Raw genomic sequence first — 57,671 nt, forward strand, 5'->3', positions numbered from 1 at the left:
TTTGGGGCCGCTTCGCGCCCCAGCGGGAGCAAGCTCCCTCGCCACAGTTACCGATGCTGTCTTAACTGACTGGCATTAGGGCTTGCCCGCGATGGCGGTGTGTCAGTCGACGAAGATATCGACTGGCAGTCCGTCATCGCGGGCAAGCCCGGCCCCCACATTGTTGCGCGGTGCACTACCACCGTCTCCCGTCAGTTAAGCGCCGCAGCCCCCACTCTTTGGGCCTTGCGACGGCTCGCCACCACCAACCCCGCCAATACCACCAGCAAGCTCAGAACCCCGGTGGCGATGATCTCGACCCGGTGTGCTTCCTGGAACAACATGATGGTCAACGTACCGACGATGAACACCATCACCGCGTACGTCAGGCCTGGGAACAGCCACATCTTGAAGACGATCTTCTCGCCCGCTGCCGCACGCTTCTGGCGCATGCGCAGTTGCGACACCGCAATCACCAGGTACACCAGCAACGCAATGGCGCCGGAGCTGGCCAGCAGGAATTCGAACACCGCCGCCGGAGCGACGTAGTTGGCGAATACCGCCAGGAACGCGGCGCCGGTAGACAGCAACACCGCCCAGTAAGGCGTGCCGCTCTTGTTGGTGCGCTTGGCCACGGCCGGTGCGTCACCGCGACGGCCCAGGGAGAACAGCATGCGCGACGCGGTGTACAGCGCCGAGTTGAGGCAACTGGTCACGGCAACCAGCACCACCAGGTCGACAATCAGCTTGGCGTTCGGGATACCCATGCGCTCCAGCACGGTCTGGTAGGAACCTACGGCAGCCAGGGTCGGATCGTTCCAAGGCACCAGGGACACCACGATGAAGATCGACAACAGGTAGAACAAACCAATCCGCCAGATCACCGAGTTGGTGGCCTTGGTGATTTGCTGGCCCGGGTTCTTCGATTCGGCTGCGGCGATGGTGACAATCTCGGTGCCCATGAACGAGAACATGGTGGTCAGGATCGCCGCCAATACGGCACCCATGCCGTTGGGCATGAACCCTTGGGTATCGAACAGGTGCGAAACACCGCTGACCTGGCTGGTGGGCAAGAAGCCGAAGATCGCGGCCAGGCCGAGGATCACAAAGCCCACGATCGCCACGACCTTGATCAGCGCAAACCAGAACTCAAACTCGCCGTAGTTCTTCACGCTGAACAAGTTGGTTGCGGTGAGCAGCAAGGTAATGACCAGGGTGAACACCCAGATCGCCACGTCGGGGAACCAGGCGTGCAGGATGGTCGCCGCCGCGTTGGCTTCCAGTGGAATCACCAGCACCCAGAACCACCAGTAGAGCCAGCCAATGGTGAAACCGGCCCAGTGGCCGATTGCCCGGTCGGCATAGGTAGAGAACGAACCGGTATCCGGTGACGCAACGGCCATCTCGGCCAGCATGCGCATCACCAGGACTACCAGCGTACCGGCGGCTGCATAGGCCAACAGCACAGCCGGGCCGGCAGCAGCGATCGCATGGCCGGAGCCGACAAACAAACCGGCGCCGATGACACCGGCAATCGACAGCATGGTGACGTGACGCGGTTTGAGCCCCTGTTCGAGGTCATTGGAGCTTTGCGTACTACTCATTGACACACCTTTGCGAGGAATTGCGAAAACGGTTCGCCCGGCTTGCAGCCTTTCTCGTGAAAAGAATCCAACAGGGCGTTCTTTATTTTTTACGCAAGATTTGCGCCAAAATATTTCAGAACCACAGTTGGCGGGGGCTGTAGGACAATTCACCACTCATCGCAAGTCATTGAGAACAATGGCATTCCGCTATAGCGTTACCGTGCGACTCACATTCATGGCATTGCGACGCACCAAAAACACACACAAAAAGTACGTGACGCCCCATAACCGGGCTGATATGGACCGTTTGCCCGGTTAACCCTTCCAACACCCGGCCAAAGCTGGCACCATCGCGCCCTTTTTTACGCGAAGCCTGTGGATCTTTCCGGCTCAAACGTCTGTAGGTTGTTGATGGCGCGACACACTGCTGCGCCGATGCGACACCCTGCCGCAGACCACCGATTAACCGTCCGCAGCGCTGTTGGCTGTCATCCAAACGCTATGCTAGCTTGGCGCCTCGCCAGGAAGGCGGCCCAACAGCGAAGATCGCAACGAACACAATGAGGACCGCACATGGCCGAGGCCACGCCCGCGCTTGAAATCCGCAACTTGCATAAACGCTATGGTGAGCTTGAGGTACTCAAAGGTATCTCGCTGACCGCTCGCGACGGCGATGTGATCTCGATCCTGGGTTCCTCCGGTTCCGGCAAGTCCACCTTCCTGCGCTGCATCAACCTGCTGGAAAACCCGCACCAGGGCCAGATCCTGGTGGCCGGCGAAGAACTCAAGCTAAAGGCCGCGAAAAACGGCGAACTGATGGCCGCCGACGGCAAGCAGATCAACCGCTTGCGCAGCGAAATCGGGTTTGTGTTTCAAAACTTTAACCTGTGGCCGCACATGAGCATCCTCGACAACATCATCGAGGCTCCTCGGCGCGTGCTCGGCCAGAGCAAGGCCGAAGCGATAGAAGTGGCCGAGGCCCTGCTGGCCAAGGTTGGTATCGCCGACAAGCGCCACGCCTACCCTGCGCAACTCTCTGGTGGCCAACAACAACGCGCGGCGATTGCGCGTACCCTGGCGATGCAGCCTAAAGTCATCCTGTTCGACGAACCGACGTCGGCGCTTGACCCGGAAATGGTCCAGGAAGTACTTAATGTGATCCGCGCGCTGGCCGAAGAAGGCCGCACCATGCTGCTGGTCACCCACGAAATGGGCTTCGCCCGCCAGGTATCCAGCGAAGTGGTGTTTTTGCACCAGGGCCTGGTCGAAGAGCAAGGATCGCCACAGCAGGTATTTGAAAACCCGCTTTCGGCGCGCTGCAAACAATTCATGTCCAGCAACCGCTAACGGAGCAACATGCATGCAGACCTATAAGAAATTCCTTCTGGCCGCGGCCGTCTCGATGGCATTCAGCGCCACGGCCATGGCAGAAACCTTGAAGATGGGGATCGAAGCGGCCTACCCGCCGTTCAACAATAAAGACGCCAGCGGTAACGTTGTCGGCTTCGACAAGGACATCGGCGACGCCCTGTGCGCCAAGATGAAAGTCGAGAAGTGCGAAGTGTATGTGTCCGACTGGGACGGCATCATCCCTGCCCTGAACGCCAAGAAGTTCGACTTCCTGGTGTCTTCGCTGTCGATCACCGACGAGCGCAAGCAGGCGGTGGACTTCACCGACCCGTACTATTCCAACAAGCTGCAGTTCATTGCGCCCAAAGCCACTGCGGATTTCAAGACCGACGCCACTTACCTCAAAGGCAAGGTGATCGGTGCACAGCGCGCAACGCTGGCCGGTACCTACCTGGAAGACAAGCTGCCGGACACCGAAGCCAAGCTCTACGACACGCAGGAAAACGCCTACCTCGACCTGACCTCCGGTCGCCTCGACGGCATCCTGGCTGACAAGTACGTGCAGTACGAATGGCTCAAGAGCAAAGACGGTTCGGCCTATGAATTCAAAGGCGACCCGGTGGTAGAAAGCGACAAGATCGGTATCGCCGTACGCAAAGGCGACCCGCTGCGCGAGCGCCTGAACAAAGCCCTGGCAGAGATCAAGGCAGACGGCACCTACAAGAAGATCAACGACAAGTACTTCCCGTTCAGCATCGAATGATCTGAACGGCCTGCCCGACGCGCTCCTGCGAGCGCGCTGGCTTTTAGCAATGCCTGCCGCGATATGAAAACACCATGAATTTCGATCTCTACGGATTCGGCCCGGCCCTTGCCGCCGGCGCGCTGATGACCGTCAAACTGGCGCTCACGGCCCTGTGCCTGGGGCTGGTGCTCGGCCTTGCCGGCGCCTTGGCCAAGACCTCCCCGTACAAGCCACTGCAATGGCTGGGCGGTGCGTATTCGACCATCGTTCGCGGTATTCCCGAATTACTGTGGGTGCTGCTGATTTACTTTGGCACCGTCAACCTGATGCGTGCGCTCGGTGAGTTCTTCGGCAACCCCGACCTGTCGCTGAGTGCCTTCGCCGCCGGCGTCATCGCCCTGGGCCTGTGCTTCGGCGCCTACGCAACGGAAGTGTTCCGCGGCGCGATCCTCGCCATTCCCAAGGGCCACCGCGAAGCCGGTGTGGCGTTGGGGCTGTCGAAGTTTCGGATTTTCACCCGGCTGATCATGCCGCAGATGTGGCGCATCGCCCTGCCGGGCCTGGGTAACCTGTTCATGATCCTGATGAAAGACACCGCGCTGGTGTCGGTGATCGGCCTGGAAGAAATCATGCGCCACGCGCAGATCGGCGTGACCGTGACCAAGCAACCCTTCACCTTCTTCATGGTCGCCGCCTTCATGTACCTGGGCCTGACCGTACTGGCGATGACCAGCATGCACTTCCTGGAAAAACGCGCCGCCCGCGGCTTTGCAAGGAGCACCCAATGAGCGGCGACTACAGCTGGCTATCGCACTTTGACCTGGGCCTGAACTGGGCCGTGATCATCAAGTGGCTGCCGAAGTTGGCCCAGGGCGCAACCCTGACCCTGGAGCTGGTGGCAATCGCCGTGATCGCCGGCCTGCTGCTGGCGATCCCTCTGGGCATCGCCCGCTCTTCGCGCCGCTGGTACGTGAGCGCCCTGCCCTACGGCTATATTTTCTTCTTCCGTGGCACGCCGCTGCTGGTGCAGTTGTTCCTGGTGTATTACGGCCTGGCGCAGTTCGACGCCGTGCGCAACAGCTTCATGTGGCCGTACCTGCGCGACCCGTTCTGGTGCGCCACCGCCACCATGACCCTGCACACCGCCGCCTACATTGCCGAGATCCTGCGCGGTGCGATCCAGGCCATTCCGCCGGGCGAAATCGAAGCAGCGCGGGCCCTGGGCATGTCCAAGCCCAAGACGCTGTTCTACATTATCCTGCCACGCGCCTCGCGCATCGGCCTGCCGGCCTACAGCAACGAAGTGATCCTGATGCTCAAGGCCAGCGCCCTGGCCAGTACCGTGACCCTGCTGGAACTGACCGGCATGGCGCGCACCATCATTGCTCGCACTTACCTGCCGGTGGAGATTTTCTTCGCTGCAGGGTTGTTCTACCTGCTGATGGCCTACGTGCTGGTGCGCGGCTTCAAACTGCTGGAAAAATGGCTGCGCGTCGATGCATGCCAAGGACGTTGAGGCACGCTTCCAGGCACTGGATGCGTTCCTGACCGAACACCAAGGGCTGTGGCGACCACGGCCCTTTACTCAGTTGCAGTTGCCCTGGGAAACCGAGCATCCCGAGTTATCCCAGTGGCTGCGCAAGCGTTCGCTGGCCGAAGCTGAAGCCAGTCACAACCAACCCCACGACCTGCCCGCGCCCACACCTTTTCCACAGCTGGCCGCTCACGCGCTGCGCCTCGCTACTGTGGATAAGTTCCCCACGCACACCCTTGAGCCCGCTCGCCATCGTTTGAATGTCGACGTGCCAGGGCGCAAATGGCAACAGATCGAAGCCTTCGGCGCCGCACTGACTTTTACCCAAACGCCTGCCCACTGGCTGGACTGGTGCGCCGGCAAAGGCCACCTAGGCCGCCGCCTGCTGCAACCCGGCCAACGGTTGACTTGCCTGGAATATGACCCCGCCCTGATCGCCTCCGGCCAAGCCTTGAGTGATCGCCACGACCTGCCCGCAACCCATCATCTGCAAGACGTGATGGCGGATGTCGCGATCCAGCCCGAACACACGCCGGTCGCCCTGCATGCCTGCGGCGACCTGCATGTGCGCCTGCTACAACTGGCCAGCGCCGCCGGCTGCAAACAACTGGCCCTGGCGCCCTGCTGCTACAACCGCATCACCGCCGACCGTTATCAACCCCTCTCCGCCGCCGGGCGTGCCTCCTTGCTGCAACTGTCGATTGAGGACCTGGGCCTGCCCCTGAGCGAAACCGTCACCGCCGGCAACCGTGTACGCCAACAACGGGACACATCCATGGCCCGCCGCCTGGGCTTTGACCAACTGCAACGGCAACTGCGTGACTGCGACGACTACCTGCCAACACCTTCCCTGCCCGCCAGTTGGCTGGATAAACCCTTTGCCGACTATTGCCAGGAACTGGCAAGCCTCAAGGGCTTATCCACAGGCGAGCAGAACTGGCCGGCCCTGGAAGCCCACGGCTGGCAACGCCTGGCCGAGGTGCGCAACCTTGAGTTAGTGAGAGGCTTGTTTCGACGCCCATTGGAACTGTGGTTGGTATTGGACCGGGCACTGTTCATGGTGGAACAGGGCTACAACGTCGAGGTCGGCAGCTTCTGCGAACCATCGTTGACCCCTCGCAACCTGATGGTGCTGGCCGAGCGCTAATAAAGGGCAAAAAATCCTACAAGTGCCCTGTGGATAACTCTGTTGATGAATACTTTGCAAAGGCAGTAGATATCGGCACTTCACACCCAAAGCCGGCCTGGTCATTTTTTGTTCACAAAATAAAGTGCACACAAAACAGGCAGTTGCAGCGTGCTGAGAACTGCTGCACAAAATGGCTGTTTCGTGACAACCGTTACCAACCGATTGTGCATAAGCATCTGGCGCCACGCGCATAACGGGCGCTTTATGCGGTCTGTTTTGGCGCCTTCAGCCACAGGCAAACCTCGTTGATATCATCACTGGCCAGCCGTTTCGCCACGTTATCCAGTGGGTCGGATGAGTAGGCCAACGCCTCATTGATGGCCATATCGCGATGAACTTCCAACGGCTCTTTGCCCAAGCGATGCTTGAACGCCTCGACCATGTCCAGGCTGAAGGGGTTGCTCTCATCCACCTGGTTAATCACCACCTGCACAACCGGCGGGCGCTCGCCCTCAAGGTGCGGAGCGAGCAGCAGGTCCAGATGATCCAGGGTCCCAAGGCAAGCAGCGTCCGCCTGCACGATGACCAGCACCACATCGGCAACGCTCAACGCTTGATGGAAATAGACGTTATTACCCGCGGGCGTATCGATGATCACCGTGTGCCGCTCGCTGAGCCCCAGGCACCCAAGACGCTGCGCCAGCCAACCGGGCTCCTGCTTGAGCCAGCGCTCGAGGCTTTCCTGCTGCTGGATATCGATATCGCCGAACGTCATCACCTGGCAACCGGCAAAGCCCAACTGCTGCAAGGGCGCCCATTGCCCATGCTCCAGACTGGTGCGGCCGATTCCGGGCAAGGTGGAACTGACCCCAAAGTGATGATGCAAGGCATTCTGCGGGTCCAGGTCCAGCGCCACCACCGACTCGCCCAGGCGCTGCAACCCACTGCTCAAGGCCGTGACCAGCGTGCTGCGGCCCACACCGCCATTGATAGACACCAACGCCACTATTTTAGGGCGCAGCTCCGGGGCATTGAGGGGCTGTTGGTAAATACTTTCGTCAGGAACACTGCCGAAAAAGTGCATTCTTGCATTGATGCCGTCGGCATCATGGGTAACGTCTTTGCCAAACAACGCCAGAATTTCTTTGCTTAGGCTCATAGCCTGCTCCTCACGACGCAGCTTAAAGACGTGAAGGTCAGCAAGTGCGGGCACTTGCCGCAGGTCTTTTTATAGGCGCCCTTGTTGGGGGCATTCTGTGACAAAGGGTTTGAAGTGTCATTATTTTGCTGTTTTTATGCTCGGGTTTTTAGATGGACGGTAGATAGTCAATTTAATGGCTTTTTCAGCGTGTGTTTTCCACAGGCTTGCAACCTGTGAAAACGTGCCCAAGACAGCCTAATCGCAAGAAACCTCAGACTTTGCAAAAATAGTCAGAATTCAGGGGTTTACAGAACCTTTCCAATCGCTATAATCGTCGCCCTAACACGCCGGTATAGCTCAGTTGGTAGAGCAACTGACTTGTAATCAGTAGGTCCCGGGTTCGACTCCTGGTGCCGGCACCATACAAGGTTCCAAAGAAAGCTTTCAAAATCTCTGGAACCCCCGAAAAACCCGCCTTCTGGCGGGTTTTTTCGTTTTGACATTCCGTCGGATTCCGCCAAAATCTTATGGATACCAGCCGAAAACCACCTCGATTTTCACGGGCAATCGTCCGCCCTGCCCGCCCATCCTTCATCAGCAGGCCTGCACACAAATCAGCGACGAACTGGGGCATGGTCGTCTCGACGTGGTATCGGCTTATAACGATGATCGAGCACGAGCAAAACATTCGACATGGCGCTGTTCCTGGCGGATCTTCTCACCGGGTCGCATGCCATTCGCGAACGTCACCTACGCCAAGCAAAGACCATTCAAGCGGAGATCTCTAATCGCTTGCACGAAGATAATCCATGGACCTGGCAGCGAAAGCATCTCGCATGGTTTCTAAACCGTCACGTGAACCAGCATGCTGAATCGACGCGCTATTACTGGCTACTGACCGCGCATTTGCTCACTCTTCGCTTAGGAAAATTCAACCTATAGATGAAGGTCAAAAACCGGTCAGAAGCAGGCTGATGGTGTAAGTGGCTCAATTGACGTGTGAGGTTGTTTGGCTACTCGCTCGAAGTCATTGAACGAGTAGGGCTGCGTAAAAAATCAGACATCCACTGGCCACGTTCCGCGCCGCACCATTTCCCGCACCCGATCAGCACCATTAGCGCGTACCAGCAATTCCATACGGGCTTTTTCGATGTCCTCGGCACTCCATTGCTCGGTGGCCATGGTGGCTTTTTCGTGAGACCAGCCATTGTCGTAGTGACGGACCACATACTGCTGTTGGTATGCCCACATCTCGGTGCCCGGAATCGGGGTCACGATAAACGGGTTGGCGTAGGCCATGCCTGCGCCCATAAGGCTGACGGCATAATCAATGGTATTACCGATTTGCCCCAGGCTTTCGATGAACGGCTGTTCGGCAGCCGAGGCCGGCGGGTTGACGAAGCCGAGCATGAAGCCGCCCGTCACCTGAATTCCGCACTCGGTAAACATCTGGATGATCTCAAAGGTTGCCTGCTGAATCGCGTTGAAACGCGACTTGTTGGAGTTCACCAGGCTCTCTTCGTTGGCGCTCTCCACCGCAAGGTAAATGTTGTAGCAACCGTTGTCGGCGATTGAACGGATAAACGTCTTCGCCGTGAGACCGCCGCGAATGGCAGCGATGACGTTGCGGTAGTGCGGGCTTTTGAGTTCCTGCTCATCAAGTTCCGCCAGAAATCGCTCGCCCTTGTGCAGCAGCACCAGATTGAACAGGCTCAGCCCACCTTCCTCGACCCACGGCAAATGGTGTTTCTTCAACAGCTTGCCGACCTCCATAGCGTACAGCGGGTCATGCATCAAGTGATCGTCTTCGATCAACACTTCGGTCACGCCTTGTTTGACCAAATCCGCCAGATGCAGGTCGAACCAGTCCAGCCCCAATGCCCGCCAGGGGCCGTTGATTTTGGGGATATAGCAGAAGTTGCAATTGACGTTGCAGCCTATGGTGGAAAAGATCTGCGCCCAGGCGCCGGTCTTGCGCACCCGCGCACCGGAGGAATGATAGGGCTGCAAGTAGTTGTTCATGTTCAGGAAACTGAAATCCGGCAACGGCATGACGCCCAGCCGCTCATCCAGATCCTGCCGGGCCGGGACAATGCTCAAGTAGCTGGATTTGCGCGTCGGTCGAACTAGTTGGCCACTGTAGCTGCGATAGGCAATGCCCGGCACCGCGTCGACATTGCCGCCTTCATGGGTGACCGCGTCGAGCAGCAGCGTGAAGGCGCGATCCGCTTCGTTGATCAGGGTGAAATCGAAAGGCGAGTCCAGCAAGGCATTCTGCCAGTCACCGCTGGAATGGGCACCGCCCGTCACCAGCAGCAAATTTGGATCGATGGATTTCACCAGGTCGGCCAGCGCCCGGGCGTTGCCCCATTGCACGGTGTAGTTGCACTGGATGCCGACGATGTCCGGTTGTGCATCTTCGATGATCTTGCGCATTTGCACATCGGTGAGGCCATAGCGGACCAAATGGCCCTGATCGACGTTCACCAGAGTGTTTTCCTGGGACCAGCCGGCGAATGGCGCGTCGACGATCTGCACCTCGTAGCCGGCGCGCTTGGCCACCGTGGCGATGCGCAACAGGCCAATGGGCGTGCCGGCGCGTTTCATTACTTCGAACGTGTCGATGCCGATGTCGGCAAATGCGCTGCCCAGCGGTACCGGCTCAATCAGCCGCGTGTAAGGCGGCACGAACAGCAACACACGTGGCGCTTCGCCATTTGCGCGGCGGCGAATGCCGCTGCGGCTGGACTTCAATGACGGTAGTCCCAGATGCTGGAGCGCAGGACGAGTGGGCGCCACGCTGAATCGTGGCAGGTCGCGTTCAATTCTTGTGGCGCCTTCAGAGGCAATCAGGTCCATCTCAAAGCTCCTTTACAACAGTGATGTCGGCGTTGGGCTGGCCTGTTTTCGAGGTGGCGATAACAGCGCCAACGATAATCAGCAGTGTGGGAATAATCAGGATCGGGCTGGCATGGCTTTGCCCTATGGCCACCAGCAGCAGGGTCGAGATCAGGGGGGCCAGATAGGAGAGAGCGCCGAGCATCGCCAGGCTGCCGTGCTTGGTGGCGTGGTCCCAGGCGAAAAACGCCAGGCCCACCGGCCCCAGGCCAAGGCCGACGATGGCCGCCCATTGCCCGGCGCTTGGAATGACCGCGGTTTCAAACGCCAGATGGCAGACCAGGCCGGCCACTGCGACGAGGCCACAGATGCCACCAATGATGCTGCTTGGCACGTCACTGAAACGGCGGTTGATCACCGAATAGGACGACCAGACCAGCGCGCAGGCGAAGGCGGCCAGGTAGCCGGCTACCGGCATGGCGGCGGCTTCATCCGAGGCGCGCTGTTGCATGATGAACGCCGTACCGGCCAACCCCAGCAGCGCGCCGAGTAACTGGCGTTTGCGCAGCCGTTCCCCCGCGCTGAAGGCCGAGAGCAGCACAATCAACAGTGGCCACAGGTAGGCAATCAGGCTCGCCTCGGCAACCGGGGCAGCCTTGAGGGCGAAAAAATACAGCGCGTGGTAGGCGAATATCCCTAGAAAACCGACCGCCCATACCGACCAGGGCTGACGCCAGCTGCGAAACCCCGCCATGCCGTTGCGGCCAAGGATGCACAGGCTCGCTACAAACGCGACGGCAAAACTCAGGGTCAGCAGTTGGAAGGGTGGAATGCCTTCGGTGAGGCTGGTCAGCAACGCCAGGCATGACCACAGGAACACCGCGATCACGCCGATGGCGGTGGCCGAGGCTGCGGCTCTGACAGACACCTGTGTTTTGGCAATGCGCGTCACTTCGGTCATCTACGCCCCGTCTGATTTATCCTTGTCGGTGGGGCAATCATAGAAAGGTCCGGCCGGGCGGGTATTGATGAGCACTGCTGAAGATTTGTTCAGGCCTGCCGGATTCACCTTACCCGCGAACTTCGTCGCACCGTGGCCGGCGTCAGGTCGCGGTTCTTTTTCAGGGCGTGGGTGAGTGCACTTTGATCGGCATAACCGACGCGGTGGGCGATCTCGGTGATCGACAGCGCGGTTTCGCACAGCAAGTCGATGGCACGGTTGAGACGCAAGGTGGCGATATGCGCAAAAGGCGTGCTATTCAAATGGCGAGCGAACAGCACGTAGAGTTGCCGCTCGCTGGTGCCTGCCACCCGTGCAATCTCGGTGGCGCTAAGCCGGCTGTCCAGATGGCTTTCGATGTAAGCGAGTGCCCGTGCCAGGGTGAACTGACCATGCTCAGGGATGATTCCGGGCGGCAGCGTCAGCGAAGACAGCAGCAAAGTACTCCAGGACTCCGCCACCTGAGGTGAACTGGTCAGCAAGGGCGCGCTGCGGCTGGCGTATTCGAGTAAATGGCGGATTTCCGGGCCTACTGGGAAAAAGCGTTTGTCGGCCTGGAGTCTGGTCGACAGGTCGAGATTCTTGGGCCCGCCGAACGTCGTGGCCGGCACGTCGAGTACCAGAAAGATATTGGCCTTTTGCGCCAGAAACGCATGGCGAGCACCGGCAGGAATTACCACGCCCTGACTCCAGTCGACCTTGCCGGCCCGACCGTCGACTTCGATGTCCATGGAGCCGGACTGCGGCAGCACGAGCTGATGAAAGTCGTGATCGTGCAATTCGACTTGGCCCGAATACGAACGAAGGGCCAGTGAAACCGCTGGGTTATCGTGACTGCCCATAGCGCCTCTCCGTTGGCTCAGGTTCACATCATGCCTGAGTCAGAGAACCCGGTGCCACTCCCGCGAGCGCTCAGGGGAGATGCGACGAGTCATCGGCAAGAACTCCTGCGGGACGCGGGCTGATTTCATCGCGGGCAAGCCCGGCGCCCACAGCGCAAAGCCCTGGCCAGGATAGGCCAGGGCTTTTTACGAATGACGACCCATGCGCCCATAGCGATATGGCACATAGCCACTTTTCCAATTGACACCCCCTCCCCACTCCGTTAAAAACCCCGCCTTGCTTGCGTTTTTATCGAGACATGGATGTTGTCCAAACCCCCGCTGTTCAAATACCGCCGCTATTGGCTGGCGGTCATCATCGTGTTGCTGGCGATTCTTGATCCTTTCGGCCTGGCCAGTTCCAGCGACAAGGCGTCGGCGCAGTGGCTCAATCGTATGTTCGCCAGTCACTACCCGAGCCTTGGGCAGCAGCGGGTGGCGGTGGTGTTGATCGATGATGCCTACCTGATGCGCAATAACAGTTCGTGGCCCATGCCCTATGGCGAGCAGAGCAAGTTGTTCAAGCGCTTGCTGGCGTACAAGCCCCAGGCGGTGTTTGTGGATTTGCTTTATAGCCACGACCACTCGTTTGGCGACCCGACGCGGGGCAGCCAGTTGCTGGCGAATGTGTTTGAGCGTTATCAACGCCAACGCATCCCGTTGTGGCTGGCCAATACTGGGTTGACTCGGGCAGAGGCGGGCCAGGCGAATACGCTGGCGCCGTTCATGCAGGTGAGCCAGCCGGCGCTGGTTGTATGGGAAGGGGTGGATGACAAGTATCCACTGGCGATGCGCACACATGCAGGGCTGATGGAAACTCCCGCCCTGTCGCTGTATCGAGTGTTCTGTGCCACGCAGCACTGCAAGCAGCCGCCGGTGGATGTGCAAGCCGCTGCGCAGCGCCAGCCCATCGCGGTGCAGTGGGGGCTGAAGCTGGCGCCCGAACAGGCACGTATTGCCGATATCCGCCACTGCGCGCCGGCACGGCATTTTTTGCTGGACGGGGTGGCGCAGTTATTTCAGGCGGTGTTCTGGAAGCTCGACGACTCGGCCCAGGCGCGCTGCCCTTATACGCTGACGTTGTCGGCCAGTGACCTGGAGGTCAGCGACCCCGATGACCAGGCACTGGTCGCCGACTTACTGCGCGACCGCCTGGTGTTGGTGGGCGCCAATATCGCGTCTACAGGGGACCTGGTGGAGTCGCCGGTACACGGCCAACTCCCTGGCGTTTACCTGCACGCCATGGCGCTGGACAACCTGATCAATGCGGGCATGGACTACGACCATGAACCGGCCAATTTCCCCCACCTGCCGTTCAATTGGCTGGACCTGCTGGAGCTCGGGCTGCTGGCGTTGATCGCCGTGCTCAAGGCGCTGCACGCACGTCGCCTGGCGGGCCATCGCCCCTGGAGCCGGTGGCGGCGCCAGGAAATCTGGTTTTTTACCTCGCCGTGCCCGTCGTGGCTGTTGGTGATGTCGATGTTGGCGGGGGTCAGTGTGTTGCTGAGCCTCAATGACATCACCCCGGTCAACGTGCTGGGCATTGTGTTGCTGTCGTTGGTGCTGTTCAGCGAGCGGATCGAAGCCTTCTTCGACCGCGATCGCTGAGTGCACCGCTCTGCTATCTGACTCAAGGAAACCAAGGATGAACAGAAGCCTCATCGTCTTGCTCGCCGCCCTCTTCACCCAGGGCGCCTGGGCAGAAACCCACAGTATCAAGGCGTTCCTCGCCGACCCGGTGACAGTGCTGGACGAGCAGGGCAAGCAACAACGTGAGCTGGCGAAAAAGGACGCGCCCACCCAGCCCCTGCCGGTATTGCAGTACAACCAGGCGCTGGACCTGGTGCAGGTAGAACTGGCAGGCCAGAAGGTGTGGCTGGACACCATGGATTTGCGCATCGAGCCCCCGCTGAACGTCGTCGACCTGCCCTGCCAGGGCCTGACCAAAAGCCAGGCCAAGGACAGCCGCAACAACTCCACCATCGGTTTTGGTGCCGGCTGCAATCAATAAAAGGAGCGTTGCGGTGAAGGGATATCTAGTAGCAGCCAGCCTGTTGGCCAGTTCGGTGCTCAGTGGTTGCGCCACCTTGAAAGGCGCAGACCAGGCGTTTATGAACCTGGTGGGGCCCTCGACCCAGTCCCGGGTTCAGGGCCATTACGTGGATAACAGCGACGTACGCCAGTATTACAAGCTCGACCCACAGCGCCAGAGCCAGCAGCGTTTGAGCTACGACGGGCGTGCGGTACCGGCCGCTGAAGCGCGCCAGCAGAACCTGGTGGATATCCCGATGCTGCAAGGCTACTTGCAGGGCATCGTCACGCGCTTGTCCAAGGGCTGGCCGGGGGAGTTGCCGCCGCTGCAGGTGAAGATCACCGACAGCTATGGCTTCGGGCCGTCGGCAGACCCCTACGGCAACCTGTTCGTGCCGCTGGGCATGCTGGACAACGTCGCCAGTGAAGATGAAATCGCCGCGATGCTGGGCCATGAAATGAGCCACGTATTGCTGCATCACCATGACCGCATGGCCGCTTTCCAGCAGCAGAAAGACATGTTCACCACCGTGGCCTCCACGGTCGCCTTGGCCACCATGGCTGCCGATACGGGCGTGGACCGCAGCTCCGGTACGATGAAACTGTTCAGTAAAGACCCAGCCGGCACCCAGAAGACCATCGGCAACACCGTGCTGTATACCGCCCTGGCCAATACCTTTTCCGATCAGGTATGGAGCACCGCCTGGGGCCGCAGCCAGGAAGACCAGGCCGACTTGCTGGGCACCGACTTGATGATCCGTGCCGGTTACGCGCCGCGAGCCGCCACCCATAGTCTGGAGCGCCTCAACGACTTCCAGGGCAAGCAGAAGCCCTTGCTCACGGGGTTCCTCACGGCGCGCAAGAATGCCATGCAGGATTCGCTGCAGCAGTTCAATCTCGACCAGTTCACCAAAGAGCTGGACGTGCTGGTCAAGGATGGCTTGACCACCGGCATCACCGCGACCAGCCAATACTTCAACCGCTCACATATGTCGGCCATGGACCGCGACACCGAGCTGCGCCAGTACTTGCAACGCGAGTATCGCCAGGAACGCCGCGCCCGGGTCAACCCGCAAAGCTGGTCGAAAATGAAGAATACGCCCCAGGTGGCGAAGGCTTTGCAGGGCTATAAAGACGCGTACTTCGCGATTGATGCCCTGGAGAAAAACAAGGTGCCAGACGCTGACGCTTTCATCCGCAAGGCCCTGGCTTCGCCGGTAAAAGACCAGCCGAGCATTCGGCGCGCTGCCTATACCGTGCGCCTGGCCCAAGGCAAAAACAGCGAAGCGGTGAAAGAGTTGCAGGCGATCAAGGACTGGTCCCTGGCAGGGCCTTCCACCTATGACTTGATGATCAGCTACCACCTCAAACGCGGTGACGGGCAATCGGCACTGGCGATGATCGACAAGGCAGAACGCAACCTGGGCTCGGAAGAACTGTTTATTACCGAGAAGCTGTTGGCCAACCAGCAACTGCAGAATGCGCAGCAGGTGCAAAGCGTGCTGCGCAAATGCGAGCAGTACCCGACGCGCAAAGAGAACTGCAAAAAGCTCGCACCGGTCAAAGCCTGACGCCCCCGCGAGCGGACAATAAAAAACCCCGAACCAGTCGGGGTTTTTTATCGCCTGGCATCAGGCACGACATTTGATCAATTAGAAAACGTTGATCGGGTAGTCGGCGAACAGACGGATTTCGTTACCGCCTACGTTGTAGTTGCTGGCGTTGTTGGAAACGCGCAACCACGAGGCACGGGCACGCAGGCTCAGGTCTTTGGCTGGGCCGCTCTGTACCACGTACTTGAACTGGTTCCAGATTTCACGCTCGGTGCCATCGCCACGGCCAGTGCCGTCGTCGATGTTGGTGCCGCGCACGTAGGCAATGTTGTAGGTCAGGCCCGGTACGCCGAAGGTGGCGAAGTCGATGCCATAACCTGCTTGCCAGGAGCGCTCGTCCTTGCCGTTGAAGTCGGACCAGTAGGAGTTGGCCAGCAGGATGGTATTGCCGCCGTCGCCAATGCCGCCAGCGTTGCGGTAGCCACCGTACAGGTAGCCGGTGTCACCGGTGCTGCGCTGGTGAGCGAGGGTGAAGCTGTGCGCGCCAACGGCCCAGGTAGCGCCCAGGCTCCAGATCTTGTTGTCGCGAGCGTCCGCATCACCTTGGTTTTCCAGGGCGAAGCTGCGGTCCAGCTTGGTTTTGTAGCCGTTGAAGTCAAATGTCAGCGACTGTTGTTCTGGCAGGGCCAGCACGTAGTTGACGTTGACGTATTGCTTCTTCAGCACGTCCTGCATGTCGGAGGCGTACAAAGCAGCCGACAGGCTTTCGGTGAATTTGTAGCTACCACCGATGTAGTTGATGCTCTTCAAGCGGCCGCTGTCGCTGCCCTCGGCGCTCTTGCGAGCTTCCTTGGTGAAGTGACCAGCATCCAGTTGCAGGCCGGCGATCTCTTTGGAAACGATCGAGGTGCCCTCGTAGGTTTCCGACAGCAGACGCGAGTTGTCGTATTGCAGGACCGGCACGGCTGGCATCTGCTGACCGTATTTGATCACGGTGTTGGAGATACGCGCCTTGACGGCTGCGCCGCCTTTGGCCAGGTCGTTGGCGGCTTCTCCGCTGTCACCTTGCTTGAAGAAGTCGATACCGCCAGCGCCACTGCGACCTTTACCACCATCCAGGCGGATAGCGTATTGGCCAATCACATCCACACCCACACCGACGGTGCCTTGGGTGAAGCCGGACTCGAACTTGCCGATGAAGCCTTGGCCCCATTCAGCTTTGTCCTGCTTGCCGTTTTTGTAGTCACGGCTGATGTAGGCGTTACGTGCTGCGATGTTCAGGTGGCTGTCTTCAACGAAACCCTTGGATTGCTCCTGGTCGTTTGCCATTGCTGTCGATGCGCTCAAAATCCCCAGAGCGATCAGACTCATCCGTTGCTTCAACATTTTCTTATATTCCTTATTACGGGTTGAGTACGCGCTGTGACACCAGGCTCCTGTTGCTTTTCTGGTGTCGACCTTGCCAGCAAAAAGAAGGCCCGCGGACGACTGAACTGCCGCGGGCCTTTTTTTATTGGATTTAGTCATGGTGGTTAGCCACAGGCGTTGGGCGCAATCCTATGCGGGCGTTGAACTATGTGTCAATTTCGTGAATCGTCTGTATTTAGGCGATATTCGTCTAAGCAGCGGGCTAAAGCGGCGGGATGAAAGCCTTGAAAACACCTTGATCAGCCCTTGTAAACACATTAAGTAACAAATCCGCATGCAATGCGTTAGGGAATAGATAACGCGCGCAAATGCAAAGCATTACCATTCGCGCACAATTTTCCTGCCACATCATTTGGATACACTCCCATGCCTGCCCCTCGCCTGACGCCCCTCTCCCTTGGGCTCTCTGTCCTGCTGTCTGCTGGTTTTGCCGGTGCGGCCACGGTCCTGCCCGAAACCTCGATCAGCGTGGAAGCAGACGAAGACGACCCACGGGTCAAAGAGACCAGCACCGCCACACGCACCGCGACGGCTGTTCGCTACGTGCCCCAGGCGATCGACTCAGTCAAAACCGAGAGCCTGCGCTCCTATGGCACCAACGATCTGGGCCAGGCATTGAGCGGTATCCCCAACGTCAGCAGCGGCGCCGATACACGCTTCGACAGCCTGCGCATACGCGGTTTCGACGCCAGCAATGACTTCTATCTGGATGGCATTCGCGACGACAGCCAGTACGTACGTGACCTGCATAACATCGAGCGTATCGAAGTGCTCAAGGGACCGGCCGCCGTGCTTTACGGGCGAGGCGGCCAGGGCGGGATCGTCAACCGGGTGAGCAAACTGCCAAGCCCAGGGCAAAAGTCCAGCATCGAAGCCCAAGGCGGCAGCAACGATTTGCGCAGCCTGTATGCCGACCTGAGTACCGACCCCACCGATAACATCAGCCTGCGCCTGAACATGGGCAACCAGGACAACAACAGCTTTCGCGATGGCGTCAGCGGCAACCGCCAGTTGTTCGCGCCGTCGATGAGCTGGCAGCTCACTCCAGAGCTGAACTGGCTGGTGCAATACGAATACAGCCGCTACAACCGCACCCCAGACCGTGGCATTCCTGGTGTCAACGGGCGCCCGGCGGATGTCAGCCGCAGCACCACTTACTTTGATCACGGCGATTACATAGACGATAAGTCCCAGTCGCTGCGTTCCAGACTTGCCTACGAGCTCAACGCCGACTGGCAGCTGCGCCACACCCTCGGCGTGTTCAAGCTCGACAGCGATTTCGACAATACTTACCAGACCGGCTATGACCCGAAAACCAACACCGTCAGCCGCCAACACTGGCAGCAGGACCTGACCACCCGCAACGTGTTCAACAACCTGGAGCTGGAAGGCGGTTTCGACACCTTTGGCCTGGAGCACCGCCTGCTCACCGGTATTGAGCTGGGCAGCCAGCGCCGTGATCCGAAGCTGTACTCCGCTCGCGATGGCAAGACAGTGCCGAGCCTGGACCTCAACCAACCCAATCGCCGCCTGAGCCACACCGGGAGCATGCGACTGTCGAGTAACAACCACACCGAAGTCGAAAGCCGCGCCCTCTACATACAGGACCAACTGCGCCTGAATGACCAGTGGCAACTGCTGGGCGGGCTGCGTTACGACCGCTTCGAAGTGGACACCACCAACAAGCTGCTCGACATCCAACAGAACGTGAAAAGCCACAGCACCAGCCCGCGCGTCGGCCTGGTGTGGACGCCCCTGGAGCACCACTCGTTCTACGCCTCGTGGAGCAAGACTTTCACCCCAGCAGGCGGCGGCCTGATCGGCATCACGCCGAACGCCACCGGCAACGTCAACGACCTGAGCCCGGAGTTGACCAAGCAAAAAGAAATCGGCGTGAAGAGCGACTGGTTCGATGAGCGCCTGAGCACCACCCTGGCTGTGTACGAGCTGGAACTCTACAACCGCCGCACCAGCGACCCGCTGGACCGTACCATTACCCTGCTCACCGGCGAACAACGCTCACGCGGCGTGGAGCTGACCGCCACCGGCAAGATCGTCGACAACTGGTATGTGCGCGGCGGCGTAGGCCTGCAGGATGCCAAGGTGGAGAAGGACAACAACGGGTTTGAGGGCAAACGGATCAGCGACGTGGCCAAGCGCAACGCCAGCCTGTTCATCACCTAGAAGCCGGAGATGGGCTGGTACGCGGAAACCGGTTTGACCCTGGTGGGCGATCGTTACGCCGACAACCTCAACACCGTGGTGTTGCCGGGTTATGGCCGCTGGGACGCGCTGGCCGGGTTCCGTCAGAAAGAATGGGACGTGCGGGCAGCACTGAACAATATCGCTGATAAAAACTACTACGCCTCGGCGACCAGTGCGGCGCAGATTCAACCGGGTGAGCCACGAAGTCTGGTGGTCACCGGTACCTACAGCTTCTGACACGCCTCATGTGAAACAAAGCCAGCCCCCACACTGGTGAGGCATTGCCCACAACATCAGCGCCTGGCGCAGATACCTGTGGGAGCGGGCTTGCCCGCGAAAGCGGTGTGCCAGTCACTGAATGTTTAACTGAACCACCGCCATCGCAGGCAAGCCAGCTCCCACAGTTGGTTTCAGGTGTTCTTTAGTTGCTCATTACCTCGCACAACGCCTGCACTTCATCCTCCGTGAACAACCCCAACGGGTAGCGCTCACTCATCACACTGCGCAAGTCAGACGCTTGTCTGGCCTGTCGCGAGCCGTTCGCCTTCAACCAAAGGGCCAACGCATGGATGGCGTCTGCGTCGACCCGCAAAGGGTGGAACGTACGCGTGTTCATCAGGTGGACATCGGCATTCATTTCAGCGCTCTCTCCTGCTGCGTGAGCGGCTAACTTACTCAAGGTTTGTGACAGAACTGCACGGTCATCCCCCTTGGGCCACTGTAACCACAGCGATACAAGAGCTATGCCAATGTGCCCTGTTCACCAGCATGCAGGCATGAAAAAGCCCGCGACCGGGCTGGGTCGCGGGCTTGCGGGGAACACTGCAAACGCGCGTGCTCGTGCGCCATCAAGGCGCTGTTACAACTGCACTCACTTTCGCTGCGGAGCTGGCTGCTGTTGGGTCAGGCAATGGATATTGCCCCCACCCAGTAACAATTCGCGGCCCGGCACCATCACCACTTCATGTTGTGGGAACAGGTTCTGCAGGATTTGCTTGGCCTGATCGTCCAACGGGTCATCGAAACTCGGCGCGATGATGCCGCCATTGACGATCAGGAAGTTGACGTAGGAACCGGCCAACCGCACGGTCGGATTACGCTCCTGGCTACCGTCAACCAGGTCTACCCCGGCGCATTCCTCCTCAGTGGCATACAGCGGACCCGGAATCGGCATTTTATGCACGATGAACGAGCGGCCCTGGGCATCGGTGCTGCTTTGCAGCACGTCCATGGCTGCGTGGCAGCGTGGGTAGTTCGGGTCTTGCGGGTCATCGGTCCAGGCCAACAGCACTTCGCCCGGGCGCACGTAGCAGCAAAAGTTATCCACATGGCCGTCGGTTTCGTCGTTGAACAGGCCATCCGGCAACCAGATGATCTTGTCTACCGCCAGGTTATCGCTGAGCACCGCCTCAATGGCCGCACGATCAAGGTGCGGGTTGCGGTTGCGGTTCAACAGACATTCTTCGGTAGTGATCAGGGTGCCTTCGCCGTCGACATGAATCGAACCGCCTTCAAGCACAAAGCCTTCAGTGCGGTAACGCGGTGCGCGCTCCATCTCGAGGATCTTGCCTCCCACCTGGGAATCGCGATTCCACGGTGCATACAGACCGCCGTCAAAACCACCCCAGGCGTTGAAGTCCCAGTTCACACCCCGTACTTCTCCACTGCCGTTGATCACGAAAGTGGGGCCGGTGTCGCGAACCCAGGCGTCGTCATTGGACATTTCCACCAGGCGGATATTGGGTACGTCCAGGCGGGCACGGGCGTTTTCGTACTGGCCGGCGGAGACCGCGACGGTCACCGGCTCAAAACGTGCGATAGCCTTGGCCACCGCCACATGGGCCGCCTGAGCAGGCTTACCGCCCAGGCGCCAGTTGTCTGGGCGCTCGGGCCAGATCATCCAGGTCTGGGTCTGGGGCGCCCATTCGGCAGGCATGTGAAAGCCATCGGCGCGAGGTGTGCTGTGCAAGGTGGTCATGGCGATCAGGGCTCCGAATGGGGTCAAGGGCAACTTTATAATGGATAAAAATCGGCTTTAACAGACTAAAAACATGATAGGTGCTCGCGCCTGCAAAAAATAGCCGATAACAATCGATAAATCACAGTTGCTCATCCAGCACTTTCGACAGCATGTCCACAAAGAAGTCCACACTGCGTCTGGACGTCACCATCGGCGGCTTGATTTTGAGGATATTCAGATAATCACCGGTAGGCTGCATGAAAATCCCCAGCTCCCGCAGCCGGTCACACAACAAGGCGGTTTCTGCAGTCGCAGGTTCGAGGGTCTGGCGATCGCGCACCAGTTCAAGGCCCAGATAGAAGCCCGAACCGTGCACGGCACCGACGAGCGGATGGCGATCGATCAATTCCTCCAACCGTGCCTTGAAATGCCCACCTACCAGTTGGGCGTTTTCCCACAGCTTTTCCTCTTCCATCACATCCAGCACCGCCATGCCGATCCGGCAACTGACCGGACTGCCTCCTGATGAGGAGAAGAAGTAACCCTCGGCTTCCAGCGCCTCGGCAATTTCTCGGCGGGTGATCACTGCACCCAACGGCTGGCCGTTGCCCATGCCTTTGGCCATGGTGATGATGTCAGGCACCACACCTTGCTGTTCAAACCCCCAGAAGAAATGCCCCATGCGGCCGTAACCCACCTGCACTTCATCGGCGATGCACACGCCCCCCTCGGCACGGACCAGGCCATACACCTGTTGCAGGTAACCCGGTGGCAGGGAGATGCCGCCGGCATTGCCGTACACCGGCTCACAGATGAACCCGGCTAATTGACGCTGGCTCGCGGCGATTTTCGCTAGGTTATGCTCCACGCTTCGTACATAGTCCGGCGCGCTGTCCGGCCCGCGGAATTCACCGCGGTAGGTATTGGGCGCGGTCACCGGGTGTACCCAATCCGGGCGGCTGCTCAAGGCCTGGGGGTTATCGGCAATCGACGTGGACACGGCATCCGCCGCCACCGACCAGCCGTGATAGGCCTCCAGCACACTGAGCATGTCGCGCCCGCCGCTGTAGGCCCAGGCCAAACGAATCGCCAGGTCATTGGCCTCGGTGCCGCTGTTGACCAGGAACACCCGGTCCATGCCCTCCGGTGCCAACGCCAGCAGGCGCTCGGAGAACTCGGCAACCGCCGCGTAGTGAAACCGCGAGTTGGTGTTGAGCAACGACCACTGCCGAGCCGCCACTTCAGCCATGCGCGGGTGGCCATGGCCCAGCACGGCCACGTTGTTGAGCATGTCGAGGTACGATCGGCCCTGCATATCGATCAGGTGGTTACGCCAGCCGCGCTCGATACGCGGTGGGTCGGCGTAGTAGTGCTTCTGGGAGCGGGCAAAGCTGGCATCACGCCGGGCCAGCAGGGCTTCTGGGTCCAGTTCCGGCTCCGCATCACAGGCCAGGCCCAATAGAGCTGCGGGTGACGGGCACAACGCCTGCCACGCCAACGCCCGGGAAGGTGTGCAGAACAGCGGTGGCTCAAGGTCGGCGCGGCATAACTGCACAGTCAACGGCGCATGAACCTCGCCCAGCACCTGCCCTTTGACCAAGGTTGCGCCCGGCTTGCGTGATGTGCGCACGCCCCACAGGCGCAGGCTCAGGCCGCTGTCGTGCAAACACAGCAAGCCGTCGGTACCTTCGCGCAGCATTCCCGCAAAGGGTGCTTCCAGCACCGTGCCGTGGGGCAGATGCAGTTCGACATGCAGGGGGAAGGTCTCGGGCTCTAGCGCACTGTCGGGGCGGGTGCGCGACAAGCGGTATTGCCCATAACGACTGGCCGCCAGCCCATGCACCGTCGCCGCTTGATCCAGCAAGCGCCGATCGATGCCGGGAGTCTCCCAATTGCCAGCCTCGAAATGCGGGCTGAGTACGCCCAGGTCGATCAGCGCAAACTCGCGGCCCACCAAGCCTGGCAATAAAGGCGCGAAGTCTTGGTTGGCGACGGGCGGTAATGTTTTGCCGACGCTGCGCAGAATAGCCGCTTGCATGAGTTCGAAGGGCACCGACGTGGCGATATGGAAGATTTCCCACTCGTGTTCGGCGTTTTTCTTTAGATAAACGTTGTCCGGGTCCAGGCGTTGCTGCTGCTCACTGCTGAGCACCAACACCGCCGCGCGAGCGACGATCAACGGCCACAACACCTCCAGCTCTTCGCGCTGCAACGGCGTGACCGCGTGGCAGGCCTGGATCGCCGGCAAGAGAGCAAATGGATCACCGTCGGCATGGTGCAACAGCGCCGCGCAGGTCACCGACAGATCGGCAATTCGCCAGGTGTGCACCAGATCGCCGAAATCGATCACGCCTTGTATACGCCAGTGCCGCTGGGCATCACGCTGCCACATCACGTTGTCGTCGGTGATGTCCATGTGCACCGCTTGCCAAGGCAGGTGTGCCGCCAACGGCTGGACATGCGCCTCGACCTGCCTGGCTGCCTGCTCCAAAGCAGCACGCTGCGGCAGGTCGGGCAAGGTTGCCAGCAGGTGGGTGATCAATGCTTGCGCGTGGCGCGGGTCCCATTGCAGGGTGCGCGCAAGGCCAGGGTGCTCGAAACCTGCCAGCGCGAGGCTCATCTGCCCGCACAGCTCACCAAAGCCTTCGATCACGGTGCGGCTCAGGTGGGGTAAATGCGTCAGGGGCTGGCCGTCGATGTAGTCCAGTAGCCGCAGGTGCAGGGTTTGGTCATCGACGTTGACCGTCAGCAACTCCTCACCCGCCAAGGTCTGGATGACCTTGGGAACACGCAGGCCGGCATGCGCGCCCAGGCTGTTGAGCGCTGCGTGTTGGGCTTGAAGTTCAACCGCGGCGTAGTCACCCCGGCAGATTTTCAAAACGAAGCGGCCCCGTGTGCTGTCAATTCGATAGTTGAGGTCTTGCTGACTGCCCAACGAGTGTAATTTGCCCGCCATACCATAGTGCCGCTCGAGCAGGCATGCTGCTTGCTCGGGGGTTACTTGTGGGCAAGGCAAGCTGGCACGGTGGGTCAACGTGGCTAACGACATTGTGACGACCTTTGTTTTTTCAGGCGTCTATATCGCCATTGTTCAGGGGCACAAGGCAACCCCCCAGTAATACAGCGCTTGCACCACCCGGCTCGCACCACTCAAGCTATGCTTCATCCGCATAATGTCTATCAAAGGAAAGGGCCCTCCGATATGCGCATTCTCGTTACTGGCGGCGCTGGCTTTATCGGCTCAGCCCTGATCCGCCACCTGATCCAGCACACCGAGCACGAGGTGCTCAACCTGGACAAGCTGACTTACGCCGGCAACCTCGAGTCGCTGACCAGCATCGCGTCCAACAGCCGCTATGAGTTTGTCCAGGCCGATATCATCGACCAGGTCACCGTCAGCGCCTTGCTCGCACGCTTCGAACCCGATGCGATCATGCACTTGGCGGCCGAGTCCCATGTCGACCGCTCCATTGACGGCCCGTCGGATTTTATCCAGACCAACATCGTTGGCACCTACAGCCTGCTGGAAGCCACGCGAGCCTATTGGCAGAAGCTGGCAGAGCCGGCAAAAAGCGCATTCCGTTTCCACCACATCTCCACTGATGAGGTGTATGGCGACCTGCACGGCGTGGACGACCTCTTCACCGAGACCACGCCTTACGCACCGAGCTCGCCGTATTCCGCGAGCAAGGCAGCGTCCGACCACCTGGTACGCGCCTGGCAGCGCACCTATGGCCTGCCGGTGCTGTTGACCAACTGCTCGAACAATTACGGGCCGTTCCATTTCCCCGAAAAATTGATCCCGCTGGTGATTCTCAACGCCCTGGCGGGCAAGCCACTGCCGGTGTATGGCGATGGTCTGCAGGTGCGTGACTGGCTGTTCGTCGAGGATCATGCCCGTGCGCTGCTCACAGTGGTCACCACTGGGGTTGTGGGCGAAACCTACAATATCGGCGGCCACAACGAACAGAAGAACATCGACGTGGTACGTGGCATCTGCGCCCTGCTGGAAGAACTGGCGCCGCAACGCCCAGCCGGTGTGGAGAAATTCACTGACCTGATCACCTTCGTCAAGGATCGCCCAGGCCACGACCAACGCTACGCCATCGACGCCAGCAAGATCGAACGCGAACTGGGCTGGGTCCCGGAAGAAACCTTCGAGACCGGCCTGCGCAAAACCGTACAGTGGTACCTCGATAATCTGGAATGGTGCAGCAGGGTCCAGGACGGCAGTTATCAGGGAGAACGATTGGGCAACACCGACTTGAAGGATCTAATCGCATGATGAAGGGAATTGTATTGGCTGGCGGCTCCGGCACTCGCCTACACCCCATTACGTTGGGAGTGTCCAAACAGCTGTTGCCGGTGTATGACAAGCCGATGATCTACTACCCGATATCCGTGCTGATGCTCGCAGGCATCAAGGACATTCTGGTGATTTCCACTCCGGTAGACCTACCACAGTACCGAAACCTGCTGGGAGACGGCAGCCAGTTTGGCGTGCGTTTCACGTATGCCGAACAGCCTTCCCCGGACGGGCTGGCTCAAGCATTTATCATTGGCGAAGAGTTCATCGGTGATGACGCGGTGTGCCTGATTCTGGGGGACAACATCTTCCACGGCCAGCATTTTGGCGATCAGTTACGCACCGCAGCCGAGCGCTCCTCGGGCGCTACTGTTTTCGGCTATTGGGTGAAAGACCCGGAGCGCTTCGGTGTGATTGATTTCGATAAAGAGGGCCGCGCCCTTTCCATCGAAGAAAAACCGGCAAAGCCCAAGTCACCGTATGCCGTGACCGGCCTGTACTTTTACGACAACGACGTGATCAAGATCGCCAAGGCGGTCAAGCCTTCGCCACGCGGCGAGCTGGAGATCACCGACGTCAACAATGCCTACCTTCAGCGTGGCGATCTTCACGTTGAACGCTTCGGCCGTGGGTTCGCCTGGCTCGACACCGGCACCCATGACAGCCTGCTGGAAGCCTCGACCTACGTTCAGACCATCGAGCACCGCCAGGGCTTGAAAGTGGCCTGCCTGGAAGAGATCGCCTATGAAAATGGCTGGATCGATCGTGATTATCTGCTGGAGCGCGCCAAGTACTTTGGCAAGACCGGCTACGGCCAATACCTCTACTCGCTTGCCGGAGAGACCCAGTGAATGTAGTTGAAACCACACTACCCGGCGTACTGATCCTCGAGCCAAAGGTATTCGGCGACGAACGCGGTTTCTTCTACGAAAGCTTCAATGCGCGCGCCTTTGAAGCAGCCACCGGGCTCAAGCGTAATTTCGTGCAGGACAATCACTCACGCTCGCAAAAAGGCGTGCTGCGAGGTTTGCACTATCAGCTTGAACACACTCAGGGCAAGCTGGTACGTGTTACCTACGGTGAAGTGTTGGACGTAGCGGTCGACATCCGTCGCAGCTCACCCAACTTTGGCCAGTGGGTGGGTGTCCGCCTGTCGGCACAGAACCATCGCCAACTCTGGGTGCCGGAAGGCTTCGCCCATGGTTTCGTGGTGTTGAGTGAGTACGCAGAGTTCCTGTACAAAACCACCGACTACTACCAGCCAAGCGCCGAGCGCAGCATTCTCTGGAATGATCCGACGCTGGCCATCGACTGGGAGCTGGCCGAACCGCCGCAACTCTCCGCCAAGGATCAGGTCGGCAAACTGCTGATGGAAGCTGACTTGTTCCCATGAAAATCCTCATCACCGGCCAACACGGCCAAGTCTCCCAGGAGCTGCAACAGCGGCTCAAGGGCCTGGGCGAACTCCTCGTCCTGGGCCGCGACCAGCTTGACCTGACAGACGCAGACCTTATCCGCCGGCAAGTGCGCGCCCATCGCCCTGGACTGATCATCAACGCTGCGGCCCACACCGCCGTCGATCTGGCCGAGAGCGAGCCGGACGCTGCGTTCGCCATCAATGCCATCGCCCCCGGCATCCTCGCCGAAGAGGCCAAGGCGTTGGGTATCCCGCTGATTCACTACTCGACCGACTACGTGTTCGACGGCACCAAACCTGCCCCGTACACCGAAAGCGACACGCCGAACCCATTGGGTGTGTACGGCCAGAGCAAGCTGGCGGGCGAGCAGGCGATTGCGGCTGCAGGCGGCGAGTACCTGATCTTGCGCACCAGTTGGGTCTATTCGAGCCACGGCAAGAACTTCCTGCTGACCATGCAGCGCCTCCTGCAGGAAAAACCGCAGATGCGCATCGTGGCCGACCAGATCGGTGCGCCGACCTGGGCCGGGACTATCGCCAACAGCACCCGCGTGCTGATCGAGCAGTGGCAGGCCGGTAAGGCAGGGGATTGGGGTGTTTACCACCTCACTGCCCAGGGTGAGACTTCATGGTTCGGCTTTGCCCAAGCCATTGGCGAGCAACTGCGCGCCGAGGGCAAGGCCTGCGCCGAGCTGGAGCCGATCCCTTCCAGCGCCTACCCGACCCCCGCCAAGCGCCCGCTGAACTCGCGCCTGGACTGCACCCGCCTGCAACAGCAATGGCACGTCAGCCAGCCCCAGTGGCAAGACGCATTGCACGAGTGTCTTGCACAGCAGCACTAGGCATAATGCGCCTGTACCCACAGGCGCGACTTCCATGACCCCACCCCTTCCGCGAAGACCCCGCTGGCGCAGCCTCGCCCTGCTGGCTCTGTGCCTGGCACCGCTGTTGTGGCCGCTGGAGCATTTGGCCGAGCGCTATTACCGCAGCGAGCTGGCCGGGCAAAACCGCCAGACCCTCGACCTCTACGTCGCCAACTTGCTGGGCACCCTGCATCGCTACGAAATACTGCCGCAGATCCTCGGGGACTTACCGGCCCTGCGCACTGCATTGGGCGCGCCCCACGTCAGCACCCACCTGGTCAATGCCAACCAGTTGCTCAAGGACGTCGCCGCCCAGGCCGGGGTAGAGGTGATGTATCTGATGGACACCACCGGCAAGACCCTCGCCGCGTCCAACTGGGACAAACAAGACAGCTTTGTGGGGCGCAACTTTTCCTTCCGTCCGTATTTCAGCGAAGCCATGGCCGGGCGCCTCGGCCGGTTCTTCGGCCTGGGCACTACCTCGGCCAAGCGCGGCTACTTCTTCGCCGCCGCGGTGCGTGACGGCGATACCGTCATCGGCGTGCTGGTGGTGAAGGTCGACCTGGACCACACCGAAAGCCTGTGGGGCAATACCCCGGAACAATTGCTGGTCACCGACCACAACGGCGTGGTGATCCTCACTTCGCGCCCGCAATGGCGATTCCGCGCCACGCGGCCACTGACCGCCGAAGAACGCCAGGCCATCATTGCTATCCAGCCCTACCCCACCCGCGACCCGCAGCCGTTGAGCCTCAGCAGCAGCGCTTGGCTGCGCCAGTCCACAGCTATCGCCGAGACCGGCTGGAACGTGGAAATCCTCGCGCCGCGCTCGCTGATCAACCGCCCGGTGCGCACGGTCGTCGCCGTGGGCGGTGCCACGTTGTTGGTGCTGATGCTGTTGCTGGGGTTGCTGATGCAGCGCCGCCGGCACTATCTGGAACGCATCGCCTTCGAGGCCAAGGCCCGCCGCGAGTTGGAAATGCGCGTGGCCGAGCGTACCAGCGACCTGGAGGGCCTTAACCGGCGCCTTAAACAGGAAGTGCTGGAGCGCGAGCATGCCCAGCAAGAACTGGTGCGCGCCCAGGATGATCTGGTCCAGGCCGGTAAACTCTCGGCGCTGGGCACCATGTCGGCGAGTATCAGCCATGAACTGAATCAGCCACTGGCGGCGATTCGCAGCTATGCCGAAAACGCCGAGATCCTGCTCGACCATGAGCGCACCAACGATGCCCGCGGCAACCTCAAGCTGATCAGTGAATTGACCGGGCGCATGGCCTCGATCATCGCCCACTTGCGTGCCTTCGCCCGCCGTGACCGTCACGCGCCGGAGAGCGTGGCCCTGCAACCGGCACTGGATGACGCCCTGGCATTACTGGCCAAGCGTCGGCGTTCGATGGAGGTGGAGTTGATTCGCGACTTGCCAGAGGCGACCTTGTGGGTGCAGGCCGGTGAAACCCGTCTGCGCCAGGTGCTGGGTAACTTGCTGGCCAATGCTCTGGACGCCCTCACCGAAAAAGGCCCGCCACGCAGACTCTGGCTGAGTGCCGAAACCACGCCCCAGGGCGTCAACCTGTACATTCGCGACAATGGCCCGGGCTTTTGCATGGAAGCCCTGGGCCGCGCCAGCGAGCCGTTCTACACCACCAAGACGCGCACCCAGGGCCTGGGCCTGGGCCTGGCGATCTGCGACACCCTGATGCGCGCCTTCGGCGGCGAACTGTTGTTCGCCAACCACAAGGAGGGCGGCGCGCTGTTAACCTTGAAATTGCGCGCCGGCTCGCCGGGCGTCAGTCTGCAACCGTCCGAGGACCGCAGTGTATGAGTATCGACAACTCGATTCAGGTGGTATTGATCGACGACGATCCACACCTGCGTCAGGCCCTGTGCCAGACCCTGGACCTGGCCGGCTTGAAAGTCCTGCCCCTGGGAGAAGCCACCGGGCTCACCGCACGCCTGTCCCGCGACTGGCCGGGCGTGGTAGTCAGCGACATTCGCATGCCCGGCATGGACGGCCTGGAACTGCTGGCTGAACTACACGGCCAGGACCCCGACCTGCCGGTGCTGCTGATCACCGGCCACGGCGACGTACCGCTGGCGGTGCAAGCCATGCGTGCCGGCGCCTATGACTTCCTGGAAAAACCCTTCGCCAGCGACGCGCTGCTCGACAGCGTGCGCCGTGCCCTGGCCCTGCGCCGGCTGGTGCTGGACAACCGCAGCCTGCGCCTGGCTCTCAGCGACCGCCAGCAACTCAGTACGCGCCTGGTAGGGCACTCGCCACAGATGTTGCGCCTGCGCGAGCAAATCGGTGCACTGGCCGCGACCAAGGCCGATGTGCTGATCCTCGGCGAAACCGGGGCAGGCAAGGAGGTCGTCGCCCGCGCCCTGCACGACCTCTCAAGCCGACGCAGCGGCCCGTTTGTGGCGATCAACGCCGGGGCGCTGGCGGAATCGGTGGTGGAAAGCGAACTGTTCGGCCATGAACCCGGCGCGTTTACCGGCGCGCAAAAGCGCCGCATCGGCAAGTTCGAGTTTGCCAATGGCGGCACGCTGTTTCTGGATGAAATTGAAAGCATGAGCCTGGATGTACAGGTCAAGTTGCTGCGCCTTTTACAGGAGCGCGTCGTGGAACGCCTGGGTGGCAATCAGCTGATCCCGCTGGATATCCGCATTATCGCCGCCACCAAGGAAGACCTGCGCCAGGCCGCCGACCAGGGCCGCTTCCGTGCCGACTTGTATTACCGCCTCAATGTGGCGCCGCTGCGCATCCCCCCGCTACGAGAACGGGGCGAAGATGCGCTGATGCTGTTCCAGCACTTCGCCGACGAGGCCAGCAGCCGCCACGGCCTGCCCTTGCACGAACTGCAACCGGGCCAGCGCGCGCTGTTGCTACGCCACAGCTGGCCGGGCAATGTGCGGGAACTGCAAAACGCCGCGGAGCGTTTCGCCCTCGGCCTGGAGTTGGCCCTGGATAACACCCAGGACCACCCCGCCGCCGGTGTGCTGACTTCCACACCCGGAGGCCTGAGCGAGCAAGTCGAACAGTTCGAAAAAAGCCTGATCGCCGCCGAACTGACCCGCCCCCACAGCTCTGTGCGCAGCCTCGCCGAAGCCCTGGGCGTACCGCGCAAAACCTTGCACGACAAACTGCGCAAACACGGCCTGAACTTCGCCGACAGTGCCGGCCAGAGCGCCGATGACGAATGACATCGTCCACCTACAAAGAGGCCGCCATGAGCCGTGATAGCCGTTACCTGGAATCCATCCTCCACCACGACATCCCACTCACCCGGGAAATGGGCCTCAGGGTGCTCGACTGGCAACACGACCAACTGCAACTGCACCTGCCCTTGCAGGCCAATATCAACCACAAGAGCACCATGTTCGGCGGCAGCCTCTACTGCGGCGCCGTGCTGGCGGGTTGGGGTTGGCTGCACCTGAAGCTGCGTGAAGCCGGGATTGAAGACGGGCACATCGTGATTCAGGAAGGGCAGATCAGCTACCCGCTGCCGGTGACCCAGGACGCGACAGCCATTTGCGCGGCGCCGGATGAAAAGATTTGGAAGCGCTTTGTGGCGACCTATCAGCGCTATGGGCGGGCGCGGTTGGCGCTGGAGACGTGGATTGTGAATGAGGGCAGTGCAGAGCGTGCCGTCGTCTTTACCGGCCAATACGTCCTGCATCGCTAGCAGCCATGACACAAAACAACTGTGGGAGCGGGCTTGCCTGCGATAGCGGTGGATCAGCCAATAGCTGTATGACTGACACTCCGCCATCGCGGGAAAGCCCGCTCCCACATTTTGCTCTGCAGTGGCCTTAAGATCTGGCCAGGGTCAACAGCCGCTCACGCCACGCCGCCTTGGCCGGCAACGCCAGAAAGAACGGGTTCAGCAACGACTCCCGCGCCGGGTAACTGAACGGCTTGCCATTCAACTCCAATACTTCACCCCCAGCTCCTTCCAATACACCCTGGGCCGCTGCGGTATCCCACTGCGAGGTCGGCGCCAGGCGCGGATAACAATCGGCACTGCCCTCGGCTAATAAGCAAAACTTCAACGAGCTGCCGATATTCGCCAGTTTCAACTCGCCCAAGCCTTCACTGAGGCCATTGAGCAGGCGCTCCTGCTCAGGGCTGGTATGACGACGGCTGGCCACCACCGTAAAGGCCTCACCCGAGGCCGGGGCCTGGCGTACTTGAATCTGCTTGGGCGCTGCATTGACGTCCGACCGCCAAGCCCCCAGGCCCGCGCCGCCGAAGTAGCAACGGCCAGTGGTCGGTATCGACACCACGCCGAACACCACGCGGCCCTGTTCGATCAATGCAATATTGACGGTGAACTCTTCACTGCCAGAAATGAATTCCTTGGTGCCATCCAGAGGGTCCACCAACCACCAACGCTGCCAGCCGGCACGCACGCTCTGATCGATATCGGCGTCCTCTTCAGACAGCACTGGAATGCTTGGGTCCAGCGCGGTGAGGCCTGCGAGAATGAGATGATGGGCAGCCAGGTCGGCAGCCGTCACGGGAGAATCATCCGCCTTGGACGTCACGGCTACCTCGGCACGCCAGTACGGCAGGATGGCTTCACCCGCCTGCCGAGCCAGTTCAATGACCGGTGCGATAAACGGGTGGCCTAAAAACAGTTCGCTCATGCGGTGAACGCTCCACGCTGGGTCAACAGGTCTCTCACCAGATACAGCGCAGCCAGGGCGCGACCTTCGCTGAACTGCTCGTTTTGCGCCAGCGCCGACAGCTCACGCAGGTTGACCCGGTCTACCCGCATTGGTTCAGGCTCATCACCTTCAAGACGCTCTTCGTAGAGATCGGTAGCCAACACCACCTGGATCTTCTGGCTCATATAGCCGGGCGACAATGACAGCTCGGTGATGTGCTCCAACTGCCGTGCACCGTAGCCGGCCTCTTCCTTGAGTTCGCGGTCTGCCGCTGCAAGCACGTCTTCGCCGGGCTCGATCAGGCCTTTGGGCAACGACAATTCATATTCGTCAGTGCCGCCGCAGTATTCCTCCACCAGCACTGCATGATCTTCATCGATCATCGCCACAATCATCACGGCGCCATAGCCCGTGCCACGCCCGACAAGACGCTCATAGGTCCGCTCAACGCCATTGGAAAAGCGCAATTGCACTTCCTCCACGCGGAACAAACGGCTACTGGCGACTATTTCGCGGGCGAGGACAGTGGGTTTCTGGCGCATAAACGGCTCCTTGGCGTGATCGGGTTACTATACCGTGGCTTTTCCGATTGTCTGTGTCGGATATTTTTACTTACATGAGACCCCACCATGCCCTCTCTGCCCTGGCACGCTATCGACACCGTCCTGCTGGACATGGACGGCACCCTGCTCGACCTGCATTACGACAACCACTTCTGGATGGAACACCTGCCGCAACGCTATGCCGAACTGCACGGCGTAAGCCGAGCCATGGCCGAGATGGAGTTGCAGCCACTGTTCGAGCGTAACGCCGGACAGTTGCAATGGTATTGCCTGGATTTCTGGAGCGCCGAGCTCAAGATCCCGGTGCGCGAACTCAAGTTGGAAACCGCCCACCTGATTGCCCTGCGTCCGGATGCCGATACCTTCCTGGCGGCGATCAAACAGGCCGGCAAGCGCGTGATCATGATCACCAACGCTCATCGTGATTCGCTGTCATTGAAGTTGGAGCGCATTGAACTGGCGCCGTATTTCGAGCGATTGATCAGCTCTCACGACTACGGTTTCCCCAAGGAAAACCCGCAATTCTGGGAGGCCTTACAAGCGGATATCCACTTTGACCCGGCCCGTAGCCTGTTTATAGATGACACTTTGCCGATCCTGCGCAGTGCCCGGGATTTCGGCGTGGGACATTTACTGGCAGTGAAAGAACCTGATAGCAAAAAAGGCTCAAAGGACACCGCGGAATTTGCGGCCGTCGGGGATTATCGAGAACTCATTACCGGGCTTATGTAGGAGCGAGCTTGCTCGCGAAAAACGTCAACGATAACGCGTGCTTCCTGGATAAACGCGGTGCCCGTGAGTTTTTCGCGAGCAAGCTCGCTCCTACAAAAGGGCGAGCTTGCTCATTTTATCCTGCGTATTACTCAGGGATGCGCAGTGTCTGGCCCGGGTAGATCTTGTCCGGGTGCGACAACAGTGGCTTGTTAGCCTCGAAAATCTTGTTGTACTTATTCGCGTCGCCATAGACCGTTTTAGAGATTGCGCTGAGAGTGTCACCGCTTTTCACAACAACAAAGCGTGAAGCCACCACGACTGGACCACTGACAGTAATCTGGTCATCCACACTTGCCACGCCGGCAATGTTGCCCAGCGCCAACAGGATCTTTTCTTTCTCTTCCTGCGTGGCCACTTCACCGGTCACCGTGACCTTGTCGCCATCCACCGTGGTCTGCACGTTTGGATTACCCAGGCCCACCTTGCTCACATGCTCCTTCAACTGCTCACTGGCGTTCGCATTACCCGGCGTCAACAGGTCGACAATCTTTTCGCCGGCTTCTTTGATAAAGCTAAAAATACTCATGGTGCGCTCTCCTTGGGATTTAATTTCCAGATGCCCAAGACTAGACCAGTCCTGCCGACTTGGGTTCCAGACTGGCTAAAGACTCAAAAGTATCGCAATCACCCCTGCCTGGAATAAGCCCGACGAAAACGCGGGTGAACCTTGATCGACGCCCTCTATCAATAGATCAATACAGGCGATTAGACGCGACCCTTTGTCGCGCCTAGTCTAATCACTGATCAATCCGCCGGTGGTACTGCCCCATGAACGCCAAGCGCCCTCACTGCGCGGCGCCCGCTCTCGAATCGACCGCGCCCGTCGCCAGCCAGAGCTATCACTATTGCAATCTTGAACACACTGAAGTCGCCAGCACTGCGCTGGCCGAAGAGGTGGCGTTGGCGATTGCCTACAACGATATCAGCCAGGCGGTGATGCTGGTGACGCCTACGGACCTGGAAGACTTCATTGTAGGTTTCAGCCTCGGCAGCGGCATTATCACCGACGTTAACGATATTTATGACCTGAAAATCAGCGGTTCGGGCGCAGCCCAGTACGCCCAGGTTCAGGTGTCCAGCCGTGCGTTCTGGAACCTCAAGCAGCAACGCCGCCAATTGGCGGGCACCAGCGGCTGCGGCCTGTGTGGCGTGGAAGCGGTAGAGCAAGCATTGCCCGACCTCCAGGTACTGCCCGGCGCGCCCTTGCCGCCGGCGCAGTGGCTCGACGGCCTGCGCCAGCGTATCAGCGCGTTCCAACCCCTGGGCCAGCACAGCGGCGCCGTGCATGCGGCGGTTTTTATGAACAGCCAGGGGGAATTGCTGATGGGTCGCGAAGACATCGGCCGGCATAACGCCCTGGATAAATTGATTGGCGCGTTGATCCGCCAAAAGATTCCGACCGACGGCGGCCTGGCGATTGTTACCAGCCGCTGCAGCCTCGAATTGATTCAGAAAGTCTTGCGCGCGGGTATCCAGACCCTGGTCAGCCTGTCGTCGCCCACCGGCCTGGCCCTGCAATGGGCACGCCGGCACAACCTCAACCTCATCCACCTGCCGCAAAAAAGCGCGCCACGGGTCTATAGCCCTGCGATGGAGCACCAGCCATGAGCCTTCACCACCAAGCCGACCAGACCCCCACCCCACGCTACAAGCCCTATAAAGGCCCAGCCGGTGGCTGGGGCGCCCTGATCAGTGTGGCGCAAGCCTGGCTGACCAGTGACAACGCCCTCAAAAACCTGCGCATGATGCTCAAGACAAATCAGAACGGCGGCTTCGACTGCCCGGGCTGCGCCTGGGGCGACTCGCCGGAAAGCGGCATGGTCAAGTTCTGCGAAAACGGCGCCAAGGCGGTCAACTGGGAAGCCACCAAGCGCCGCGTCGATGCGGCCTTCTTCGCCAAGCACAGCGTCACGGCGTTGCTGGAGCAAAGCGACTACTGGCTGGAGTACCAGGGCCGCCTGACGGAGCCAATGCGCTATGACGCCGAGACCGATCGCTACCTGCCCATCAGTTGGGATGCGGCGTTCGACCTGATCGGCAAGCACCTCAACGCGCTGCCCAGCCCGAACATGGCCGAGTTCTACACCTCGGGCCGCGCCAGCAACGAAGCCGCCTACCTGTACCAGTTGTTCGTACGCGCCTTTGGCACCAACAACTTCCCGGACTGCTCGAACATGTGCCACGAAGCCAGCGGCGTAGCCCTGGCGCAGAGTGTCGGCGTGGGCAAAGGTACCGTAACCTTTGATGACTTCGAACATGCCGATGCCATTTTCGTCTGGGGCCAGAACCCCGGCACCAACCACCCACGCATGCTCGAGCCGCTGCGCGAAGCGGTGAAACGCGGCGCTCAGGTGGTGTGTATCAACCCCCTGAAAGAGCGCGGCCTGGAGCGCTTCCAGCACCCGCAACATCCGCTGGAAATGCTCACCAACGGCGACAAGCCGACCAACACCGCCTACTTCCGCCCGGCGCTGGGTGGCGATATGGCTATCTTGCGTGGCATGGCCAAGTTCCTGCTGCTGTGGGAACGCCAAGCCCTGGCCGAAGGCAAGGAAGCGGTGTTCGACCACGACTTCCTCAATGAGCACACTGCCAACGTCCTGGAATACCTGGGTCAGATCGACGATACCTCGTGGGAGGAGATCGTCGAGCAGTCCGGCCTGACCCTGGTGGAGATCGAGCAAGCGGCACGCATGTACGCCAAAGGCAAGAGTGTAATCATGTGCTGGGCGATGGGGATTACCCAGCACCGCCACTCGGTGCCGACCATCCAGGAAATCGCCAACCTGATGCTGCTGCGCGGCAATATCGGCCGCCCAGGTGCCGGGCTGTGCCCGGTGCGTGGCCACAGTAACGTACAGGGCGACCGCACCATGGGCATCAACGAACGCCCACCGGTGGCGTTTCTGGACGCGCTGGAGCGTCGTTTCCAGTTCCAGGTGCCTCGCGACAATGGCCATAACGTGGTGGAAGCGATTCACGCCATGCTTGAAGGCCGCTCCAAAGTCTTTATCGGCCTGGGCGGCAACTTTGCCCAAGCCACGCCAGACAGCACGCGTACCTTTGAAGCGCTGCGAAATTGCGACCTGACCGTGCAGATCAGCACCAAGCTCAACCGCAGCCACCTGATGCACGGTAAAGATGCGTTGATCCTGCCGTGCCTGGGCCGCACCGACATCGACATCCAGGCCGACGGCCCGCAAGCGGTGACGGTGGAAGACTCGTTCAGCATGGTCCACGGCTCCAACGGCCAACTGCAACCGCTGTCGAAACTGATGAAGTCCGAGCCGGCGATCCTGGCGGGCATTGCTGCCGCCACTCTGGGCAGCAAGCCCGTGGATTGGAACTGGCTGGTGGCCGACTATGGGCGCATCCGCGACCTGATCGCCGACACCATCCCAGGCTTCAAGGACTTCAACGAGAAGATCAAGCATCCAGGCGGTTTCTATCTGGGCAACTCCGCCGGCGCACGGCGCTGGAACACTCCGTCAGGTCGCGCCAACTTCCGCCCGAACATCTTGCCCAAAGACCTGATCCACGAGCGCACCCACGCCACGGGCCGGGTGCCGGACCTGATCATGCAGTCAATGCGCTCCCATGATCAGTACAACACCACCATCTACGGCCTGGACGACCGTTATCGCGGGGTCAAAGGCCAGCGTGACGTGCTGTTCGTCAACGAAGCCGACATCATCCGCCTGGGCTTCAAGCCGGGGCAGAAGGCAGACATCGTGTCGCTGTGGGAAGACGGTCGTGAGCGCCGCGTGAAGGGCTTTACGCTGCTGGCATTTGATATTCCGGCGGGGCAGGCGGCGGCTTACTACCCCGAAGTGAACCCGTTGGTGCCGTTGGAAAGCACTGGCGACGGTAGCCATACGCCAACGTCCAAGTTTGTTGCGATTCGCTTGGAGGCGGCGAGTGAGAGTGGGTTGATCATGGCGCGCTCGGCCTGACTCGATCCGAGATATGTGTTGCTTGAACTAACGCTTTCGCGGGCAAGCCCGCTCCCACACTGGGATGGGTTCACCATTGAGACTGTGTGGACCGATCTGATGTGGGAGCGGGCTTGCCCGCGAAGAGGCCAGCACAAGCACCGCACATTCTGCAGGCACAAAAAAAGGCCGCTTTTGCATAAAAACGGCCGTTCCGAAGTAGCTAAAGACCCGTAAAAACGACTTAAGTTCCCCATACAAAACAGCAACTTAGCAAATTGTATACAACCTCTGCCGCCGGTCGGATTTCGATTGTCAGCGCCTCGATACAACCTCAGGATCGCGCCGTCATCCCTTGAGGTTTCCCTGAATGAAGTTCTCCTCGATTCTCTTGTTGTCCCTTGGCCTGGTCAGTGGCGCAGCCATGGCAGGCGGCACCACCGAAGCCGGTGTAGGCGGCGCATTGGGTGGGGTACTAGGTTCTGTTGTCGGCCAGCAGTTGGGCGGCAACACCGGTTCGACCATTGGCGCGGCCCTGGGCGGCGCAGGCGGTAGTGCAGTCGGCGCCGACAAACGTAGCCGTGGCGAAGCCGCCATTGGTGGCGCACTGGGCGCAGCCGGCGGTAACGTCGTAGGGCGCAGCGTTGGCGGCAGCACCGGTGCACTGATCGGCTCCGCAGCCGGCGGTGGCGCGGGCGGCGCGCTAGGCAACTACATGGGTAACGAAAGTGATCGCGACAGCCGCCATTACCGCGATCGCGACCGTGATGATCGTCGCTACTACCGCGATGGCCACCCAGGTCGCGGCCATGCCTATGGGCATCGCAAGAACAAGCATCGTTATCGCGACTGATAAACCCGCGCTCTGACGAACAAATCCGATGTGGGAGCCGGGCTTGCCCGCGATAGCAGTGAATCAGGTTTAGACGTACTGCCTGATACTGCGCCATCGCGGGCAAGCCCGGCTCCCACATTTGGTCTGTATTGCTTGTAGGTGCGTCAAACCAGCAGCCGCTGCATCGCTTCGCGCAACATTCCCGGAATCGGCACTGGCTGGTTCGAGGCTCGGTCCACAAACACATGGACAAAGCGCCCCGCCGCACGCGCCTCCTCCTCGCCCGCCTTGAATACCGCCAGCTCATACTGCACCGAGCTATTGCCCAGCTTGCCCACCCGCAGACCGACCTCAATGCACTCGGGAAAAGCGATCGAGGCGAAGTAATCGCAGGCCGAACTCACCACAAACCCCACCACTTCACCGTCATGAATATCCAACCCGCCCTGTTCGATCAGGTAGGTATTAACGGCTGTATCGAAGAAGCTGTAGTAAGTGACGTTATTCACATGGCCGTAGGCATCGTTGTCGTGCCAACGCGTGGTGATCGGTTGGAAGTGGCGGTAATCGTCGCGCACAGGCGTTGAGTCAGGCATCGGCAAGTCTCATCAAAGTTGATCCAATTGAGCATGGGCCCAGTCGCGCACCTCGGCGTAGGGGTAGTCTTCCAGCGCAGCAAAACCGGGAATGCCTCGCGCCTTCAACTTGGTAAACAACGGTACGCTGATACCGCCAAGGAAACGCGTCAAACGCTCCGCATTCGGCAAGTGCCCCGTGTGCTCATGATGCCTGTGGATAAAATCACCGCACAGCCCCATGAAGTTTTTATCCACAAGCGGCGGCAAGCTCGGCGGCGCCGGCAGATGGGCGACCTGGCCGTGGCATACCGAACAATGCCCGCAACGCCGGGGCGCATTATCATCACCAAAGTAGTGCGCCAGACGTTGCCCCAGGCAGTGGTCGGTGGCGAACAGGTCGAGCATGGCGTGAATCCGCGCGACCTCCGTCACCTCATGCTGCTTGAAGCCTGTGTATAACTCGGCGCTTAACGCGTGGGGGTCGAAATGGGTGTCGAGCAAACTGTAGACCTCAGTCATCTGCTTGCTTTCGAGCTCGATCAGGCCCTGCTCCTGAAAATAATCCAGTGCCTTCACCACCCGACTACGCTCGGCATTGTGCTGTTGATAAAGCGCATCGAAATCGACCGTCGCCCAGGTTTTAGCGCGCTTGCACACCTGGATGATCGCCGCGACAAACTGCTGCCGCTCGCCGGAAAAACGCGCCAGCAAGGCTTCGGGTTCGATCAGGTATTTGAAACGGTATTCCGCATAAAACGCATAGCGCGGCGCGATCACGCCCTTGAGCTCCAACTGCACCAGGAGCGTCTTGAGCGGCAACTCGCGAATATTGCTGTGGTCCGACAGCGACCTGAGCAGGAACTCCCACTGCCCTTCACTACGCGCGGCCTGCAATTCCTCCAGTACGCGCAAAATGCCGTCCTGCTCCGGCGTATCACCGTACACGAAGTTTTCCAGCACATTGAGGCTGTCGCGGTTGGCCAACACCAGGCAATCCGACGGCTGCCCGTCACGCCCTGCGCGGCCGATTTCCTGGCTGTAGTTCTCGATTGACTTGGGCAGGTCGAAGTGCACGACATTGCGGATGTCACTCTTGTCGATGCCCATGCCAAACGCGATAGTTGCGACAATGCAATTGGAACGCCCGCCCATGAAACGCTGCTGGATACCTTCGCGTTTTTCATGGGGCAGCCCCGCGTGATAAGCCTCGGCCTGAATACCGTGGCGGTTCAGATGCTCGGAAATCTGTTCGGCGGTTTTCTGCAAGGTGACGTAGACAATACTCGGCTGGTTGGCCCGCGCTTTCATCCATTCCAGCAGCCTGCGGCGTTTGTCGTGGCCGCTGACCGGTTCCACCAGCAGGTTGAGGTTGGGGCGATAGAAGCCCGTGGTCACTACATCTTCGGCAGCAATGGCGAACTTGGCCTGCATGTCGGCGATCACCTGGGGCGTGGCCGTGGCCGTCAGCAACAGCGCCTGAGGGATGTTGAACTGGCGCTGGTAGTCCGGCAGCTTCAAATAATCCGGGCGGAAGTTGTGGCCCCATTCGGAGATACAGTGCGCCTCGTCTACCACCAGCAACGAGATCTGCACGCTGTTCAGGAAATTACGGAAACGCTCGTTCTTCAAACGCTCCACGGAAATCATCAGAATCTTGAGCTCGCCCGATCGCGCACGGGCCATTACATCATTGGCCTCATCACGGCTCTGGGCCGAGTCGATACTGCCCGCCGAAATGCCATGGCGCTGCAGGAAACCCAACTGGTCCTGCATCAACGCCAGCAACGGCGACACCACCAGCGTCAGGTGCGGCAGCAACACGGCCGACAGCTGGTAACACAAGGATTTGCCCGACCCCGTAGGGAAAATGGCGGCGGCAGATCGCCCAGCCAGCACGGCGCTGACCGTCTCTTCCTGGCCCAAGCGAAAGTGTGGGTAACCAAAGACCTGCTGGAGGGTGTCGTGCATAAGGCTGTCACTCCATTGACCGCTGAGTTGGCTCAAAAACATAGCCCGGGATTCTCAGCGAATCGAGAAAGGTCGCGAGGAAAAAAGAGACAGGATGATACACAGAGGGAAGGATGGCTCAGGGCCGAAGTGGGACTTTTCCGAGAAAGTAACAAGACGCAGCAGATACAAATGTGGGAGCTGGCTAGCCCTCTCCCACATTTTAAAACCGTGCTACTGCTGAATCAGCGGTTTTGCACCCGCTCGATCGCCGTGTCATACACCGGGTTGGCCTTTTGCTCCTTGGCCAACTGGTAATGACGCAGCGCATCCGGGAACTGCCCGGCCGCTTCGTAGATGCGTGCAATGTTGTAGTAAGCACCGGCGCGCACAGTCGCGGCATTGGTACCGGTGGCCAGGGCGATAGCCTTGCGGTTGGCCCAGATCGACTCCGCGGTATTGCCGGCTTTCTGATACGCCAGGCCCAGGTTGCCGTAAGCCTTGCCGAAGCTGTTATCCAGCTCGATGGCTTGACGGAAGAAGTCGATGGCCTGGTCCAGGTTACCGGCCTGGTAGGCCGCTTCGCCCTTGAGGTTCAGCTTCTTCGCATCGGCCTGTGCCGACGTGCTCGCCGTCACGGCAGTGACGGCCACACTGTCGTCCAGCAACGGCTTGACCTCGTTGAGTACATCTTCGGCGCCAACTCTCACGCCGGTGAAGGTGTTGATGTCCTGGAAGTCGCCACTGCCGGTCATGCGGAACACAGTCCACAGGTTGCCCGTGCGGTTCTGCGGCACATAGTAGGTGCGTACCAGGGATTGCCCCATGTACACGAACACCTTGGCCTCACTGTTGGACAACTCGCTGGAGGTGGGAGAGCCGCTGTTGGAATAGTCGTGCACGGCATAGACGTAGCTTTCGCCGTAATGCTTTTTCTGCAGGGTGATGGTCTCCGGGCCATAGCTATCGGTGTCATCCACGTCCAGTTCGGCGTCGGTGCCCTTTTTATTGTTGAAGAAGATGTTATTGCCGGGGAAGATCATATGGGAGTCGAGGTCGCGCGGAGCCTTGCCCCAGGTCAACACCACACGCAGGCCGTCGAGATTTTCCATCACCGGGCTGATGGCATAGGTCATGCCTTTGCACGGGCACTTCACCACCAGGTTGGAATAGCCAGGCTTCTTGATGATCAGCAGGTTGCTGGCATCGTCAGCCACTTCACTGGTCAGCGTCACCTGGCCTTGCGCGTTGGTACGGCCCACCACGTTCTGCGCGCCATTACGTTGCAGCAGCACCTCGGCATCGGCGATTTTCTGGTCCTTGACCACCGCGCTCAGCACTTCAATCGGCAACTGCTCGGCCTGGGCAGAAAACGCCACCGCACACAAAGACATCGCCGAGGCGACACGAAGCAAACCCATGCTTAACTCCCTTTAAGTAGTGGGCGGAATCGCCCTACAAGATTTTGCGGTGAAACATACGCTGAAATGAGCTCGCTGGCAGATTTTTTATACAAGTTGTGACGGGCGTTTTATCCCGCCTACCGAGCTACGCATTGCGCTACATTCAAGCCTTGCTTTCCAAGAGGACGCAGCAATGAGCGAACTGACGTTTGAGCAAAAACAGGATCACTATCACAAGATCCGGCGTTCCAATTACTTGGCCAGCCTGCGCCTGGAAGGGTTCGATACCCAACCGACCGACGTCGACAAACCCCTGCCGACACGCGAAGCCGTCCTTGCCAAGTACCGCAACACCTCTAGCTGATGCTCGACAAATACGGGGTGGGCCAGGCCCCATACTGCTACCCCGGTAGCAGCACTCTGCGCAACCGCCTCCATTTGCTCGATGAGGCACGCCTGCACCAGGCCGAGCGGGAATTATCCGAAATCGCCGTAGGCAACCTTCCACTCTTTCCGCCGCCCTACGACCTTGATCGCCTGTCACCCGCTTCTCATCGACACTCAAGCATCAGCCAAAGACATCCAATCCGCCGCCCACCAGCGTATCCGCGCCGCCAGCGACTGATTGGAAACTTTCTCTTGCCTGACCTTCGAACACGCTGACCTCAAAGACATTTCCCACATCATTAATGCGCTGTACCTGCTCGTTCAGGACGGCTGTGATTTGTTGGAAGCCGCGCAACACGTTCAGCTGCAACCTGAACAAGCGCAAGTCTAAGCAACACCTGTGTAGGAGCGAGCTTGCTCGTGAAAATCGCCAACGATGACGCGGTAAATCAGAAAAAACGCGGCGCCCTTGAGTTTTTCGCGAGCAAGCTCGCTCCTACAACTGATCAGCTTTACCCATCACATCGTTGCAAGCCATAAATGCCGGAGGCTTTTGTAAGATACTGCCAAACGTCACGCCATCCGTTTCCCAAACTGCTTCAAATACCCGTTCAACCCTCTATACCAGTTACGCGTAGCCGACTGAACATAACCTCCTATCAACTGTCTCGGAAAAAACCGTGAACATGGAAAGGACTCAATATATCGGCCACTATGGCATCACTTTCACGGTAATTCGACTCACCGTGATGCCAAGCAATCGACAAGAGCTAGCCACACTTTGCTTGCTGGAAGCAAAAGCTTCAGCGATAGAGGTCCGCTTGCGGCTTCAGAAGTTGTACGAAAGGATGCTCGCCCGAGATCTACCCTGCGTCATGACAGTGGCCGTCTCAAAGCCACTGACCAGGAAGCACGCAGATAGCTTGAACAATCGGAACAACCTCATAAAAGAAATCATTTCTGGCGCAGTTGCAGCCCCTGTCGGGATCATATCCAGCAAAGCAGAATCGATAGTCGAGAACGCTATCAGCGATTTGATTTCTCGCAGGATCCGCAACTTTCACAGCGCAGACATCGTCATCGGCCTGGATGCTCAGGTCAGCGGTGGCATAGGCCCGCAGCGCTCAAGTGTCTCAATGCATGTGCACTCCAGATGAACTTTAGTCAATGGCTTTACCTACAAACAGCGCTATTGTTCGCTCTCCATCTGCTGCTGTATTACAAAATCACTGACGGCACGTTAAGAACGCGTTTCGCCGTTACCTTCATCGTAACGGGACTGCTTCTGTTGTTCTGGCTACCCTACATCGCCATTGTCCTGAACATTCAACTTCTTCCCCTGGCCTTGTTCTTGATAGGCTTGGTTCTCTTCATCACGCGAAACAAATACCGCCTGCAACGTGACAGGCCCCCTCACCCACTCCTGCGTGCCCCCACCATGAACCTGGCCCCCAACTTCCCAGAAGACCCTGCCATGCAGCAACTTGTGCAATTGCTGCATGAAGAAATCGGCTTGCCAACACACAAGACCATTGGCTTGCACACCTCACTGAACTTCGACCTCGGGTGCGATGGTGCTGAGGCCAAGCAATTCATGGAGGCGCTGGAGCAGGATTTTGGTGTCGACCTGAGCGACTACGACGCTTATCGTTACTTCCAGCCGCCGGTGTTCGACGTGTTCCTGAAGCGTCGCGCCAAAGGCCGTGGTGACAAGATTCCGCTGACCATCGGCATGCTCTACCTGGCGATCAAGACCCACCGCTGGGACACGCAGACGCTGGAAAACCTGAGCTGAATCCAATGAAGGATTTTTTGTAGGAGCGAGCTTGCTCGCGAAAAACTCACAGGCGCCGCGTTCATTCAGCAAGCACGCGTTATCGTTGACGTTTTTCGCGAGCAAGCTCGCTCCTACAGTATTAGGGCAAGCCTGCTCCCACACTGGATCTGCGCTAATCTGGCGAGCCGTATAAATAACAAGGACCTTACATGGACGTAACAATGGGCCTGCTGGCCGCCCTGCTCTGGGGCGGCACGGACTTTCTGGTGGGCCTCAACGCCCGAGCCGTTGGCGTAAAACGCGCGGTGTATTTCGGCCAAGCCCTCGGTTTTTTGATCATGACCCTCCTGCTGGTCATTTTCCCAGCCTTCCTTTTCAAATCCCTTGATGCACCGTTAAGCGTTTGGCTCCTGGGCGTCGCCGCCGCTCTGCTGACGGTGTCCGGCGCCCTTGCGCTGTCCAAAGCCTTTGCCTTGGGCAAAGCGGCCATCGTCGCGCCATTGGTGACGTCCTATGGGGTCGTGACCACCTTGCTGTCCTGGGCCAGCGGTGAACACATCAGCCTGATACAACTGGGCTGCATCGCCCTGTGCGTGATCGGCGTTGTGCTGTCCAGCATTCACAAGGACAACGGTACGCCTCACAACAACCCGCGCCTGTCCATTGCCTACGCCATGTCCGCCGCAACCCTGTACGGCACCAGTTTCTGGCTGCAAGGTCGCTACACACTGCCAGCGCTGGGGCCAATCACCATGTTGTGGCTGGGTTACCTGGTGGGCTTGTGCGTGCTGGTGGTGATGGTGCTGAAGATCAAGGATGGCTTGAAGATCCCGCCGCTGAAAAATTGCGCGACGTTGACCGGTGCGAGCTTGATGAACCTCGGCGGGTTCTCGGCATTTTCGTGGGGCGCGATGGCCGGCTCGGTGTCGGTGGTGACGGTGATCAGTACGCTCTCTGGAGGGATCGCGGCGATCCTGGGGTTTGTATTTTTCAAGGAGCGTTTGTCAGCGGTGCAGGTCGCAGGCGTTGTACTGGTGCTGGTCGGTGCAGTGGTACTGCACATCGCCGACTAATCGCCCATAAAAAAGCCGCCTAAGAGGCGGCTTTTTTACAACGGCGAATCTTACAACTTAGGACCCGCCGCCTTGATCGCATCGCTGACTTCAAACTTCTTGAAGTTTTCGATGAACAGGCCAGCCAGAGCTTTCGCTGCTTCGTCGTAGGCAGCCTTGTCAGCCCAGGTGTTGCGTGGGTTCAACAGGCCGGTTTCAACGCCCGGTACGGCCAATGGCACGTCGAGGTTGATGGTGTCCAGGTGTTCGGTTTGCGCACCGATCAACGCACCGCTCTGGATCGCTGCAATCACGCCGCGAGTGGTCGGGATGTTGAAGCGTTTGCCGACGCCGTAGCCGCCGCCGGTCCAGCCGGTGTTGACCAGGTAGACCTTTGAGCCGAAACCACGGATACGCTTGATCAGAAGCTCTGCGTATTCGCCAGCCGGGCGTGGGAAGAACGGCGCGCCGAAGCAGGTGGAGAAGGTCGACTTGATGCCGCTGCCCGAACCCATTTCGGTCGAGCCCACCAGAGCGGTGTAGCCGGACAGGAAGTGGTAGGCCGCTTGTTCTTCGCTGAGGATCGACACAGGCGGCAGTACGCCGGTCAGGTCGCAGGTCAGGAAGATCACCGCGTTTGGCTCGCCGCCCAGGTTCTTCTCGGAACGCTTGGCAACGTGCTCCAGCGGGTAGGCGGCACGGCTGTTCTGGGTCAGGCTGACGTCGGCGTAGTCGGCGTGCTTGGCCTCGTCGATCACGACGTTTTCCAGCACAGCGCCGTGCTTGATAGCTTTCCAGATAACCGGCTCGTTCTTCTCGGACAGGTCGATGCACTTGGCATAGCAACCGCCTTCGATATTGAACACCACGCCTTCGCCCCAGCCGTGCTCGTCGTCACCGATCAGGTAACGGCTTTCGTCGGCGGACAGGGTGGTCTTGCCAGTGCCGGACAGGCCGAAGAACAGGGTCACATCGCCTGCTTCGCCAATGTTGGCGGCGCAGTGCATCGGCAGCACGTCGGCAGCCGGCAGCAGGAAGTTCTGCACCGAGAACATGGCTTTTTTCATTTCACCGGCGTAACGCATGCCGGCAATCAGTACTTTTTTCTGAGCGAAGTTGAGGATCACGCAACCGTCGGAGTTGGTACCGTCACGCTCTGGTACGCACTCGAAGTTGGCCACGTTGAGCACTTGCCACTCTTCACGACCGGCCGGGTTGTACTGGGCCGGGTTGATGAACAGGCAACGACCGAACAGGTTCTGCCAGGCAGTCTGGGTGGTCATTTTCACGGCCAGGTAGTGGTCTTCTGCAGCCCCTACGTGAACATGGGAAACGAAATGCTCTTGCGCGTTATTGAACGCCTCGACGCGAGCCCACAGGGCATCGAACTTGTCGGCCGGGAACTTGCGGTTGATCGGGCCCCAGGCGATGGCGTCCTGGGTGGAAGGCTCTTCAACGATGAAACGGTCAACCGGCGAACGACCGGTGCGGTGACCGGTTTCTACGACCAGCGCGCCAGTATCGGCAAGCACGCCTTCACCGCGCTGCAGGGCTTCTTTGACCAGATCGTCAACACTCAGATCGGTGTATACGGCGTTATTGGCTTGCGTCATGAGGTTCCCCGTCGGCCTATGGCCGAGTGCTCCAAACGTTTTGTAGTAGAAAGTTGCGCACTACTACCGCGAAAAAAGTGGGCCGGATTATGCCAGAAAAGCCCAAAAAGAGTAGGGCCCTCCCGTCAGAACACCTCTAATCCGGCGTTTGTCAGGTGATTTACCTGTGCTTAAACGTTTTAGTGGCGGGTGTCGGAAGGGGTGTCGCTGCCTGCGCCGGCGAACAATTGCGCTACATCAGCCGCGTCGAACAGGTAGCGCTGGTTGCAGAACTGGCAGTCGATCTCGATATGGCCGCCATGTTCCACCACCAGATTTTGCGCATCTTCCAGGCCCAGGCTGACCAGCGCGTTACCGGAACGCTCGCGCGAGCAACTGCAGTGAAAATGCAGGCCCTGTGCGTCGAACAGGCGCACGGCCTCTTCGTGGTAGAGGCGGTGCAGGATGGTTTCGTTGTCCAGGCCCAGCAGTTCTTCGGCCTTCAAGGTGTCGGCCAAGGCGATGATATGCCGCCAGCTTTCGGCACGATCATCCTCATCCTTGATGCGATCGGCCGGCAGTTGTTGCACCAGCAAACCACGGGCGCGCTTGCCGTCGGCGTTAAGCCAGAACTTGGTGCCCACTTGCTGGGACATAACGAAGTAGTTGGTGAAGCATTCCGACAGGGTCTGGCCGTCGAGGTCGACAATACCCTGGTACCGCTGGCCTTCAGTCGGGTCGACAGTCAGTGCCAGGACGCCGTTGGGCATCAGGTCGGCCAAGGTGGCATCTGCGGCAATCTGGTCAGCCTCGTAACGGGCCAGGCCACGGATCTCGCGCTCGCTCGAGCACTCGATCATCAACATGGGCACTGGCCCTTCGGAACGAGCCTGCAAGATCAGCAAACCGTCGAACTTCATGGTGCCCACCAGCAGCGCCGCGGCGGCCATCAACTCGCCGAGCAATTGCGCGACCGGCTCCGGATAGGCGTGTTTGGCAAGGACTTCGGCATAGCTGAGCTCCAACGAAACCATCTCGCCGCGGGCATCGCTTTCATCGAAGATGAAGCGTTGGGTGAAGTCGGTATCCGGTAGATCAGTCATAGGTCTGGGTATCTGAAGTGATGACAAAATGATTACAAGGTTTATAAAATTAAACGCTTTAGCACCATCTTGGTGCGACTTCTCCTGAATTCAAGGAGCTGAATAGAGCGATGAGGGACAGTTTATGAACAATCCGGGTTTGTTCCAAGCCAACTGGAACCTCCGGCGATGGGCTCTTTGCAATCTACTCGCTATCGGACTGCTGTGTTTTTGGCTGTGGCCCACGGGCCAGATGCTCTGTGTGATTTTCGACGAGTGGCTGTTTCATCTGCTCAATGGCCCATTGGCCACGAACTCGACCTGGCTACATGTGTGGGCCGTGGCCAGCCTGCGGCCGTTTGATGCAGTGGTCGGCGTGATTTTGCTGGCGCTGTTGATCCGCGGCGACTGGGTGTTCAAGGCCGTACAGGTGCGCCAGGCGTTTTTTGGCTTCCTCGGCATTCTGCTGCTATTGCTTTTTATCCGCATGCTGTTCTCCAAACTCGCGGCGCACATGGGCTGGCAGCACAGTAGCCCGTCGATGGTCATCAGCGGCGCGATTCAAATGAGCGACTTTTTCCCAGGGCTGGAGAAAACCTGGGAATTGAAGGACCGCTCGAGCCAGAGCTTCCCCGGCGACCATGCTTCGGTGCTATTGATCTGGGCGATGTTCATGAGCGTGTTCGCCCGGCGCATCGGCCAGGTGCTGGTGATCTGGGGCCTGGCGCTGCTGTTCATGATGCCGCGGCTGGTAGCCGGCGCGCACTGGGGCCAGGACGATTATATCGGTGGCGTACTGCTGGCGCTGTTGGCGCTGGGGTGGGGGTATTACACGCCGTTTGCGGCGAAGGTGTCGGGCGCTTTGTTGCGAATGACGGCGCCGCTTTTCGGGCTACTGAGCAAGTTGCCCGTTATTGGGCGGTTGAGTGTCATGCGCACAACTCCGTAACCCCCCAGGGCTAAAAGTGGGAGCGGGCTTGCTCGCGAACGCGGGGTGTCAATCAATGCATCTGTGCCTGACCCACCGTATTCGCGGGCAAGCCCGCTTCCACATTTGATCGAGTTTGCATGGGCGACTCGTGCAATCAATCGTCATTGCCGCTGCCGCGAAACTTGAACAGATCGCGGCGCTGCTTCTTGCTCGGCTTGCCGTCAGTGGTCAGGCCTGAAGCCCCTGCCTTGCGCATGGCCGCAGCGTTTTCGCGCTTGGCGATGCTGGCTTCGGTCTCGGCATACAGTGCCTGCGCTTCAGGCGCGCCCCGGCGGACGATGGAAAGCGCCTGTACTACGATGGTTTTTTCATCAAAGCCTGTACGAATCTGAAACTCGTCGCCGACGCGCGGCTCCTTTCCCGGCTTGCAGCGCTCGCCGCGATGATGCACCTTGCCGCTCTCGATAGCGGCCTTGGCCAGAGCGCGGGTCTTGTAGAACCGCGCTGCCCACAACCACTTGTCCAGCCGGACCTTCTCTTCCTCTTCCTGCTTTTGAGCCACTTGAATTCCTCGCTCTGAAAAATGTCGCAACTTTACCGTTGAAACCCTTCGACGCATAAACCCCAAGGCTCACCTAAGATACGCCAGGTAGCACCCTGTTTTCGCGAGGATACGCCGTGACCGACTTTCCCCTCTCACTCACCTCGCCCAACCAGCGGTGCGTGGGTTGCCAGCAAAGCGAGCCTCTGGGGTTCGATTTCGCGTTCGCCTACCAGCCTATCGTAGACCTGCGTGACCATTCGATCTTCGCCAACGAAGCCTTGGTGCGCGGTCCCCAGGGAGAAGGCGCGCTGTCGGTGCTGGCTCAGGTCAACGAAACCAATCGCTACCGCTTCGACCAGCGCTGCCGGACCAAGGCCATCGCCGGTGCCGCAGCCCTGGGCATGCAGACTCACCTTTCCATCAACTTCATGCCCAATGCTGTATATCGTCCGGAACTGTGTATCCGCAGCACTCTGGAGGCCGCCCGGGCGCACAATTTCCCGCTGGACCGGCTGATTTTCGAGACCCTGGAAAGCGAGCACGTAGATAACTATCGCCATTTGACGAATATTCTGCGTGAATACCGCGAATTCGGCTTCAAGACCGCCATCGACGATTTCGGCGCGGGCTATTCGGGGCTGAACCTGCTGGCCGATTTCCAACCTGACTTGATCAAGCTCGACATGGCGCTGATTCGCGATGTCGACCAGGATCGTGTCCGTCAGGTGATCGTCCGGGGGATTGTCACAATCTGTGAGCAGTTGGGGGTTACTGTCATCGCCGAGGGCATCGAAAGTGCCGGCGAGCGCGACTTCCTGTCCGACTGCGGAATATTTCTGATGCAGGGCTTCTGGTTCGCCAAGCCTGCATTCAAAGCGTTGGCTGAGGTATCTCCTCAAGCCTGGGCGAATTGACCGGTTAACCATATTGAAGACATTTGACCATTTGACCGTTGTGGGTCTGCGTGAGTGGGTGGCACTTCCCGACTTGGGAGTGGCGGGCCTGCGGGCGAAGATCGACACCGGTGCCAGTACCTCAAGCCTGCACGCCACCGATATCGAGCCCTTTGAGCGCGACGGTGAAAAGTGGGTGCGTTTTACCGCGCACCTGGGCAGCGTGGTGCAACTACGTCACCGCCGCTGTGAAGCGCCCCTGGTGACGATGAAAACCATCAAGAGCTCCAACGGCCATGCACAGGTGCGCTACGTGATCAGCACTACCCTGGCCCTGGGTGATCGGGTATGGCGGGTGGAGTTCACCCTCGCCTGTCGCAAAGCCATGCGTTACCGCCTGCTGCTGGGCTCCAAGGCGCTGATTGACGGCCAGTTGGTGGTCAATCCAGGCCTCAAGTACGTTCAAGACAAGCCGGTGTTCCCGGTCTCCACTATTTCTGCCCCAGGTGCTGCATGAAGATTGCTGTGCTGTCGCGAAACCCGCGTCTGTATTCCACCCGTCGCCTGGTCGAGGCCGGCACTGAACGTGGCCATGAAATGGTGGTGATCGACACGTTGCGTGCCTACATGAACATTGCCAGCCACAAGCCGCAGATCCACTACCGGGGCAAACCCCTGGAAGGCTTTGATGCGGTAATCCCGCGTATCGGCGCTTCGGTGACGTTCTATGGCTGCGCGGTATTGCGCCAGTTTGAAATGATGGGGGTGTTTCCGCTGAATGAATCCGTGGCCATTGCGCGCTCGCGGGACAAGCTGCGCTCCCTGCAACTGCTGTCGCGCCGGGGTATCGGTTTGCCGGTCACCGGTTTTGCCCACTCTCCGGACGACATTCCCGACCTGATCGAGATGGTCAATGGCGCACCGCTGGTGATCAAGGTACTGGAAGGCACCCAGGGCATCGGGGTGGTGCTGTGTGAAACAGCAACGGCGGCGGAGTCGGTGATTGAGGCGTTCATGGGCCTCAAGCAGAACATCATGGTGCAGGAGTACATCAAGGAAGCGGGCGGCGCGGACATTCGCTGCTTCGTGGTGGGCGACAAGGTGATCGCAGCCATGAAGCGCCAGGCCAAGCCCGGTGAGTTCCGCTCCAACCTGCACCGTGGCGGCAGCGCCAGCCTGATCAAGATCACCCCGGAAGAGCGCATGACCGCGCTACGGGCGGCCAAGGTGATGGGGCTGAGCGTGGCGGGTGTGGACATCCTGCGCTCCAACCATGGCCCCCTGGTGATGGAAGTAAACTCATCGCCTGGCCTGGAAGGGATCGAAACCACCACCGGTAAGGATGTGGCGGGGATCATCATTCAGCATCTGGAAAAGAATGGCGGGCCGAATATGACTCGGACCAAGGGAAAGGGCTGAATACCCACACCTGCCACACGCCGCAAACCACTGTGGGAGCTGGCTTGCCTACGATGACGCCGGTACATTCAACATCGTCGTTGAATGAACTACCGCTATCGCAGGCAAGCCAGCTCCCACATTTGCATTCATATTGCTTGTTAGACAGCGTCTCGAGGCAGCATCAACCCCAGCGGCAGCCGCACCCGCGCTTCCAACCCGCCGCCTTCACGGTTGCGCAACTCGACATTGCCGCCATGCATCGACGCAATCCGCCGCACAATCGCCAACCCCAACCCGGTGCCCTTGCCTCCTCGGGCGCGGTCACCACGGGTGAAGGGGTTGAAGATACCCTCCAGCTCAGCCGGGTCGATTCCTGTGCCACGGTCCATCACGCTCAGCACCACGTAAGGCGCGGCACTGTCGCCAGAAACGTACGCCGCCACTTCCACATCGGAACCGGCATGGTGCAAGGCGTTGCCAATCAAGTTGTTCAGCAGGCGCTTCATCGACACCCGGCGTAATGCGAACGGCTGGATCGGCTCCAGGCGCGTGCGCACCTGCTCACCATTCTGGTTATAGGGCGCAACCACCTCACGCACGAGGTCGGTGAGGTCGACCTCCTCGACCACTTCATCCCGCCCGTCACGGATGAACGCCAGGAACTGGTCCAGAATAGCGTCCATGTCCTCGATGTCGCGCACCATGTCATCGGTGAGGTCGGTATGGTCCCCCATCAACTCCAGGGACAACCGTAATCGCGTCAGTGGCGTGCGCAAGTCATGGGACACCCCCGCCAGCATCAACTCGCGTTCGCGCCCGGCCTGTTCGACATCTTCTGCCATCTGGTTGAAGGCGCCGTACACCTCGGTCATCTCACTGGGCGTGTCGCTGACCGGCAAGCGCACACTGCGCCCCTGGCCCAGTTGGCGAGCGGCAAACACCAGGCGCTTGAGGGGTTGGTTGAGCTGGCGGACGAAAATCCACGCGGACGCCGTTGAAAGCAAGCCAATGGCCAGGAACCAGCCCAACACGTTCCAGATTTTTTGCCCCCTCAGCGGGTGCGGATAAAGCGGAACCTTGATCCAGGCATCCCCCAGGCTTGGCGCTCGCACCCACAGCGCAGGCGAAACATGCATACGCAGCCGCACCTCGGTGTCGGCACCCAACTCGGCCTGCATCTGGCGCTGGTAGATCTCGCTGTAAGGCCAATGCTGCTCGCCTTCAGGCACACCAGCGCCGTCAACCCGCGTCAGCGTCGACGCCTTGGCTACTTTTTCGCGGTTCTCAGGGTCTACCGCCCAATAGCCACGCAACGTCAGGGCGACACCATGGCTGTACTGCCGGTCCACCAGCACGTCTTCGTTCATCAACAGATAAACCAGCGTGAGCGCCTTGGAAAACAGAACGACAATAAGCACCAGCCAGAGGGTGCGGGAGAAGAAACTTTGTGGGAACCACAGCGGGGTTTTCATAGATGAAAGCTGCACACCTTGCAGGAACGAGCGGCGCTCGCAGAATTGCAGACGCCGGGCATCCCGTCGCCCCTCATGGAGTCAAACGCCAGGATACCCGCCCCTGCAAATCATCGGTCACTTGGTTGCGGTGCCATCCGGCACAAACACATAACCCACACCCCACACCGTCTGGATATACCGCGGCTTGGACGGGTCTGGCTCGATCATCCGGCGCAATCGGGAAATCTGCACGTCGATGGAGCGCTCGAGGGCGTCCCATTCCCGGCCACGGGCCAGGTTCATCAGCTTGTCACGGGTCAGCGGCTGGCGAGCGTTCATCACCAGGGCCTTGAGCACTGCGAATTCGCCGGTGGTGAGCATGTGCACTTCTTCACCGCGCTTGAGCTCACGGGTGGCCAGCGACAATTCGTAATCGCCAAAGGTGACGCTTTCGTCTTCGCTGCCCGGTGCACCCGGTACCGCCGGTGCCTGGCGACGCAACACGGCCTTGACCCGCGCCATCAGCTCATCGGGGTTGAACGGCTTGGCCAGATAGTCATCAGCGCCCAGCTCCAGCCCCTTGATGCGGCTCAGTTCATCGCCCTTGGCGGTGAGCATGATGATCGGGATCTGATTGTTCGCACCGCGCAGGCGCTTGCAGGCGGTGAGGCCGTCTTCACCGGGCAACATCAGGTCGAGTACGACCAGGTTGAAAACTTCACGCCCTAACAGACGATCCATCTGTTCGGTGTTCGGCACCGCGCGGGCACGATAGCCCTTGGAGTTGAAAAAACGCTCCAGCAGGCTGCTCAGCCCCGGATCGTCATCAACGATGAGAATTTTTTCGCCTTCAGCAGTTTGTGCGGTGCTGCTCATTGGATGCTCCTCTTATCTCGGCGCGCATTATGGCGTAGCTGCCGTTATACGCACCGTGTGCATTGTTAGCAGATTTTTCATCTACTGCCAGCGAACCCGCGCCCTACAAGCTGCGGCGCAGTAGCCCCCAAGGGCGGAACGCTGGTTATAATGCGGCGCCTCCGTGCAGGGCAACGTCAGATCGTTACCGTTTGCTGCCGGGCTTTTTTTACCCGCTTGTCGTGACTTTTTCGATTTCGAGGGTCAATAGCCAGCCTCTTGACCCAGGCAGCGGCGCCAGTCGGGCCGCTCAACCAGCCTCGCCGAGCCTTGTTTTTACGGGCCGGCGCGCTGATTTTAAGAATTTCAGGTGGTTTTATGGACAGCATCAACAGCCGCATCGCCGAGGAACTCGGCGTACGCCCACAACAGGTCGAAGCGGCCGTCGCTCTACTGGATGAAGGCTCCACGGTGCCCTTCATCGCCCGTTACCGAAAAGAAGTAACCGGCAGCCTCGACGACACCCAGCTGCGGCACCTGGAAGAGCGCCTGCGCTACCTGCGAGAACTCGACGAACGGCGTATCAGCATCCTCGCCAGCATCGAGGAACAGGGCAAGTTGACCCCGCAACTGGAACGCGACATCAAACTCGCGGACACCAAGACCCGCCTCGAAGACCTTTACCTGCCGTACAAACAGAAACGTCGTACAAAGGGCCAGATCGCCCTGGAAGCCGGCCTGGGTGATTTGGCCGATGGCTTGTTCAACGACCCATCGTTGACCCCGGAAACCGAAGCCGCGCGCTTCATCGACGCGGAAAAAGGCGTCGCCGACGTCAAGGCCGCCCTCGAAGGCGCCAAGTACATCCTGATGGAGCGCTTCGCCGAAAACGCCAGCCTCCTGGAAAAACTGCGTACCTACCTCAAGCAGGAAGCCATCCTCAGCGCCCGCGTCATCGCCGGCAAAGAGGAAGAAGGCGCCAAGTTCCGCGACTACTTCGAACACGACGAGCCGCTCAAAAGCATGCCGTCCCACCGCGCCCTGGCGATTTTCCGCGGCCGTAACGAAGGCATTCTCAGCTCCGCGCTGAAAGTCGGTGACGAGCTGCCGGGCACCATGCACCCGTGCGAAGGCATGATCGGTCAACAATTCGGCATCCAGAACCAGAACCGCCCCGCAGACAAGTGGCTGGGCGAAGTGGTGCGCTGGACCTGGAAGGTCAAGCTCTACACCCACCTGGAAACCGACCTGCTGGGCGAATTGCGCGACGGCGCCGAAACCGAAGCGATCAACGTGTTCGCCCATAACCTGCACGACCTGCTGTTGGCCGCACCGGCTGGCCCGCGTGCCACCCTGGGCCTCGACCCGGGCCTGCGCACCGGTTGCAAGGTCGCGGTGGTCGACGCCACCGGCAAGTTGCTGGACCACGCTACCGTGTACCCACACGTACCGCACAACAAGTGGGACCAGACCCTGGCGATCCTGGCCGCCTTGTGCGCCAAGCACGCGGTGGACCTGATCGCCATCGGCAACGGCACCGCCAGCCGCGAAACCGACAAGCTGGCCGCCGAGCTGATCAAAAAATACCCAGCCATGAAGATGACCAAGGTCATGGTCTCCGAAGCAGGCGCTTCGGTGTACTCGGCGTCGGAGCTGGCCTCCAAGGAATTCCCGGACCTCGACGTGTCGATCCGTGGCGCAGTGTCCATCGCTCGTCGCCTGCAAGACCCGCTGGCCGAACTGGTGAAGATCGACCCTAAATCCATCGGCGTCGGCCAGTACCAGCACGACGTGTCGCAACTGAAGCTGGCACGCGGCCTGGATGCGGTGGTGGAAGACTGCGTAAACGCCGTGGGCGTAGACGTGAACACCGCTTCGGTGGCACTGCTGGCGCGAATCTCGGGCCTTAACGCGACCCTGGCGCAGAACATCGTCAGCCATCGCGACGAAAATGGCGCGTTCAAAACCCGTGCTGCGCTGAAAAAAGTCGCACGCCTGGGTGAAAAAACCTTTGAACAAGCGGCCGGCTTCCTGCGCGTCATGAACGGCGATAACCCCCTGGACGCCTCGGCAGTTCACCCGGAGGCCTACCCGCTGGTGCAACGCATTGCCGCCGAAACCGACCGCGATATCCGTTCGTTGATTGGTGATGCCGCGTTCCTCAAGCGCCTGGACCCGAAGAAGTACACCGACGAAACCTTCGGTGTGCCGACCATCACCGATATCCTGCAAGAACTGGAGAAACCGGGTCGCGACCCGCGCCCGGAGTTCAAGACCGCCGAGTTCCAGGACGGTGTCGAAGACCTCAAGGACCTGCAACCGGGCATGATCCTAGAAGGCGTGGTGACCAACGTGACCAACTTCGGCGCGTTCGTGGACATCGGCGTGCATCAGGACGGTTTGGTGCATATCTCCGCGCTTTCGGAGAAGTTCATCAAGGACCCACGTGAAGCGGTGAAAGCCGGTGACGTGGTCAAGGTCAAGGTCATGGAAGTCGACATCCCACGCAAACGCGTCGGCCTGTCGATGCGCATGAGCGATACCCCCGGCGAGAAAATCGATGGTGCCCGTGGCGCTCGCCCCGGTTCGGCGCCGCGCCAGTCGCAGAACAACGCCCCGCGCAAGGAAACCACCACCGCCGCGCCAAGCAACAACGCCATGGCGTCGCTGTTTGCCAACGCTAAACAGTTGAAGAAGCGCTGATGGAAATTCCGGCCGGTTTGACCCAGAGCGCATTCAGCGAACTGATCGGCTGCCGCCTGCAACGCCTGGAAGAGGGCGTTGCCGAGGTGGCCCTGACCCTGGAGCCGCACCTGCGCAACCGCGCGGGCAAGCTCCATGGCGGGGCGATTTTCAGCCTGGTGGATATAACCATGGGCCTGGCCTGTTCCAGCGCCCATGGTTTCGACCAGCAGAGCGCCACCATCGAATGCAAGATCAACTATATTCGCGCTGTGGAAGACGGTGAGGTGCTGTGCACCAGCCGGGTGATCCACGCCGGTCGCCGCACCCTGGTGGTCGAGGCCGACGTGTATCAGAGCGAAAGACTTGTCG

General features: G+C 59.8%; 49 protein-coding genes, 1 tRNA gene and 3 pseudogenes (1 of these 53 running past the window's edge). 33 read left to right on the forward strand and 20 right to left on the reverse strand.

The genetic code is table 11. The annotated features are described in order from the left end of the window. Positions 1-191: 191 nt before the first annotated feature. The gene (gabP, locus tag OC445_RS08430) at positions 192-1,583 is read right to left on the reverse strand and encodes a GABA permease (protein ID WP_034125525.1); all 1,392 of its coding nucleotides are present in this window, start codon (positions 1,581-1,583) and stop codon (positions 192-194) included. Between the two features lie 555 nt (positions 1,584-2,138). On the opposite strand from gabP, the gene OC445_RS08435 reads away from it, so the two are divergent. The 5 genes from OC445_RS08435 (at position 2,139) to OC445_RS08455 (ending at position 6,341) form a co-directional block, all read left to right on the forward strand. Next, the gene (locus OC445_RS08435; protein WP_010213906.1) at positions 2,139-2,912 is read left to right on the forward strand and encodes an ABC transporter ATP-binding protein; all 774 of its coding nucleotides are present in this window, start codon (positions 2,139-2,141) and stop codon (positions 2,910-2,912) included. 13 nt (positions 2,913-2,925) lie between these two features. After that, complete coding sequence (locus OC445_RS08440; RefSeq protein WP_014716503.1) at positions 2,926-3,678, forward strand: ABC transporter substrate-binding protein; 753 nt, start codon at positions 2,926-2,928, stop codon at positions 3,676-3,678. 74 nt (positions 3,679-3,752) lie between these two features. Further along, a complete protein-coding gene (locus OC445_RS08445) occupies positions 3,753-4,448 on the forward strand; it encodes an ABC transporter permease (RefSeq protein ID WP_005783890.1) in 696 nt (231 codons plus the stop codon). Positions 4,449-4,486: 38 nt separating this feature from the next. Continuing rightward, positions 4,487-5,176: an ABC transporter permease gene (locus OC445_RS08450; RefSeq protein ID WP_032803763.1), complete on the forward strand. Its 690-nt coding sequence runs from the start codon at positions 4,487-4,489 to the stop codon at positions 5,174-5,176. Continuing rightward, a complete protein-coding gene (locus tag OC445_RS08455; RefSeq protein WP_262020056.1) occupies positions 5,157-6,341 on the forward strand; it encodes an SAM-dependent methyltransferase in 1,185 nt (394 codons plus the stop codon). The genes OC445_RS08450 and OC445_RS08455 overlap by 20 nt, the downstream gene beginning before the upstream one ends. Before the next feature lie 244 nt (positions 6,342-6,585). Here the strand turns inward: OC445_RS08455 and bcsQ are convergent, their stop codons facing one another. Then, entirely contained in the window at positions 6,586-7,482 is an 897-nt protein-coding gene (gene bcsQ, locus OC445_RS08460) for a cellulose biosynthesis protein BcsQ (RefSeq protein WP_054896622.1), read from the reverse strand. A gap of 328 nt (positions 7,483-7,810) precedes the next feature. Here bcsQ and OC445_RS08465 point away from each other — a divergent pair. Beyond that, positions 7,811-7,886, forward strand: a tRNA-Thr gene (locus tag OC445_RS08465). 634 nt (positions 7,887-8,520) lie between these two features. Here OC445_RS08465 and OC445_RS08475 read toward each other — a convergent pair. From OC445_RS08475 to OC445_RS08485, 3 genes are all read right to left on the reverse strand, one after another. Next, positions 8,521-10,323, reverse strand: a complete 1,803-nt coding sequence (locus OC445_RS08475) for a B12-binding domain-containing radical SAM protein (protein ID WP_057975371.1) — start codon at positions 10,321-10,323, stop codon at positions 8,521-8,523. Position 10,324: 1 nt separating this feature from the next. Continuing rightward, positions 10,325-11,263 (reverse strand): DMT family transporter, encoded by a 939-nt coding sequence (locus OC445_RS08480; protein WP_034125522.1) that lies wholly within the window; start codon positions 11,261-11,263, stop codon positions 10,325-10,327. Positions 11,264-11,367: 104 nt separating this feature from the next. Beyond that, positions 11,368-12,144 carry a helix-turn-helix domain-containing protein gene (locus OC445_RS08485; RefSeq protein WP_054896634.1) on the reverse strand — a complete coding sequence of 259 codons (777 nt, stop codon included), beginning with the start codon at positions 12,142-12,144 and terminating at the stop codon, positions 11,368-11,370. Positions 12,145-12,447: 303 nt separating this feature from the next. On the opposite strand from OC445_RS08485, the gene OC445_RS08490 reads away from it, so the two are divergent. From OC445_RS08490 to OC445_RS08500, 3 genes are read left to right on the forward strand one after another with little or no spacing between them, the layout of a single operon-like run. Next, positions 12,448-13,791 (forward strand): CHASE2 domain-containing protein, encoded by a 1,344-nt coding sequence (locus tag OC445_RS08490; RefSeq protein WP_262020057.1) that lies wholly within the window; start codon positions 12,448-12,450, stop codon positions 13,789-13,791. Between the two features lie 37 nt (positions 13,792-13,828). Continuing rightward, the gene (locus OC445_RS08495; protein WP_014716500.1) at positions 13,829-14,194 is read left to right on the forward strand and encodes a hypothetical protein; all 366 of its coding nucleotides are present in this window, start codon (positions 13,829-13,831) and stop codon (positions 14,192-14,194) included. Positions 14,195-14,207: 13 nt separating this feature from the next. Continuing rightward, positions 14,208-15,785 (forward strand): M48 family metallopeptidase, encoded by a 1,578-nt coding sequence (locus OC445_RS08500; protein ID WP_054919702.1) that lies wholly within the window; start codon positions 14,208-14,210, stop codon positions 15,783-15,785. A gap of 81 nt (positions 15,786-15,866) precedes the next feature. Here the strand turns inward: OC445_RS08500 and OC445_RS08505 are convergent, their stop codons facing one another. After that, complete coding sequence (locus OC445_RS08505; protein WP_034125518.1) at positions 15,867-17,153, reverse strand: OprD family porin; 1,287 nt, start codon at positions 17,151-17,153, stop codon at positions 15,867-15,869. A gap of 408 nt (positions 17,154-17,561) precedes the next feature. Between OC445_RS08505 and OC445_RS08510 the strand changes: the two are divergent. Continuing rightward, positions 17,562-19,637 (forward strand): annotated as a pseudogene (locus tag OC445_RS08510) (TonB-dependent receptor). 184 nt (positions 19,638-19,821) lie between these two features. Here the strand turns inward: OC445_RS08510 and OC445_RS08515 are convergent. The 3 genes from OC445_RS08515 to OC445_RS08525 all read right to left on the reverse strand — a co-directional run bounded on the left by OC445_RS08515 (position 19,822) and on the right by OC445_RS08525 (position 24,409). Continuing rightward, a complete protein-coding gene (locus OC445_RS08515) occupies positions 19,822-20,037 on the reverse strand; it encodes a hypothetical protein (RefSeq protein ID WP_054896638.1) in 216 nt (71 codons plus the stop codon). A gap of 234 nt (positions 20,038-20,271) precedes the next feature. Next, on the reverse strand, positions 20,272-21,378 hold the full coding sequence (aguA, locus tag OC445_RS08520; RefSeq protein WP_198861811.1) for an agmatine deiminase: 1,107 nt from the start codon (positions 21,376-21,378) through the stop codon (positions 20,272-20,274). A gap of 121 nt (positions 21,379-21,499) precedes the next feature. After that, on the reverse strand, positions 21,500-24,409 hold the full coding sequence (locus OC445_RS08525) for an aminotransferase (protein ID WP_262020058.1): 2,910 nt from the start codon (positions 24,407-24,409) through the stop codon (positions 21,500-21,502). Positions 24,410-24,562: 153 nt separating this feature from the next. On the opposite strand from OC445_RS08525, the gene rfbB reads away from it, so the two are divergent. Genes rfbB through OC445_RS08560 form a run of 7 tightly spaced genes read left to right on the forward strand, consistent with a single transcriptional unit; the run spans position 24,563 to position 31,632 of the window. Continuing rightward, on the forward strand, positions 24,563-25,645 hold the full coding sequence (gene rfbB / locus OC445_RS08530; protein ID WP_057975365.1) for a dTDP-glucose 4,6-dehydratase: 1,083 nt from the start codon (positions 24,563-24,565) through the stop codon (positions 25,643-25,645). Then, a complete protein-coding gene (rfbA, locus tag OC445_RS08535; protein WP_003187717.1) occupies positions 25,642-26,517 on the forward strand; it encodes a glucose-1-phosphate thymidylyltransferase RfbA in 876 nt (291 codons plus the stop codon). Before rfbB ends, rfbA begins: the two co-directional genes overlap by 4 nt. Continuing rightward, the gene (gene rfbC, locus OC445_RS08540; RefSeq protein ID WP_047712353.1) at positions 26,514-27,059 is read left to right on the forward strand and encodes a dTDP-4-dehydrorhamnose 3,5-epimerase; all 546 of its coding nucleotides are present in this window, start codon (positions 26,514-26,516) and stop codon (positions 27,057-27,059) included. Before rfbA ends, rfbC begins: the two co-directional genes overlap by 4 nt. After that, positions 27,056-27,925, forward strand: coding sequence for a dTDP-4-dehydrorhamnose reductase (gene rfbD / locus OC445_RS08545; RefSeq protein WP_262020059.1), 870 nt, complete (start codon positions 27,056-27,058; stop codon positions 27,923-27,925). The genes rfbC and rfbD overlap by 4 nt, the downstream gene beginning before the upstream one ends. 34 nt (positions 27,926-27,959) lie before the next feature. Beyond that, the gene (locus OC445_RS08550; protein ID WP_105225420.1) at positions 27,960-29,768 is read left to right on the forward strand and encodes an ATP-binding protein; all 1,809 of its coding nucleotides are present in this window, start codon (positions 27,960-27,962) and stop codon (positions 29,766-29,768) included. Then, positions 29,765-31,150: a sigma-54-dependent transcriptional regulator gene (locus OC445_RS08555; RefSeq protein WP_262020060.1), complete on the forward strand. Its 1,386-nt coding sequence runs from the start codon at positions 29,765-29,767 to the stop codon at positions 31,148-31,150. Before OC445_RS08550 ends, OC445_RS08555 begins: the two co-directional genes overlap by 4 nt. Before the next feature lie 26 nt (positions 31,151-31,176). Further along, a complete protein-coding gene (locus tag OC445_RS08560) occupies positions 31,177-31,632 on the forward strand; it encodes a thioesterase domain-containing protein (RefSeq protein WP_034125508.1) in 456 nt (151 codons plus the stop codon). Between the two features lie 127 nt (positions 31,633-31,759). On the opposite strand, the gene cysQ is transcribed toward OC445_RS08560, so the two are convergent. Together cysQ and nudE are read right to left on the reverse strand one after the other, a co-directional pair. Then, entirely contained in the window at positions 31,760-32,596 is an 837-nt protein-coding gene (gene cysQ, locus OC445_RS08565) for a 3'(2'),5'-bisphosphate nucleotidase CysQ (protein ID WP_034125507.1), read from the reverse strand. After that, positions 32,593-33,159, reverse strand: coding sequence for an ADP compounds hydrolase NudE (gene nudE / locus OC445_RS08570; RefSeq protein WP_014716485.1), 567 nt, complete (start codon positions 33,157-33,159; stop codon positions 32,593-32,595). Before nudE ends, cysQ begins: the two co-directional genes overlap by 4 nt. Before the next feature lie 87 nt (positions 33,160-33,246). On the opposite strand from nudE, the gene yrfG reads away from it, so the two are divergent. Then, a complete protein-coding gene (yrfG, locus tag OC445_RS08575) occupies positions 33,247-33,912 on the forward strand; it encodes a GMP/IMP nucleotidase (RefSeq protein ID WP_057975362.1) in 666 nt (221 codons plus the stop codon). A 127-nt stretch (positions 33,913-34,039) separates the two neighbouring features. Here yrfG and lysM read toward each other — a convergent pair whose 3' ends face one another. Further along, complete coding sequence (gene lysM, locus OC445_RS08580; protein ID WP_032894105.1) at positions 34,040-34,480, reverse strand: peptidoglycan-binding protein LysM; 441 nt, start codon at positions 34,478-34,480, stop codon at positions 34,040-34,042. Positions 34,481-34,722: 242 nt separating this feature from the next. Between lysM and fdhD the strand changes: the two genes are divergently transcribed. The 3 genes from fdhD (at position 34,723) to OC445_RS08595 (ending at position 38,739) form a co-directional block, all read left to right on the forward strand. Continuing rightward, positions 34,723-35,562 carry a formate dehydrogenase accessory sulfurtransferase FdhD gene (gene fdhD, locus OC445_RS08585; RefSeq protein ID WP_003187702.1) on the forward strand — a complete coding sequence of 280 codons (840 nt, stop codon included), beginning with the start codon at positions 34,723-34,725 and terminating at the stop codon, positions 35,560-35,562. Next, entirely contained in the window at positions 35,559-37,907 is a 2,349-nt protein-coding gene (locus OC445_RS08590) for an FdhF/YdeP family oxidoreductase (RefSeq protein ID WP_198790443.1), read from the forward strand. Before fdhD ends, OC445_RS08590 begins: the two co-directional genes overlap by 4 nt. A gap of 349 nt (positions 37,908-38,256) precedes the next feature. Beyond that, on the forward strand, positions 38,257-38,739 hold the full coding sequence (locus tag OC445_RS08595) for a glycine zipper domain-containing protein (RefSeq protein ID WP_034125502.1): 483 nt from the start codon (positions 38,257-38,259) through the stop codon (positions 38,737-38,739). 146 nt (positions 38,740-38,885) lie between these two features. Here the strand turns inward: OC445_RS08595 and OC445_RS08600 are convergent, their stop codons facing one another. The 3 genes from OC445_RS08600 to OC445_RS08610 form a co-directional block, all read right to left on the reverse strand. Beyond that, positions 38,886-39,317 carry an acyl-CoA thioesterase gene (locus tag OC445_RS08600; RefSeq protein WP_054896645.1) on the reverse strand — a complete coding sequence of 144 codons (432 nt, stop codon included), beginning with the start codon at positions 39,315-39,317 and terminating at the stop codon, positions 38,886-38,888. 12 nt (positions 39,318-39,329) lie between these two features. Then, the gene (locus OC445_RS08605) at positions 39,330-41,267 is read right to left on the reverse strand and encodes an ATP-dependent DNA helicase RecQ (protein ID WP_054896646.1); all 1,938 of its coding nucleotides are present in this window, start codon (positions 41,265-41,267) and stop codon (positions 39,330-39,332) included. 224 nt (positions 41,268-41,491) lie between these two features. Beyond that, positions 41,492-42,667, reverse strand: a complete 1,176-nt coding sequence (locus OC445_RS08610; RefSeq protein WP_054920258.1) for a tetratricopeptide repeat protein — start codon at positions 42,665-42,667, stop codon at positions 41,492-41,494. 175 nt (positions 42,668-42,842) lie between these two features. Between OC445_RS08610 and OC445_RS08615 the strand changes: the two genes are divergently transcribed. From OC445_RS08615 to OC445_RS08640, 6 genes and pseudogenes are all read left to right on the forward strand, one after another. Next, complete coding sequence (locus OC445_RS08615) at positions 42,843-43,013, forward strand: YhfG family protein (protein WP_087149535.1); 171 nt, start codon at positions 42,843-42,845, stop codon at positions 43,011-43,013. Continuing rightward, positions 43,013-43,204 (forward strand): annotated as a pseudogene (locus OC445_RS08620) (cell filamentation protein Fic); the annotation flags it as partial. The gene OC445_RS08615 and the pseudogene OC445_RS08620, both read left to right, overlap by 1 nt. Beyond that, a pseudogene (locus tag OC445_RS08625) lies at positions 43,179-43,427 on the forward strand (hypothetical protein). The pseudogenes OC445_RS08620 and OC445_RS08625, both read left to right, overlap by 26 nt. 295 nt (positions 43,428-43,722) lie before the next feature. Next, entirely contained in the window at positions 43,723-44,193 is a 471-nt protein-coding gene (locus OC445_RS08630) for a hypothetical protein (protein WP_233097257.1), read from the forward strand. Positions 44,194-44,474: 281 nt separating this feature from the next. After that, on the forward strand, positions 44,475-44,831 hold the full coding sequence (locus tag OC445_RS08635; protein ID WP_034125858.1) for a DUF1493 family protein: 357 nt from the start codon (positions 44,475-44,477) through the stop codon (positions 44,829-44,831). A gap of 191 nt (positions 44,832-45,022) precedes the next feature. Further along, positions 45,023-45,886, forward strand: coding sequence for a DMT family transporter (locus OC445_RS08640; protein WP_229999887.1), 864 nt, complete (start codon positions 45,023-45,025; stop codon positions 45,884-45,886). 50 nt (positions 45,887-45,936) lie between these two features. Here OC445_RS08640 and OC445_RS08645 read toward each other — a convergent pair whose 3' ends face one another. Both OC445_RS08645 and hslO read right to left on the reverse strand, forming a co-directional pair. Next, positions 45,937-47,478: a phosphoenolpyruvate carboxykinase gene (locus tag OC445_RS08645; RefSeq protein WP_005783824.1), complete on the reverse strand. Its 1,542-nt coding sequence runs from the start codon at positions 47,476-47,478 to the stop codon at positions 45,937-45,939. 179 nt (positions 47,479-47,657) lie between these two features. Then, on the reverse strand, positions 47,658-48,560 hold the full coding sequence (hslO, locus tag OC445_RS08650; protein ID WP_054920269.1) for an Hsp33 family molecular chaperone HslO: 903 nt from the start codon (positions 48,558-48,560) through the stop codon (positions 47,658-47,660). A gap of 124 nt (positions 48,561-48,684) precedes the next feature. On the opposite strand from hslO, the gene OC445_RS08655 reads away from it, so the two are divergent. After that, positions 48,685-49,488: a phosphatase PAP2 family protein gene (locus OC445_RS08655; protein WP_034125497.1), complete on the forward strand. Its 804-nt coding sequence runs from the start codon at positions 48,685-48,687 to the stop codon at positions 49,486-49,488. 136 nt (positions 49,489-49,624) lie between these two features. On the opposite strand, the gene OC445_RS08660 is transcribed toward OC445_RS08655, so the two are convergent. After that, positions 49,625-50,032: an RNA-binding S4 domain-containing protein gene (locus OC445_RS08660; RefSeq protein ID WP_003236026.1), complete on the reverse strand. Its 408-nt coding sequence runs from the start codon at positions 50,030-50,032 to the stop codon at positions 49,625-49,627. A gap of 116 nt (positions 50,033-50,148) precedes the next feature. Between OC445_RS08660 and OC445_RS08665 the strand changes: the two genes are divergently transcribed. From OC445_RS08665 to rimK, 3 genes are read left to right on the forward strand one after another with little or no spacing between them, the layout of a single operon-like run. After that, complete coding sequence (locus OC445_RS08665) at positions 50,149-50,928, forward strand: EAL domain-containing protein (RefSeq protein ID WP_054896652.1); 780 nt, start codon at positions 50,149-50,151, stop codon at positions 50,926-50,928. A 46-nt stretch (positions 50,929-50,974) separates the two neighbouring features. Then, complete coding sequence (locus OC445_RS08670; RefSeq protein WP_169856571.1) at positions 50,975-51,424, forward strand: ATP-dependent zinc protease; 450 nt, start codon at positions 50,975-50,977, stop codon at positions 51,422-51,424. Continuing rightward, entirely contained in the window at positions 51,421-52,326 is a 906-nt protein-coding gene (gene rimK / locus OC445_RS08675; protein WP_003187674.1) for a 30S ribosomal protein S6--L-glutamate ligase, read from the forward strand. The genes OC445_RS08670 and rimK overlap by 4 nt, the downstream gene beginning before the upstream one ends. 140 nt (positions 52,327-52,466) lie before the next feature. Here rimK and OC445_RS08680 read toward each other — a convergent pair whose 3' ends face one another. Both OC445_RS08680 and ompR read right to left on the reverse strand, forming a co-directional pair. Further along, positions 52,467-53,780, reverse strand: a complete 1,314-nt coding sequence (locus tag OC445_RS08680; protein WP_003187671.1) for an ATP-binding protein — start codon at positions 53,778-53,780, stop codon at positions 52,467-52,469. Between the two features lie 117 nt (positions 53,781-53,897). Beyond that, positions 53,898-54,638, reverse strand: a complete 741-nt coding sequence (gene ompR, locus OC445_RS08685) for a two-component system response regulator OmpR (RefSeq protein ID WP_003187669.1) — start codon at positions 54,636-54,638, stop codon at positions 53,898-53,900. Between the two features lie 357 nt (positions 54,639-54,995). Between ompR and OC445_RS08690 the strand changes: the two genes are divergently transcribed. Next, positions 54,996-57,320: a Tex family protein gene (locus OC445_RS08690; protein ID WP_054896653.1), complete on the forward strand. Its 2,325-nt coding sequence runs from the start codon at positions 54,996-54,998 to the stop codon at positions 57,318-57,320. After that, positions 57,320-57,671: the 5' portion of a PaaI family thioesterase gene (locus OC445_RS08695; protein ID WP_052199927.1), read on the forward strand. The gene runs 32 nt beyond the window's last position; the window shows 352 of its 384 coding nt (coding positions 1-352); it begins with the start codon at positions 57,320-57,322; the stop codon falls past the right edge of the window. The genes OC445_RS08690 and OC445_RS08695 overlap by 1 nt, the downstream gene beginning before the upstream one ends.

It is taken from the genome of Pseudomonas sp. Pse35, from assembly GCF_024519715.1.
Taxonomy (GTDB): domain Bacteria; phylum Pseudomonadota; class Gammaproteobacteria; order Pseudomonadales; family Pseudomonadaceae; genus Aquipseudomonas; species Aquipseudomonas paracarnis.

What these genes read in the sequence shown, in the direction of transcription:
- gabP (WP_034125525.1), bottom strand. Translation starts at nt 1,583, where the DNA reads ATGAGTAGTACGCAAAGCTCCAATGACCTCGAACAGGGGCTCAAACCG.
- OC445_RS08435 (WP_010213906.1), top strand. Translation starts at nt 2,139, where the DNA reads ATGGCCGAGGCCACGCCCGCGCTTGAAATCCGCAACTTGCATAAACGC.
- OC445_RS08440 (WP_014716503.1), top strand. Translation starts at nt 2,926, where the DNA reads ATGCAGACCTATAAGAAATTCCTTCTGGCCGCGGCCGTCTCGATGGCA.
- OC445_RS08445 (WP_005783890.1), top strand. Translation starts at nt 3,753, where the DNA reads ATGAATTTCGATCTCTACGGATTCGGCCCGGCCCTTGCCGCCGGCGCG.
- OC445_RS08455 (WP_262020056.1), top strand. Translation starts at nt 5,157, where the DNA reads ATGCATGCCAAGGACGTTGAGGCACGCTTCCAGGCACTGGATGCGTTC.
- bcsQ (WP_054896622.1), bottom strand. Translation starts at nt 7,482, where the DNA reads ATGAGCCTAAGCAAAGAAATTCTGGCGTTGTTTGGCAAAGACGTTACC.
- OC445_RS08475 (WP_057975371.1), bottom strand. Translation starts at nt 10,323, where the DNA reads ATGGACCTGATTGCCTCTGAAGGCGCCACAAGAATTGAACGCGACCTG.
- OC445_RS08480 (WP_034125522.1), bottom strand. Translation starts at nt 11,263, where the DNA reads ATGACCGAAGTGACGCGCATTGCCAAAACACAGGTGTCTGTCAGAGCC.
- OC445_RS08485 (WP_054896634.1), bottom strand. Translation starts at nt 12,144, where the DNA reads ATGGGCAGTCACGATAACCCAGCGGTTTCACTGGCCCTTCGTTCGTAT.
- OC445_RS08490 (WP_262020057.1), top strand. Translation starts at nt 12,448, where the DNA reads ATGTTGTCCAAACCCCCGCTGTTCAAATACCGCCGCTATTGGCTGGCG.
- OC445_RS08495 (WP_014716500.1), top strand. Translation starts at nt 13,829, where the DNA reads ATGAACAGAAGCCTCATCGTCTTGCTCGCCGCCCTCTTCACCCAGGGC.
- OC445_RS08505 (WP_034125518.1), bottom strand. Translation starts at nt 17,153, where the DNA reads ATGTTGAAGCAACGGATGAGTCTGATCGCTCTGGGGATTTTGAGCGCA.
- OC445_RS08515 (WP_054896638.1), bottom strand. Translation starts at nt 20,037, where the DNA reads ATGAATGCCGATGTCCACCTGATGAACACGCGTACGTTCCACCCTTTG.
- aguA (WP_198861811.1), bottom strand. Translation starts at nt 21,378, where the DNA reads ATGACCACCTTGCACAGCACACCTCGCGCCGATGGCTTTCACATGCCT.
- OC445_RS08525 (WP_262020058.1), bottom strand. Translation starts at nt 24,409, where the DNA reads ATGTCGTTAGCCACGTTGACCCACCGTGCCAGCTTGCCTTGCCCACAA.
- rfbB (WP_057975365.1), top strand. Translation starts at nt 24,563, where the DNA reads ATGCGCATTCTCGTTACTGGCGGCGCTGGCTTTATCGGCTCAGCCCTG.
- rfbA (WP_003187717.1), top strand. Translation starts at nt 25,642, where the DNA reads ATGATGAAGGGAATTGTATTGGCTGGCGGCTCCGGCACTCGCCTACAC.
- rfbD (WP_262020059.1), top strand. Translation starts at nt 27,056, where the DNA reads ATGAAAATCCTCATCACCGGCCAACACGGCCAAGTCTCCCAGGAGCTG.
- OC445_RS08550 (WP_105225420.1), top strand. Translation starts at nt 27,960, where the DNA reads ATGACCCCACCCCTTCCGCGAAGACCCCGCTGGCGCAGCCTCGCCCTG.
- OC445_RS08555 (WP_262020060.1), top strand. Translation starts at nt 29,765, where the DNA reads ATGAGTATCGACAACTCGATTCAGGTGGTATTGATCGACGACGATCCA.
- OC445_RS08560 (WP_034125508.1), top strand. Translation starts at nt 31,177, where the DNA reads ATGAGCCGTGATAGCCGTTACCTGGAATCCATCCTCCACCACGACATC.
- cysQ (WP_034125507.1), bottom strand. Translation starts at nt 32,596, where the DNA reads ATGAGCGAACTGTTTTTAGGCCACCCGTTTATCGCACCGGTCATTGAA.
- nudE (WP_014716485.1), bottom strand. Translation starts at nt 33,159, where the DNA reads ATGCGCCAGAAACCCACTGTCCTCGCCCGCGAAATAGTCGCCAGTAGC.
- yrfG (WP_057975362.1), top strand. Translation starts at nt 33,247, where the DNA reads ATGCCCTCTCTGCCCTGGCACGCTATCGACACCGTCCTGCTGGACATG.
- lysM (WP_032894105.1), bottom strand. Translation starts at nt 34,480, where the DNA reads ATGAGTATTTTTAGCTTTATCAAAGAAGCCGGCGAAAAGATTGTCGAC.
- fdhD (WP_003187702.1), top strand. Translation starts at nt 34,723, where the DNA reads ATGAACGCCAAGCGCCCTCACTGCGCGGCGCCCGCTCTCGAATCGACC.
- OC445_RS08590 (WP_198790443.1), top strand. Translation starts at nt 35,559, where the DNA reads ATGAGCCTTCACCACCAAGCCGACCAGACCCCCACCCCACGCTACAAG.
- OC445_RS08595 (WP_034125502.1), top strand. Translation starts at nt 38,257, where the DNA reads ATGAAGTTCTCCTCGATTCTCTTGTTGTCCCTTGGCCTGGTCAGTGGC.
- OC445_RS08600 (WP_054896645.1), bottom strand. Translation starts at nt 39,317, where the DNA reads ATGCCTGACTCAACGCCTGTGCGCGACGATTACCGCCACTTCCAACCG.
- OC445_RS08605 (WP_054896646.1), bottom strand. Translation starts at nt 41,267, where the DNA reads ATGCACGACACCCTCCAGCAGGTCTTTGGTTACCCACACTTTCGCTTG.
- OC445_RS08610 (WP_054920258.1), bottom strand. Translation starts at nt 42,667, where the DNA reads ATGGGTTTGCTTCGTGTCGCCTCGGCGATGTCTTTGTGTGCGGTGGCG.
- OC445_RS08615 (WP_087149535.1), top strand. Translation starts at nt 42,843, where the DNA reads ATGAGCGAACTGACGTTTGAGCAAAAACAGGATCACTATCACAAGATC.
- OC445_RS08630 (WP_233097257.1), top strand. Translation starts at nt 43,723, where the DNA reads ATGGAAAGGACTCAATATATCGGCCACTATGGCATCACTTTCACGGTA.
- OC445_RS08635 (WP_034125858.1), top strand. Translation starts at nt 44,475, where the DNA reads ATGAACCTGGCCCCCAACTTCCCAGAAGACCCTGCCATGCAGCAACTT.
- OC445_RS08640 (WP_229999887.1), top strand. Translation starts at nt 45,023, where the DNA reads ATGGACGTAACAATGGGCCTGCTGGCCGCCCTGCTCTGGGGCGGCACG.
- OC445_RS08645 (WP_005783824.1), bottom strand. Translation starts at nt 47,478, where the DNA reads ATGACGCAAGCCAATAACGCCGTATACACCGATCTGAGTGTTGACGAT.
- hslO (WP_054920269.1), bottom strand. Translation starts at nt 48,560, where the DNA reads ATGACTGATCTACCGGATACCGACTTCACCCAACGCTTCATCTTCGAT.
- OC445_RS08655 (WP_034125497.1), top strand. Translation starts at nt 48,685, where the DNA reads ATGAACAATCCGGGTTTGTTCCAAGCCAACTGGAACCTCCGGCGATGG.
- rimK (WP_003187674.1), top strand. Translation starts at nt 51,421, where the DNA reads ATGAAGATTGCTGTGCTGTCGCGAAACCCGCGTCTGTATTCCACCCGT.
- OC445_RS08680 (WP_003187671.1), bottom strand. Translation starts at nt 53,780, where the DNA reads ATGAAAACCCCGCTGTGGTTCCCACAAAGTTTCTTCTCCCGCACCCTC.
- ompR (WP_003187669.1), bottom strand. Translation starts at nt 54,638, where the DNA reads ATGAGCAGCACCGCACAAACTGCTGAAGGCGAAAAAATTCTCATCGTT.
- OC445_RS08690 (WP_054896653.1), top strand. Translation starts at nt 54,996, where the DNA reads ATGGACAGCATCAACAGCCGCATCGCCGAGGAACTCGGCGTACGCCCA.